Annotated in this window: 63 protein-coding genes (1 of these 63 running past the window's edge); 38 read left to right on the top strand and 25 right to left on the bottom strand. The window is 63.1% G+C overall.

The genetic code is table 11. The annotated features are described in order from the left end of the window. Positions 1 to 95 carry the start of a helix-turn-helix domain-containing protein gene (locus NFV80_RS13805; RefSeq protein ID WP_295330466.1) on the bottom strand. The gene continues 118 nt to the left of window position 1, outside the view, so only the first 95 of its 213 coding nucleotides appear in the window; its start codon is at positions 93 to 95; the stop codon falls past the left edge of the window. 33 nt (positions 96 to 128) lie between these two features. After that, positions 129 to 311 (bottom strand): hypothetical protein, encoded by a 183-nt coding sequence (locus tag NFV80_RS13800; protein WP_295330465.1) that lies wholly within the window; start codon positions 309 to 311, stop codon positions 129 to 131. A gap of 26 nt (positions 312 to 337) precedes the next feature. Here NFV80_RS13800 and NFV80_RS13795 point away from each other — a divergent pair, with 26 nt between their 5' ends. Both NFV80_RS13795 and NFV80_RS13790 read left to right on the top strand, forming a co-directional pair. Then, the gene (locus NFV80_RS13795; RefSeq protein ID WP_295330463.1) at positions 338 to 820 is read left to right on the top strand and encodes a hypothetical protein; all 483 of its coding nucleotides are present in this window, start codon (positions 338 to 340) and stop codon (positions 818 to 820) included. A 78-nt stretch (positions 821 to 898) separates the two neighbouring features. Next, entirely contained in the window at positions 899 to 1144 is a 246-nt protein-coding gene (locus tag NFV80_RS13790; RefSeq protein ID WP_295330461.1) for a hypothetical protein, read from the top strand. 105 nt (positions 1145 to 1249) lie between these two features. Here the strand turns inward: NFV80_RS13790 and NFV80_RS17480 are convergent, their stop codons facing one another. Then, entirely contained in the window at positions 1250 to 1501 is a 252-nt protein-coding gene (locus tag NFV80_RS17480) for a helix-turn-helix domain-containing protein (protein WP_366143435.1), read from the bottom strand. Between the two features lie 112 nt (positions 1502 to 1613). On the opposite strand from NFV80_RS17480, the gene NFV80_RS13785 reads away from it, so the two are divergent. Next, on the top strand, positions 1614 to 1958 hold the full coding sequence (locus tag NFV80_RS13785; protein WP_295330457.1) for a helix-turn-helix transcriptional regulator: 345 nt from the start codon (positions 1614 to 1616) through the stop codon (positions 1956 to 1958). A 156-nt stretch (positions 1959 to 2114) separates the two neighbouring features. Beyond that, on the top strand, positions 2115 to 2600 hold the full coding sequence (locus NFV80_RS13780) for a hypothetical protein (RefSeq protein ID WP_295330455.1): 486 nt from the start codon (positions 2115 to 2117) through the stop codon (positions 2598 to 2600). Between the two features lie 231 nt (positions 2601 to 2831). Here the strand turns inward: NFV80_RS13780 and NFV80_RS13775 are convergent, their stop codons facing one another. From NFV80_RS13775 to NFV80_RS13765, 3 genes are all read right to left on the bottom strand, one after another. Further along, on the bottom strand, positions 2832 to 3152 hold the full coding sequence (locus NFV80_RS13775) for a hypothetical protein (RefSeq protein WP_295330453.1): 321 nt from the start codon (positions 3150 to 3152) through the stop codon (positions 2832 to 2834). Between the two features lie 25 nt (positions 3153 to 3177). Then, complete coding sequence (locus NFV80_RS13770; RefSeq protein ID WP_295330451.1) at positions 3178 to 3306, bottom strand: hypothetical protein; 129 nt, start codon at positions 3304 to 3306, stop codon at positions 3178 to 3180. 71 nt (positions 3307 to 3377) lie between these two features. Further along, entirely contained in the window at positions 3378 to 3776 is a 399-nt protein-coding gene (locus NFV80_RS13765) for a hypothetical protein (RefSeq protein WP_295330449.1), read from the bottom strand. Here NFV80_RS13765 and NFV80_RS13760 point away from each other — a divergent pair. The 19 genes from NFV80_RS13760 (at position 3763) to NFV80_RS13670 (ending at position 22187) form a co-directional block, all read left to right on the top strand. After that, positions 3763 to 4872, top strand: a complete 1110-nt coding sequence (locus tag NFV80_RS13760; protein WP_295330447.1) for a peptidase — start codon at positions 3763 to 3765, stop codon at positions 4870 to 4872. The two genes, NFV80_RS13765 and NFV80_RS13760, sit on opposite strands and share 14 nt — an antisense overlap. Positions 4873 to 4929: 57 nt before the next feature. Continuing rightward, complete coding sequence (locus tag NFV80_RS13755) at positions 4930 to 5304, top strand: DUF2190 family protein (RefSeq protein ID WP_295330445.1); 375 nt, start codon at positions 4930 to 4932, stop codon at positions 5302 to 5304. Between the two features lie 54 nt (positions 5305 to 5358). Then, positions 5359 to 6444, top strand: a complete 1086-nt coding sequence (locus NFV80_RS13750) for a phage capsid protein (protein ID WP_295330443.1) — start codon at positions 5359 to 5361, stop codon at positions 6442 to 6444. Positions 6445 to 6554: 110 nt separating this feature from the next. Further along, positions 6555 to 6731, top strand: coding sequence for a hypothetical protein (locus NFV80_RS13745; RefSeq protein ID WP_295330441.1), 177 nt, complete (start codon positions 6555 to 6557; stop codon positions 6729 to 6731). Positions 6732 to 6802: 71 nt separating this feature from the next. Continuing rightward, positions 6803 to 7147 carry a hypothetical protein gene (locus tag NFV80_RS13740; protein WP_295330439.1) on the top strand — a complete coding sequence of 115 codons (345 nt, stop codon included), beginning with the start codon at positions 6803 to 6805 and terminating at the stop codon, positions 7145 to 7147. Next, positions 7144 to 7563 (top strand): DUF1320 domain-containing protein, encoded by a 420-nt coding sequence (locus NFV80_RS13735; protein ID WP_295330438.1) that lies wholly within the window; start codon positions 7144 to 7146, stop codon positions 7561 to 7563. The genes NFV80_RS13740 and NFV80_RS13735 overlap by 4 nt, the downstream gene beginning before the upstream one ends. Beyond that, on the top strand, positions 7563 to 7985 hold the full coding sequence (locus tag NFV80_RS13730) for a hypothetical protein (protein WP_295330436.1): 423 nt from the start codon (positions 7563 to 7565) through the stop codon (positions 7983 to 7985). The genes NFV80_RS13735 and NFV80_RS13730 overlap by 1 nt, the downstream gene beginning before the upstream one ends. Positions 7986 to 8212: 227 nt before the next feature. Next, entirely contained in the window at positions 8213 to 9178 is a 966-nt protein-coding gene (locus tag NFV80_RS13725; RefSeq protein WP_295330434.1) for a phage tail tube protein, read from the top strand. A gap of 1 nt (position 9179) precedes the next feature. After that, entirely contained in the window at positions 9180 to 9530 is a 351-nt protein-coding gene (locus tag NFV80_RS13720; protein WP_295330433.1) for a phage tail assembly chaperone, read from the top strand. 95 nt (positions 9531 to 9625) lie between these two features. Continuing rightward, positions 9626 to 9853, top strand: coding sequence for a DUF1799 domain-containing protein (locus tag NFV80_RS13715; RefSeq protein ID WP_295330431.1), 228 nt, complete (start codon positions 9626 to 9628; stop codon positions 9851 to 9853). A 24-nt stretch (positions 9854 to 9877) separates the two neighbouring features. Beyond that, positions 9878 to 12559: a phage tail length tape measure family protein gene (locus NFV80_RS13710; RefSeq protein ID WP_295330429.1), complete on the top strand. Its 2682-nt coding sequence runs from the start codon at positions 9878 to 9880 to the stop codon at positions 12557 to 12559. After that, positions 12559 to 12915, top strand: coding sequence for a hypothetical protein (locus tag NFV80_RS13705; protein WP_295330426.1), 357 nt, complete (start codon positions 12559 to 12561; stop codon positions 12913 to 12915). The genes NFV80_RS13710 and NFV80_RS13705 overlap by 1 nt, the downstream gene beginning before the upstream one ends. A 1-nt stretch (position 12916) precedes the next feature. Further along, positions 12917 to 13393, top strand: coding sequence for a DUF1833 family protein (locus NFV80_RS13700; RefSeq protein WP_295330424.1), 477 nt, complete (start codon positions 12917 to 12919; stop codon positions 13391 to 13393). Further along, positions 13393 to 13782: a hypothetical protein gene (locus NFV80_RS13695; RefSeq protein ID WP_295330422.1), complete on the top strand. Its 390-nt coding sequence runs from the start codon at positions 13393 to 13395 to the stop codon at positions 13780 to 13782. The genes NFV80_RS13700 and NFV80_RS13695 overlap by 1 nt, the downstream gene beginning before the upstream one ends. Then, a complete protein-coding gene (locus NFV80_RS13690; RefSeq protein WP_295330421.1) occupies positions 13773 to 18422 on the top strand; it encodes a host specificity factor TipJ family phage tail protein in 4650 nt (1549 codons plus the stop codon). The genes NFV80_RS13695 and NFV80_RS13690 overlap by 10 nt, the downstream gene beginning before the upstream one ends. A gap of 2 nt (positions 18423 to 18424) precedes the next feature. After that, positions 18425 to 19429: a hypothetical protein gene (locus NFV80_RS13685; protein WP_295330419.1), complete on the top strand. Its 1005-nt coding sequence runs from the start codon at positions 18425 to 18427 to the stop codon at positions 19427 to 19429. A gap of 1 nt (position 19430) precedes the next feature. Further along, the gene (locus NFV80_RS13680) at positions 19431 to 19937 is read left to right on the top strand and encodes a DUF4376 domain-containing protein (protein WP_295330417.1); all 507 of its coding nucleotides are present in this window, start codon (positions 19431 to 19433) and stop codon (positions 19935 to 19937) included. 321 nt (positions 19938 to 20258) lie between these two features. Then, a complete protein-coding gene (locus NFV80_RS13675) occupies positions 20259 to 20966 on the top strand; it encodes a hypothetical protein (RefSeq protein ID WP_295330415.1) in 708 nt (235 codons plus the stop codon). An 87-nt stretch (positions 20967 to 21053) separates the two neighbouring features. Further along, positions 21054 to 22187, top strand: a complete 1134-nt coding sequence (locus NFV80_RS13670; RefSeq protein ID WP_295330413.1) for an ABC transporter substrate-binding protein — start codon at positions 21054 to 21056, stop codon at positions 22185 to 22187. A 41-nt stretch (positions 22188 to 22228) separates the two neighbouring features. On the opposite strand, the gene NFV80_RS13665 is transcribed toward NFV80_RS13670, so the two are convergent. Together NFV80_RS13665 and NFV80_RS13660 are read right to left on the bottom strand one after the other, a co-directional pair. Next, positions 22229 to 22726, bottom strand: a complete 498-nt coding sequence (locus tag NFV80_RS13665) for a peptidylprolyl isomerase (RefSeq protein ID WP_295330410.1) — start codon at positions 22724 to 22726, stop codon at positions 22229 to 22231. After that, positions 22723 to 23193, bottom strand: coding sequence for a peroxiredoxin (locus tag NFV80_RS13660; protein ID WP_295330407.1), 471 nt, complete (start codon positions 23191 to 23193; stop codon positions 22723 to 22725). Before NFV80_RS13660 ends, NFV80_RS13665 begins: the two co-directional genes overlap by 4 nt. A gap of 212 nt (positions 23194 to 23405) precedes the next feature. On the opposite strand from NFV80_RS13660, the gene NFV80_RS13655 reads away from it, so the two are divergent. Further along, positions 23406 to 24095, top strand: coding sequence for an SIMPL domain-containing protein (locus NFV80_RS13655; protein WP_295330405.1), 690 nt, complete (start codon positions 23406 to 23408; stop codon positions 24093 to 24095). Between the two features lie 30 nt (positions 24096 to 24125). Here NFV80_RS13655 and ftsB read toward each other — a convergent pair whose 3' ends face one another. From ftsB to NFV80_RS13630, 5 genes are all read right to left on the bottom strand, one after another. Then, positions 24126 to 24467 carry a cell division protein FtsB gene (gene ftsB / locus NFV80_RS13650; protein ID WP_295330403.1) on the bottom strand — a complete coding sequence of 114 codons (342 nt, stop codon included), beginning with the start codon at positions 24465 to 24467 and terminating at the stop codon, positions 24126 to 24128. A gap of 26 nt (positions 24468 to 24493) precedes the next feature. After that, a complete protein-coding gene (gene eno, locus NFV80_RS13645) occupies positions 24494 to 25777 on the bottom strand; it encodes a phosphopyruvate hydratase (RefSeq protein WP_295330401.1) in 1284 nt (427 codons plus the stop codon). Positions 25778 to 25856: 79 nt separating this feature from the next. Beyond that, positions 25857 to 26693: a 3-deoxy-8-phosphooctulonate synthase gene (gene kdsA / locus NFV80_RS13640; RefSeq protein WP_295330399.1), complete on the bottom strand. Its 837-nt coding sequence runs from the start codon at positions 26691 to 26693 to the stop codon at positions 25857 to 25859. Beyond that, on the bottom strand, positions 26690 to 28333 hold the full coding sequence (locus NFV80_RS13635; RefSeq protein WP_296759006.1) for a CTP synthase: 1644 nt from the start codon (positions 28331 to 28333) through the stop codon (positions 26690 to 26692). The genes kdsA and NFV80_RS13635 overlap by 4 nt, the downstream gene beginning before the upstream one ends. Before the next feature lie 112 nt (positions 28334 to 28445). After that, the gene (locus NFV80_RS13630; RefSeq protein WP_295330395.1) at positions 28446 to 28988 is read right to left on the bottom strand and encodes a hydrolase; all 543 of its coding nucleotides are present in this window, start codon (positions 28986 to 28988) and stop codon (positions 28446 to 28448) included. 284 nt (positions 28989 to 29272) lie between these two features. Here NFV80_RS13630 and NFV80_RS13625 point away from each other — a divergent pair, with 284 nt between their 5' ends. Then, complete coding sequence (locus tag NFV80_RS13625) at positions 29273 to 29896, top strand: ankyrin repeat domain-containing protein (protein WP_295330393.1); 624 nt, start codon at positions 29273 to 29275, stop codon at positions 29894 to 29896. Positions 29897 to 29938: 42 nt separating this feature from the next. Here NFV80_RS13625 and NFV80_RS13620 read toward each other — a convergent pair whose 3' ends face one another. After that, positions 29939 to 31615, bottom strand: coding sequence for a long-chain-fatty-acid--CoA ligase (locus tag NFV80_RS13620; RefSeq protein WP_295330390.1), 1677 nt, complete (start codon positions 31613 to 31615; stop codon positions 29939 to 29941). 295 nt (positions 31616 to 31910) lie between these two features. Beyond that, entirely contained in the window at positions 31911 to 32234 is a 324-nt protein-coding gene (gene fdxA / locus NFV80_RS13615) for a ferredoxin FdxA (RefSeq protein ID WP_295330527.1), read from the bottom strand. A 190-nt stretch (positions 32235 to 32424) separates the two neighbouring features. Here fdxA and trxA point away from each other — a divergent pair, with 190 nt between their 5' ends. The 4 genes from trxA (at position 32425) to NFV80_RS13595 (ending at position 36383) form a co-directional block, all read left to right on the top strand. After that, the gene (trxA, locus tag NFV80_RS13610) at positions 32425 to 32751 is read left to right on the top strand and encodes a thioredoxin TrxA (protein ID WP_295330387.1); all 327 of its coding nucleotides are present in this window, start codon (positions 32425 to 32427) and stop codon (positions 32749 to 32751) included. Positions 32752 to 32960: 209 nt separating this feature from the next. After that, positions 32961 to 34217, top strand: coding sequence for a transcription termination factor Rho (gene rho / locus NFV80_RS13605; protein ID WP_295330385.1), 1257 nt, complete (start codon positions 32961 to 32963; stop codon positions 34215 to 34217). A 197-nt stretch (positions 34218 to 34414) separates the two neighbouring features. Further along, the gene (rpmE, locus tag NFV80_RS13600) at positions 34415 to 34630 is read left to right on the top strand and encodes a 50S ribosomal protein L31 (RefSeq protein WP_295330381.1); all 216 of its coding nucleotides are present in this window, start codon (positions 34415 to 34417) and stop codon (positions 34628 to 34630) included. An 88-nt stretch (positions 34631 to 34718) separates the two neighbouring features. Beyond that, positions 34719 to 36383, top strand: a complete 1665-nt coding sequence (locus NFV80_RS13595) for a glycosyltransferase family 39 protein (protein ID WP_296759002.1) — start codon at positions 34719 to 34721, stop codon at positions 36381 to 36383. A 23-nt stretch (positions 36384 to 36406) separates the two neighbouring features. Here the strand turns inward: NFV80_RS13595 and orn are convergent, their stop codons facing one another. Continuing rightward, on the bottom strand, positions 36407 to 36952 hold the full coding sequence (orn, locus tag NFV80_RS13590) for an oligoribonuclease (RefSeq protein ID WP_295330376.1): 546 nt from the start codon (positions 36950 to 36952) through the stop codon (positions 36407 to 36409). 43 nt (positions 36953 to 36995) lie between these two features. On the opposite strand from orn, the gene NFV80_RS13585 reads away from it, so the two are divergent. From NFV80_RS13585 to NFV80_RS13570, 4 genes are read left to right on the top strand one after another with little or no spacing between them, the layout of a single operon-like run. Beyond that, positions 36996 to 38234 carry a M48 family metallopeptidase gene (locus NFV80_RS13585; RefSeq protein WP_295330525.1) on the top strand — a complete coding sequence of 413 codons (1239 nt, stop codon included), beginning with the start codon at positions 36996 to 36998 and terminating at the stop codon, positions 38232 to 38234. Between the two features lie 28 nt (positions 38235 to 38262). Then, the gene (locus NFV80_RS13580) at positions 38263 to 38604 is read left to right on the top strand and encodes a 4a-hydroxytetrahydrobiopterin dehydratase (RefSeq protein WP_295330374.1); all 342 of its coding nucleotides are present in this window, start codon (positions 38263 to 38265) and stop codon (positions 38602 to 38604) included. Next, complete coding sequence (gene rsgA, locus NFV80_RS13575; protein WP_295330372.1) at positions 38601 to 39467, top strand: ribosome small subunit-dependent GTPase A; 867 nt, start codon at positions 38601 to 38603, stop codon at positions 39465 to 39467. The genes NFV80_RS13580 and rsgA overlap by 4 nt, the downstream gene beginning before the upstream one ends. Before the next feature lie 18 nt (positions 39468 to 39485). Next, positions 39486 to 39764 carry a polyhydroxyalkanoic acid system family protein gene (locus NFV80_RS13570; protein ID WP_295330370.1) on the top strand — a complete coding sequence of 93 codons (279 nt, stop codon included), beginning with the start codon at positions 39486 to 39488 and terminating at the stop codon, positions 39762 to 39764. Positions 39765 to 39798: 34 nt separating this feature from the next. On the opposite strand, the gene NFV80_RS13565 is transcribed toward NFV80_RS13570, so the two are convergent. Then, positions 39799 to 40059, bottom strand: coding sequence for an acyl-CoA-binding protein (locus tag NFV80_RS13565; RefSeq protein ID WP_295330368.1), 261 nt, complete (start codon positions 40057 to 40059; stop codon positions 39799 to 39801). Positions 40060 to 40237: 178 nt separating this feature from the next. Between NFV80_RS13565 and NFV80_RS13560 the strand changes: the two genes are divergently transcribed. Then, positions 40238 to 41695 carry a wax ester/triacylglycerol synthase family O-acyltransferase gene (locus tag NFV80_RS13560; protein WP_295330366.1) on the top strand — a complete coding sequence of 486 codons (1458 nt, stop codon included), beginning with the start codon at positions 40238 to 40240 and terminating at the stop codon, positions 41693 to 41695. 54 nt (positions 41696 to 41749) lie between these two features. On the opposite strand, the gene NFV80_RS13555 is transcribed toward NFV80_RS13560, so the two are convergent. The 4 genes from NFV80_RS13555 to NFV80_RS13540 all read right to left on the bottom strand — a co-directional run bounded on the left by NFV80_RS13555 (position 41750) and on the right by NFV80_RS13540 (position 45330). Beyond that, the gene (locus NFV80_RS13555) at positions 41750 to 42523 is read right to left on the bottom strand and encodes a hypothetical protein (protein ID WP_295330364.1); all 774 of its coding nucleotides are present in this window, start codon (positions 42521 to 42523) and stop codon (positions 41750 to 41752) included. A gap of 14 nt (positions 42524 to 42537) precedes the next feature. Then, positions 42538 to 43215 carry a TetR/AcrR family transcriptional regulator gene (locus tag NFV80_RS13550; RefSeq protein WP_295330362.1) on the bottom strand — a complete coding sequence of 226 codons (678 nt, stop codon included), beginning with the start codon at positions 43213 to 43215 and terminating at the stop codon, positions 42538 to 42540. A gap of 104 nt (positions 43216 to 43319) precedes the next feature. Continuing rightward, positions 43320 to 44531 carry a patatin-like phospholipase family protein gene (locus tag NFV80_RS13545; RefSeq protein WP_295330360.1) on the bottom strand — a complete coding sequence of 404 codons (1212 nt, stop codon included), beginning with the start codon at positions 44529 to 44531 and terminating at the stop codon, positions 43320 to 43322. A 244-nt stretch (positions 44532 to 44775) separates the two neighbouring features. Beyond that, positions 44776 to 45330, bottom strand: coding sequence for a phasin family protein (locus NFV80_RS13540; protein WP_295330358.1), 555 nt, complete (start codon positions 45328 to 45330; stop codon positions 44776 to 44778). Positions 45331 to 45506: 176 nt separating this feature from the next. Between NFV80_RS13540 and NFV80_RS13535 the strand changes: the two genes are divergently transcribed. Together NFV80_RS13535 and NFV80_RS13530 are read left to right on the top strand one after the other, a co-directional pair. Next, positions 45507 to 47492, top strand: a complete 1986-nt coding sequence (locus NFV80_RS13535) for an SDR family oxidoreductase (protein ID WP_295330356.1) — start codon at positions 45507 to 45509, stop codon at positions 47490 to 47492. 13 nt (positions 47493 to 47505) lie between these two features. Beyond that, complete coding sequence (locus tag NFV80_RS13530; protein WP_295330355.1) at positions 47506 to 47925, top strand: ProQ/FinO family protein; 420 nt, start codon at positions 47506 to 47508, stop codon at positions 47923 to 47925. Between the two features lie 649 nt (positions 47926 to 48574). Here NFV80_RS13530 and NFV80_RS13525 read toward each other — a convergent pair. Beyond that, positions 48575 to 49297, bottom strand: a complete 723-nt coding sequence (locus NFV80_RS13525; RefSeq protein WP_295330352.1) for a choice-of-anchor E domain-containing protein — start codon at positions 49295 to 49297, stop codon at positions 48575 to 48577. Between the two features lie 404 nt (positions 49298 to 49701). Between NFV80_RS13525 and rpsO the strand changes: the two genes are divergently transcribed. Beyond that, the gene (rpsO, locus tag NFV80_RS13520; protein ID WP_295330350.1) at positions 49702 to 49971 is read left to right on the top strand and encodes a 30S ribosomal protein S15; all 270 of its coding nucleotides are present in this window, start codon (positions 49702 to 49704) and stop codon (positions 49969 to 49971) included. 170 nt (positions 49972 to 50141) lie between these two features. Beyond that, the gene (gene pnp / locus NFV80_RS13515) at positions 50142 to 52256 is read left to right on the top strand and encodes a polyribonucleotide nucleotidyltransferase (protein WP_296758994.1); all 2115 of its coding nucleotides are present in this window, start codon (positions 50142 to 50144) and stop codon (positions 52254 to 52256) included. A 92-nt stretch (positions 52257 to 52348) separates the two neighbouring features. Here the strand turns inward: pnp and dksA are convergent, their stop codons facing one another. The 3 genes from dksA to NFV80_RS13500 all read right to left on the bottom strand — a co-directional run. Continuing rightward, on the bottom strand, positions 52349 to 52774 hold the full coding sequence (dksA, locus tag NFV80_RS13510) for an RNA polymerase-binding protein DksA (RefSeq protein ID WP_295330345.1): 426 nt from the start codon (positions 52772 to 52774) through the stop codon (positions 52349 to 52351). A gap of 122 nt (positions 52775 to 52896) precedes the next feature. Beyond that, positions 52897 to 53625 carry a helix-turn-helix transcriptional regulator gene (locus NFV80_RS13505; RefSeq protein WP_295330342.1) on the bottom strand — a complete coding sequence of 243 codons (729 nt, stop codon included), beginning with the start codon at positions 53623 to 53625 and terminating at the stop codon, positions 52897 to 52899. Then, positions 53622 to 53822, bottom strand: a 201-nt coding sequence (locus tag NFV80_RS13500; protein ID WP_295330340.1) for a hypothetical protein, incomplete at its 5' end; no start/stop codon positions are given. The genes NFV80_RS13505 and NFV80_RS13500, both read right to left, overlap by 4 nt.

Below are 53822 nucleotides of genomic sequence, written 5' to 3'. Positions count from 1 at the left end.
CCCACCGTCACCTTCGAGACGTTCAGCTGCCGGGCCAGGTCCGATTGGCTGATGCCGGCCTTCTTCAGCAGGCACTGGATGTCGGCCATCTGCATTGCTTTTCCCTAGTCGTTAGGCTAATTTGTGAGTCAATGGGTCTTGCGTTCGAGCCCGGCGAAGTCGATCCGCACCTGCGCGTGCAGGTGCTCGGCCGAGAGCACGATCGATTCCGCCAGCAGATCCGCGTTGCGCCGATTCGGCATCGACATCTCGGCTTCGAACAGTTCGACGCGCCGCTTCAGGTCGGCGAAGAGAAATTGGGTGGTGTTCATGAGGTGGGCTCCGAAAGGGGGAGGAAATGAATTTCGATCTGTTGAAAGCCTATTTCGAGCAGGTGCTCGCCAAGCCGCTGGAGAAAACCACGCCGGTACGCTTGTCGGGATGGGAATCCGCCGAGGCCCTCTGGCCAATCAACGAACGGTTTCGCGCCAACTTCCACCAGATCCGATCCTTGCCGTATGACGCTTCCTGCGAAGCGGCAGCGGACGCAGCCATCGAGGCGTTGGCTTTCCATCGGCCGGGCGCGGATTGGGCAGATCTGGACGCCGGCACCTGGCGCGTTCTCCTCGAACGACAGCAGCAGGCCCTCGTTGTGGCCTTGGCCAATGAACGTGCCGGGAGTCCGCTCATTCCGGTTCCTTCCGGTCTTCCCAGGTCCGCTCGAACAGGGGCAGCACTGCTGTTCTTAATGCATCGAATGAATCTCCCCTTTCCAGTGCAAGATCGATCTGGTTTCGAAGTTCCGAGAGGAGCGCTGCCGGCATCGCTGCGGCGACAATGAAGGGGCGGTCGAAATCGATCGAAGACCATGCAGACGACGTCATGCGACCTCCTGTAATGATGGAAAGGAAAGAAAGCCATGGAAAAATCGGTAGATGAATCGGTCGTCAAACTGACGGCAGGGATACTGCATGCGCTGCAGCTCGTAGTGGTTGCCCTGGAATCGAGCGGATCGATTGACCGGCAGGCGTTGGAATATCTAATTGATCAACGTCTGCAGGCGATGTCTCAGAGTGACCTGGAAGCAGCTCCCCTGGCGATGATGCTGCAGTGGCTGCGTCCGCAGGATCCGCCGTCTCCGGTCTTGCGGCTTGTAAAAAGCTGACGAACCCCGCCAGCGCCAAGTCCATACGTCGTTTCTCGATTCTTTTCTCACGATTCCGTGAAAAACGTCCGGGACGAACCGGCAGCGAACGGCGAACGGGCGGGTTCATGCGACCTCCTGAAAGTGGGGGGATTGGGGGGTGATGGGGCGGATGCGTAATTCTGGGTAGCGGCCCGGCCAGGCGACGTTGGGGTCCAGCCCCGTCAACTCGCAGATGCGGCGGGCGATGCGGAGGGAACGGTGACGGCCCCGAACCACATAGGAGACCGCCTGATGGCTGACACCCAGGCCGCGCGCTACATCGCTGGCAGTGGTGCCAGTCTTGCGGATCGACGATTTGATGTCTTCTGGGTGCATGGTCTGGGTCTGACGCCGTCAACGTGTGGTTTTTGTTGCATGTGCAAGTGAATTTGTTAGGCGAATTATGAGGAACAAACGTACCCCTTGTCAAGCGCTATGAGGAACTAATGTGCCCACTATCGGAAATCGTTTGCGGGAAGAACGCGAGCGGATTGGCATGAGCCAGGCCGCGATGGCGGAGATCTGCGGAGTAACGATGCGGTCTCAGCGAAACTACGAAAAGGACGAACGCCTGCCAGACGCGAGTTATCTGGCTGCAGCGACGCAGGCCCGAGCAGATGTCCTCTATGTGCTAACCGGTCAGCGATCTCCGGGCATGTCTTCGCTCACCCCCGAAGAATCCGCCCTCCTGGACAACTACCGCCACAGTCCGGAAGCGGCGCGCGCCGCGCTGCGGGCGACGAGCGATCTGTTCGCGAAACACGATTGCCCCGGCGCCGCCGAATCCGCCTGAAGCCCGCTAGCGCCCCGCCCGCCGCGCCCGATGCCTTCCCCTGCCCGGAACGCGAAAGGCCGTTTATAAACGCACAGAGGCCGCGCGGAGGCCGGATTTTTCGAAGGGGAACCGGGATGGATGCGTTCTGCTTGTCTCTCACCTGGAGCTTCGAAGATGATTCTTGATCGAACCGTGCAGCGCCAATTGCTGGAGACCCTTGCGGCCGCTTACCCGGTGCAGGTGGAAATCGAGCCTTTGGGATTGGACAACGCAATCGCCAGCGCGAACTTGCGTTACCTCGAAGAGCATGGCCTGGTCACCAATATGGAGCGCGATGTTCTCGGCGCTCCTTACCAGATCCTCGTATCGTCCATCACCGCTCGCGGAATGGATTTTCTTGCGGACGATGGAGGTCTCTCCGCCATCCTTGGCGTGACGGTGGTCAAGCTCCATGCCGATACGCTGCGCGAACTCATCGCCAGCAAAATTGCTGCATCTACGCTTCCTCCAGGCGAGAAGAAGCGACTGGTGGAGGCGCTTCGCTCCTTACCTGCCGAGGCGCTGAAGCACCTAACCAAACGCCTTCTGGACGCGGCGCTGGACCATGTGCCGGACGCCATTCTGCTGCTGCAAAAATGGCTTGACCCCTCAAGCTTGTAAGAAACTCGAAGCGCATCCATCCCATCAGTGGGCCTTGCGGCGTGGAGAACTCCAGCCAGAATCCCGTTTCAATCCGGCTTTGGCAAAATCGGAACGGGAACGAGAGCAGCAACTGGTGGGCTACGCCTTCCCCGCGGCCATACTCCAGCCACGCATCGGCGCCCGCGTTTTCGAGCGAGGGGAAGCCGCTCGTGGTCATCGTTCGTTTTTCTTCCATGGCTCGTTTCTTCCTCACATCCAGTGTTGCAACACCCAGCCGATGCTGTACGCCACGAACGGCTTGATGACGTTCCTTTCCGTCACCCGGACCAAATAATCGGCGATGTGCTCTTCGGGTTGGGCAGCGGGAAACGGCCGCGTCAGGTACGTCGGCAGCAGCCAAATCCCCATGGTGGCCGGCATCGAGAGCGGCGGCAGGCCGAACGTCGGCACGCAGAACCATTGCCACAACGCGGCCACGACATAGCCGTTCCACATCAGGAACGCGGGAAAGAACAGCAGCGACAGCAGGTAAATGGCGATTTCCAGCCGCCCAGGGGACGAAGTACTCATCAGGTTTCCTTCTCAAAATTCCTTCTCACAACGCTTCCCATCCCGTCCCCGTCCACCGCTGCAGCATCTTGCCGCCCTCGGTCGTCACGCCTTCCTCGACCAGCGTCTGCCAGATCAGGCGAAAGCGGCGGTCGCGCTTCGAGAGCTCCTGCACCGCCTGTAGCGCGGTCGGGCTGCAGGGGCGCTTGGCCCAGCCAATCGGGTCTTTCGGCCCGCTTCCCGGTTTCAGGGTTCGCTCGCTTCCTTGAGTTTGATCGCCGCACCCACGCCGGCCATCATCGATCCGATCCCGATCCCGAACTCCTGCAGGCTGAACGGATGGCCGCGCCAGACGGTGTCGTAGATCGATAGTCCCAGCCCGACGGCAAACGACGCCACCGCCAGCCAGCGCGCGAGGTCGTGCGTGGTGTTGTCTTTCCCCGTCAGAATCTGGCGCAGCGCTTCCGGCATCAGTTCGAATCGCAGGGCATGGGGGTCTCCTGATCGGTAGGGGGATAGGCGGACCCGGCGCATCGGGCCTGGGCAGCGAGTGTCGCGCGCGCGCGTGGCGCGACGGGACATGAAGCGCTTCACGGCGGAAACGCGGGGAAGGGCCGGGCAGAATGCCGCCATGGCAAAAAACACCTCTTCCCTGCTGCAGATTTTCCGGGCCGGCCGGCATACCGCGATGAGCGGCGCCGTGCTGGATTTTTCCGATGCGGACCTGGCGGCCACGGCCGCGGCCTACGACCCTGCTCGCTCCGAAGCGCCGATCGTCGTCGGCCACCCGAAGACCGACGGGCCGGCCTATGGCTGGGTGCGTTCGCTCTCGTTCGCCGAGGGCGGGCTCGAAGCCGAGCCGCACCAGGTCGATCCGGCTTTCGCCGAGCTGGTGGACGCCGGGCGCTTCAAGAAGATTTCGGCGAGCTTCTTCACTCCGGACGCGCCGAACAACCCGGTTCCCGGCGTCTATTACCTGCGCCACGTGGGATTTCTCGGCGCGCAGCCGCCGGCCGTCAAGGGCCTGCGCTCGCCGGAATTCGCCGATGGCGACGAGGGCGTCGTCTCCTTTGCCTGTGTCGAGGACAGCGTGAACGCCGCGCTCTGGCGCGGTCTGCGCGAGTGGCTGATCGCCGAGCGAGGGCTCGACGTGGCCAACCAGGTGGTTCCCGATTACCAGGTGCAAGCGCTCGAAGCCGCCGCGCAGCAGGACTCTTGCGACGATGCGCAGCCGATGCCCAGCGCCTTTGCCGATTACTCCCAGGAGAACTTGATGACTCCCCAAGAAATGGCCGCCCTGCAGGCGGAGAACGCAAAGCTTCGCCAGCAGGTGAAGGAATCTGCCGATGCGGCGCTCGCTGCGCGGCGCGCGGCCACCACCGCCAGGCACGAGGCGTTTGCCGACACGCTGATTGGCGCCGGCCGCTTGCTGCCGGCGCAGCGTCCCGTGGCGGTGGCGCTGCTCGACCATCTCGCCGACCACGATCTGCCCGCGTCGTTTGCCGAGGGCGAGGAGAGCAAGCCACTGCTGGCGGGCGTGCAGTCGCTACTGGAGTCGCTGCCGGTGCAGGTTTCGTTTGAGGATATCGCCACCCGCGAGCAGCGCGGGCCGGCGGTCGATCGCAACGACCCGGTGGCACTGGCGAAGGCGGCGCAGGCCTTTCAGGATTCCGAGATGGCGGCCGGGCGCTCGATTTCGATCGAGCAGGCGGTGGCCACCCTGGCCAAAGCATCCCGTTAAACCGCCGCTTTCCCACTTCCCTTTTCCCCGTTTTTTAACCTTTGAGCCGAGGACCCGATGAGCAATCCCACCCTACTCAAGAGCTTCACCGCCGGCGCGGCGATCTCGCCGTTCCGCCTGGTCAAGCTGTCGGCCGCCGAAACGGTCATCCAGTCGGCGGCGACGACCGACCTTTTCATCGGTGTTTCCAACGAAGTCGGCGCCGCCTCTGGCGAACGGCAGGACGTGGTGCTCGACGGGGTCGCCTTCGTCGAGGCCGGCGCTGCCTTTGCGCTCGGCGCATACATCGGCAGCGACGCATCGGGACGCGGCATCACCGCCGCACCCGCCGCCGGCGTCAATAACCGCATCATCGGTCTGGCGCTCGAAGCCGCAAGCGCCGCCGGCGACGTGGTCCGCGTGCTCGTCTGTCCGGGCTCGTTCCAGGGCTAAGCCTTTTCCCCCCTTCCGCCTTCCGCTTTTCTTTCCCTTTCTCCGGAGAACTCCATGCGAAACCACTCCTTCGATCGCCGCCTGATCGTCCCGGCGTTGCTGATGCTGACCACCTGCGCGCTGCTGATCGCCAACCTGTGCGGCGTCCTGCACCTGCCCTGGGATCAGATCGGCTACCTGGGTCTGGCCGGCACGACCACCGCCTTCCCGGTCAACCCCGAGCTTTCGGCCATCGCCATCGGCTGGCGCAACCGCGATGTGGACATGATCGCGGACCAGGTGCTGCCGCGCGTGATCGGTCCCAAGAAGTTCGCCTACACGAAGTACACGCAGGCCGACGGTTACACCGTCCCCGCCACCCGGGTGGGCCGCAAGAGTGACCCGACGATGGTCGATTTCGGCGGCACGCTGGTCTACGACGAGTGTGTTGACTGGGGCCTTGATGACCTGGTGCCGAACGATGAAATCGAGGCGTTCAACGCGATGCCGCATCCGGCCAGCTTGGTCTCGCCGCAGGCGAAGACGGTTTCGCTGCTGACCGGCCTGGTGCTGCTCGACCGCGAAATCCGGGTGGCCAACCTGGTGTTCAACACCAGCAACTTCTCCGCCGGCAACCAGGCGACGCTATCCGGCACCTCGCAGTGGAGCGATTTCACCAACTCGAACCCGCTCGACGCGATGCTCGTCGCGCTCGATGTCCCGCTGATTCGGCCGAACACCGTCGTGCTCGGGCAGCAGGTATGGACCAAGGTCCGCCAGCATCCGCGGCTGATCCAGGCGGCCAACGCGAGTGCGCAGACCGGCGGCGCGATCACCCGGCAGGATCTCGCCGATCTGCTGGAGGTCAAGAACGTCCTCGTCGGAACCGGTTTCCAGAACACCGCCAAGAAGGGGCAGACGCCCACCTATGCACGGGTCTGGGGCAAATACGCGGCTCTCTTGTTCGTTTCCGAGGATCAGGCGAACGCCGATCAGCCGACGTATGGTTTCACGGCACAGTTTGGCCAAAGGGTCGCCGGCACCATCCCAGACCAGCGCAAGGGACTGCGCGGCGGACAAATCGTCCGCGTCGGCGAGTCGGTCAAGGAAGTGATCGCGGCGAACGACGCGGGCTATCTCTTCGCCGCGGCGATCGCGTAAGGAATACATGACGGGAGGGGCTTCCAGGGTGTCCTGGGTCAAAGCCCCTCGTTACACGCTTCCCCAGGTCGCGTTGGCGGCCTGGGGCTACGGACATACCAGGAGCCACGATGAACACCTACCGCATCCTCACCCCGGTCGAACACGACGGGAAGCGCTTCGAGCCGGGCTACACGATCGACCTCGAAGACGCGCAGGCGGCCCCGCTGCTGGCGCTGGCGGCGATCGAAGGGCCGGTCGCAGCAGTCGTCCCGGCCGAGGCCGGCAAGAGCAGCAAGAGCGCATGAGCTTGTCCAGGCAGACCGTGTCCGTGATCCTGCGCCTCCTGAGTGCCTTCTGCTTTGTCTTGGGGGGCAGCATGCTGCTGATTTTCTCGCTGTTGTTGATGTTGGCGCTGTTCTCTCGCGACTCCGACGCGCAGGAACTGCGGCAGTTCGCCGTCGCCGATCTGACGGCCGCCCGGGCGGACGCGGAAGCGCACCAGGATGCGACGGCGGTGCAGTGCTATGCGGCGCTGCTCGAACAGGCGCGGACGCCCGTGGCCGCGCCGGTGGGGATTGTCTCGGCGTTTCAGCGTGCCCGCGATGTACACCGCGCGACGCAATCCGAGGCGCTGCAGACCGCGTGCGGCCCGCTGGCGGTCGAGGCGGTGCTCGGCCTGCGGCAGCTGCCGCAAGTCGTGATCTGGCCGCCGCTGCGATGACCTACGCCCTGCAGGCAGACCTGGTGGATCGCTTCGGATCCACCGAGATCGCACAGCTCACCGACCGCATCAACGGCACGGTGATCGACGCGACGGTGCTCGGCCGGGCGCTGGCGGACGCGGACGCGGAGATCGACAGCTACCTCGCCGCGCGCTACAGCCTGCCGCTGGCCAGCGCACCGACGGCGCTGGTGCGCGTCGCGGCCGACATTGCGCGCTATCGCCTGTTCGACGATCGCGTCACCGACGCGGTGCGCGCGCGCTACCAGGACGCAGTGGCCTACCTCAAGCAGATTTCGCTGGGCAATGTCGTCATCGATGGCGCTTCGCCGCTGACCCCCGCCGCGACGGCGATGGCCGTGAAATCGTCCTCGCCTGAAAAGACCTTCAACGACGATCTGCTGGGGCTCTACTGATGGATCTCGCTCCGATCCTCGCGCGCCTGAAAAGCCAGCTGACCGGATTCAAGACGGTCGGCAGCGCCGTCGACCTCGAAGCGCTGGGCGCCAGCGTCGCCGCGTCGCCTTCCTGCTACCTGCTGCCGATGGCCGAATCCGCCGAGGACAACCGATTGCTCGGCGCTTTCGAGCAGAGGGTGAACGTCACCTTTTCGGTCGTCCTGGCGGTGTCGAACAAGCGCGATGCCGGCGGCTCCGCGGCGATGGGAGATCTGGAACCGCTGCGCGCGCTGGTCCGCGCCGCGCTGATCGGCTGGCCGCCCGATCCCGCCATCGGCGAGCCGGTACGCTTTGCCGGCGGCCACCTGCTGCGCTTCGAAAACGCGCTGCTCTGGTGGATGGATGAATTTCGTGTCACGACCTATCTGAGGAGTCCCTGATGCCCACTCCCCCGCGCCTCCCCGGCGAACCCTCGACCAACAAGCCGGCGCCCGCATCCCTCGCCGTCGATTCCGCAGTGGCGCCCTCACCCTCGATCCCTCTCCCGGGGGGAGAGGGAAGGGATGGGGAAGGGGAGACGCTTCTCTCCTCTCTCCCCCCGGGAGAGAGGCCGGGAGAGAGGGCGGAAGCGCCCGTTCCGCCTGCCGCCAACGTGAAGGAGTAAAGCATGCCGCGTTACATCCGCAATACCGCGATCCTCGCCAAGATCGAATCCACCTACGGCACCGACGCGGTTCCGACCGAAGGCGCCAACGCGATCCTGGTCTCGAACGCGACGATCAACCCGCTGGCCGCCGACAACGTCTCGCGCGATCTGATCCGGCCCTACATGGGCGGCAGCGAGCAGCTTGTCGGCGTCGTCCACATCGAGCTTTCGTTCGACGTGGAATTGGCGGGTTCCGGAGCCGCCGGCACGGCGCCGGCGTACGGGCCGCTGCTGCGCGCCTGCGGTTTTGCCGAAACGGTGACCGCCTCGGTGCGCACCGAGTACAACCTGGTGACGCCGGTGGCCGATTCGGTCTCGATCTACTACTTCTCGGACGGCGCCCGCCATGTCGCGCGCGGCTGCCGCGGCAAAGTCTCGATCAAGATGAGCGCCAGGGATCGGCCGCTGCTCTCGTTCAGGTTCCTCGGCCTCGATGGCGGCGTCACGGCGACGGCGCCATCGACGCTGACCCTGAGCGGATTCAAGACGCCGGCGGTGATCAGCGATCCCAACACCGGCGATTTCACCCTGGGCTGCACCTACACCGCGGCGACGCCGACGCTTACCGGCGGTACCGGCTATCCGAGCCAGGGGCTGGAGATCGAACTCGGCAACGACGTGGCGTATACGGCCCTGCTCGGCGGAGAATCGATCGACATCAGCAAGCGCGAAGTCACCGGCAAGGTGAGTCTCGATCTGACGGCGGCGCAGGAAGCGACCTTCATGACCAACGTCAAGGCCAACACGCTGCAGGCCGGCGGCCTGATGCACGGCACCGCGGCCGGCTACAAGGCGATGTTGTTCCTCCCTGCGCTGCAGCTGATCAACCCCAGCAAGGTGGAGGTCAACGGCCGCCTGCTCTGCGGCTACGACCTGCGCGCCGTGCCTTCGTCGGGCAACGACGAAATCAAGATCGTGGTGCACTGAGATGTCCGAAAAAAAGCCCCTCTTCCGGCTCGAACCGAACCCTACCTTCTGGGCTCCCGTCGAGATCCACGTGCCCGGCCAAGGAAAAGGCCGCATCGAGGTGGAATACCGCTACCCCGACGCGTCTGCCCGCAAGGCCTGGGTCGATTCCCTGCCCGGCCGGACCAACCACGAAGCGCTGTCGGACATCGTCACGAACTGGCGCGAGATCGACGCGCCGTTCAGCCCGGAGAACCTGCAGCGCCTGCTCGACCACTACGCCACGGCGGCGACGGCGCTGTTCGAGGCCTATTTCGACGAGCTCGCCGGCGTTGTGGAAAAAAACTCCGGGCGGCCGTCCGCCACTGGCTAGGTGCGGGCGGCCGCGGCTGCGACGAGACGGCCGCAGCGCTCGCAGCCTTCGGCGCCGACGCGGCCACGGTGGCATCGGTCCAGGAAGGTCGGCAAGTGCCGGCCTTCGGCGTGTGGAAAGAGAACGTGCTGCCGCTGGAGGTCTTCCTCGCGCTGCAGACGCAGTGGGCGGTTGGCGGCATGGGCGGGGTGATCGGGCTGCGCTACGAAGCGCTGCCGGCGGTGCTCGATCTGCTGCAGATCAAGAAGCGCCGGCGGCGAGACTTGTTCGCGGCGCTGCGGGTGCTGGAAGCGGAAACGCTGCGGGAACTATCCCAAAGATAAGCGAGTGAGACACGAGCATAGACCATGGCAAACGACGAACTTGTCCTGAAAATACGCGTCGATGGCGCTCCGCAGGCGGCGGCCGGCGTGGAGCAGGTCAAAGGGGCCATCGCCCGCACCGAGGTGGCCACCGACGAGCTGTCGGAGAGCGTGCAGAAGCTGCTTGCCAAGTACGACCCGCTCGGCGCCAAATTGCGTGCCCTTGAAGCCGACTTCCGCGCACTCGACAAGGCCGCGGCCGGCGGCAAGATCGGTTCCCGCTACGACGCCGCCGTCGATTCGGCGTACAAATCGCTACAGGAGCAGATCGCCAAGACGAAGGCCTTGATGGTCACCGCCGGCGTTGCCGGGGCCGAGGGCTTCGAGAACGTCGCCAAGGCGGCCGAGAAATCGATGTTCGCCACCGTTGGCGCTCGGCGCGAGCTGATGGTGCTCGCGCACGAGGCGGTTTCCGGGAATTTCTCGCGCATCCCCGGCAGCTTCATGGTGCTCGCCGAGCGGATGCAGCTGACCGGCGGCGCGCTGGCCGCGCTGATCAATCCCTTCACGATGACCGCCGCCGCGGCGGCAGCGCTGGGCGTGGCGTATCTGCAGGGGAGCGCCGAAGCGCATGAGTTCGCCCGGGCGCTGGTGCTGAGCGGAAACGCGGCGGGGAGTTCGGTCAGCCAGCTGCAGGCGCTCGCCGGACAGGTCGCGAACTCCACCGGCGCGACCAAGGGGCTGGCCGCGGAAGTACTCAGCCAAGCCGCCGCTACGGGCAAGGTGTCGAGCGACATGCTGCAACAGGTCGCGCAGGCGGCGATCCAGCTCGAGCGTGTCGGCGGAAAGGCGGCGTCGGAAACCGTGCAGGAGTTCGCCGAACTCGGCGGCGCACCGGTCGAAGCGGTGAAGAAGCTCGACGAGAAGTACCACTTTCTGACCGCGTCGGTGCTCGAGCAAATTCAGGTGCTGCACGACCAGGGGCAGGAAACCGACGCGGCGCGTCTGGCGCAGACCACGTACTTCGATGCGCTTTCCTCCCGCATTCCGGCGCTGGCGGAGAATCTGGGAATCCTGGAGCGCGCCTGGCACGGCATCCGCGACGCCGCCAAGGGCGCCTGGGACCGAATGCTGGAGGTCGGTCGGAACGGCTGGAACCCCTTGGCGAATCTCGACGCGGGTTTTGCCAAGACCATGCCGGGAATGGCGTCGATCGTGGATCGTATGAAAATCCCGGAGCCTGGCGAAGCAGGTTCCCGCCAGGCGAGAATCGATGCGGAGATCGCCGCCACCGAAAAGCAGCGTCTCGAAAATCTGAAGAACCAGGCCGGCAAGGCTTTCCTCGCGCTGCGCGAACAGAACCGAAGCCAGCGGGAGCGCCACGATCAGGAAGTGATCCGAGCGCGCGAACTCGGCACGCAATCGGGCGCTTCGGCTGCGGAAATCCAGGACCAGGTACGGCGCATCGACGAGCGCTACAAGACGTCGAAGGGCGCCGCCCGCGACCCGCTGGATACGCAGCTGGAAAACTATCGGCGCGATGCGAACGCCGCCGCGGCCGGCCTGGCGCCGGCGACGGTGAAGGAAATCGAGAACCTCGGCGTACTCCTGCAGCGCGGCAAGGTCGACGCGGCGGAATACAACAAGCTGCTCGACACGGTGTTGAACAAGGATTCGGTGCTGCGTTCCGAACAGGAGCGGATCGACAAGTCGAAGCTCGCGCAATCGGCGATGGGGCAGGCGGTGGAGAACCTGCAGGCGCAGTACGACCGGCAGAACGCGATCTACGGCGAGAAGCAGATGACCGCCGCCGAGCGCGAGCTGGAGAGTGCGCTGCGCAAGGTGCAGGAGGCGGCGAGCAAGGAACGCGAGCGCCTGGCGCAGCTCGCGGCGACCCTGCAGGGCGACGACGTCGATGCGCTCGCCGCCTTCTCGCAGGCGTTGCAGCGGGTGGCCGAACAGGAAGAGCAGCAGATGGAACGAGTGGTGGCGCTGCAGGCCGAGCAGCAACGCCTGAACAGCCTGTGGGAAACCGGCGCCGGGCGGGCGCTGGACAAGTATCTCGCTTCCGCGAAAAGCGTCGCCGACCAGGTCGAGGAGGCATTCACCAGGGGCTTTCAAGGGATGGAGGATGCGCTTTCCAGCTTCGCCACGACCGGCAAGATCAGCTTTTCGAGCCTCGCCAACAGCCTGATCTCCGATCTGCTGCGCATTCAGCTGCGCGCTTCGATGGCGCCGGTGACGCAAGGGTTGAGCGGCTGGCTGAGCGGGCTCTGGGGGGGATCGGGCACCAGCGGCGGCACCATCGCCGGGGTGATGGTCAACGGCGTTGCCGGCGGCCCGCTATCCGGCACGGGGCTGCACGCGGGCGGGATCGCCGGCGCCGAGGCGACCTTTCTGCGCGCCGTGCCTGCCGGCGTTTTCGCCGAGGCTCCCCGGCTGCACGGCGGGGGGATCGCCGCCGACGAAGTGCCAGCGATCCTGCGCAAGGGTGAGGGGGTATTCACTCCCGAGCAGATGCGAGCGCTGGGCTCCCCGCAGATCAGCGTGACGATCAACAACCAGGCGGCGGCCGACGGCTACCAGGCGAGTGCGACGCCGCGGCAGAACGGCGCCGGCTTCGACCTCGAAGTGCTGGTCGCCAAGGTGGTGCAGTCGGATCAGCGGCGCAACGGCCCGATGACGCAGGGCTTCGCGTCGCTCTTCGGACTGGCGAGGGCGGTCTGATGGAAACCTTCCCGAGCACCGCGTTGATCCGCCTGCGCGGATTCGCGGAGAAGCGCGAGTCGGCGCTGCTGCGCTCCGACATGGAGTCCGGCCCGCCGAAGCAGGCGAAGATCAAGACGGCGGTGCTGGTGACGCGGCCCGTCGAGTTGCTGTTCCGGACCAAGGGCGATTACCTGTCGTTCGTGAGCTGGTACGCGGTCAACATCAACGAGGGCGCCGACTGGTTTCAGTGGACCGACCCGGTTTCCGGCACGGTCAAGACCGCCCGCTTCGCCCAGGGCGGATTCGACGCCGCTCCGGTCTCCAGCACCAGCGGCGACTGGAAAATCAGCACCAGCATCGAGACCTGGGGCTGACATGGCGCGCGCGTATTCGTCCGCCTATCGCTCGACCCTTGCCCAGACGAGCGCCCCGGAAGCGCCCGTCGTGCTGCTGCAGATCGACCATCCGGCGCTTTCCGCGCCCGTGCGCGTGGTGAACGACACCGTCGATCTCACCAGCAACGGCAGTCTTTACGTCGCTTTCCCCTTCGATTGCCAGCTGCCGGACGACTTCGAAGGGCAGTTGCCGCGCGCCTCGCTGGTGATCGACAACGTCGGACGCGATCTGATGTACTGGATCGAGACCTCCGGCGGCGGCCAGGGCAGCACCGCCACCTTTTCGCAGGTGATGCGCTCGCGCCCGGATGTGGTCGAGTGGAGCATCCTGATGTACCTCTACAACGTCACCGCCGACGCGCGGCACGTCTCCGCCGAGCTGGGTTTCGCCAATTTCTTCGGCCGGCCGGCGGTGCAGCTGAACTTCCGGCCCGATAGCGCGCCGGGGATCTTCTGATGCACTGGTCCGACCGGTTCATCGGTGAGCCCTACGTGCCCGGAGACGCCGACTGCCTGCAACTTTATTGCCGGGTGAGCAACGAAGTCTTCGGGCGCGAGATCCCGTCTGCCGCCTACGTGCAGCGCGCCGTGACCGCTCTCGGCCGCGCCCGTCAGATGGCGGATGGCGTGGCCCTGTTCACCGCGCCGACCGGGCATCCCATCGAGGGCGACGCGGTGTTGATGCAATGCCGCGGCCGGCCGTCGCACATCGGCGCCTATTGTCTGGTCGATGGCGAGCCCAGCGTGTTGCACGCAATGGCCAATGCCGGCATGACCGTACGCCACGCGCTGCGCGACCTGAACCGCATCGGCCTGGCCATCGAGGGGTTCTACCGATGGGCGTGAGCGATCTGGCCATCGTCAGCCAGCCGCATCCGCTGCTGCCGGCCGCTGATCGGCGCGTCTGGGCGCAGGACTGGCGGCCCGGCGAGACCGCCCGCGCGGTCCTGCTGCGCGCCGGCCTCGATCCCCACTGCGAGATTCATGTCCTGATCAACGACCGCGTGCTGACCCGGGAGGAATGGGATAGCGTCTGCCCGTCTCCCGGCGATCTCGTGCACGCGGTGGCCGCGGTCAGCGGCGGCTCCGGCGGCAGCAACCCGCTGCGGACGGTGTTGATGATCGCCGTGATGGTGGCGTCGTTCTTCGTCGGCCCGGAGATCGGGGCGTATCTCGGCGGCTTCGACTCGGTGGGGGCGATGACCGCCGCCGGCTCGATCGGCGCGCTGGGTCTTTCCGGAGCGGCGTGGGGGGCGATCGGCTCCGGTCTGGTATCGCTCGCCGGCAATCTCGTCGTCGGCGCGCTGTTCAAGCCGTCGACCGGTGCGCTCTCGCAGGTCAATGGCAGCTCCGCCGCCGCTTCGCCGACATACTCCCTGTCCGGCGGGTCGAACAGCCTGCGCCCGTACAGTCCGATGCAGGTCGTCTGCGGGACGCACCGCGTGTTTCCCGACTACGGCGCCAAGCCCTACACCGAGTTCCAGGGCGCCGATCAGTACCTGTTCCAGATCTTCCACTTCGGCTTGTCGACGGTGCAGCTCACCGACCTGCGCATCGGCGATTCTTCGATCGGAAACTATGCCGACGTGTCGCTGTACTGGTCCGACGACAGCGGCGCGCTGCCGCAGTTTCCGGGCAACGTCGACTCGGATTCGGGGGCGACGCTGGTGCGCGGGGCGGACTGGATCGTGCGCACGACCGCGCAGGAGACCGTGCGCTTCGCGATCGATACCGAGGGCAGCATCTATTACGCCTCCGACAAAGGAGCGCTGCCCTGCTGGGTGCGGCTGGAGGCGCAATATGCGCCGTCGGGGACGGGCGCCTGGCAGGCGATGCTGCTGGGCGAAGAGGTCACCTACACCACCGGCTACTGGTCGCTGCAGACGACCGAAGTGGTGTGGGAGCAGACGCAGGTTTCCGACCCGAGCACCCCGTGGCGCGACAGTTTCGTCAGCGAGGGATGGGTCCGGCGCGTGGTGCAGCATGCCTATACGCACGTGGCCTCGGCGCACTACGAAGGCGAGACGCAGCAGATCGGCAGCGAACAGACCTTCGCTGGCCTGGTGCCGGTCTACGCCACCTGGCACTGGGCGCCGTTCTACAGCGACGCGGCGGTGGGCGGCACGACGCCGACCGGGCTGGCGAACGACGGCCCGCAAGCGATCCATACGCCGGTCGCCTACGTAGACATTGCCCACGGTGCGAGCCAGACGCCGCAGCGCCGGACGTTTTCTCTCGACGTGCCGCAGGGCGTCTACGATGTGCGCGTCCGCCTGACCAGCGCCCGCGCGCTTTCCGCCGAAATCCAGGATGGCGACGATCACGGCGCCTACCGCTACTCGTGGACGACCCTGCGCAGCTATCAGCCGGACGACGCGTCGTATGCGGGACAGACCCGGCTCGGGATGATCATCCGCGCCAGCGGGCAACTTTCCGGCGTGGTGCAGCGTCTCTCGGCGCTGGCGTCGGCCTACGCCTGGTGCTACGTCAGCGGCGCCTGGCGCTGGCAGCCGACGAGCAATCCGGCCTGGTGGTATCTGGATTTCGCGCGTGGACGCAAGAATGCGCTCGGCGCGCAAAGCTACGGCTGCCATCTCGACGAGAGCCAGATCGATACGGCCGGGATCCTCGCCTGGGCGGCGTTCTGCGACGTCGAGGGGCTTTCGTGCAATCTGGTGATCGACAGCCCGCAATCCGCCTGGGACACGCTGTCCGACATCGCCCGCTGCGGGCTTGGCTCGCCGTCGTGGGCCTCGGGCAAGCTCGGTGTCGTGTGGGACAGGCGCAACGCGTCGCCGGTGGCCGCGTTCGGCATGAGCAACATCCTGCGCGGCAGCTTCAACGTCCGCTACGTGACCGAGAATCTGGCGGAGGAAATCGTCGTTTCCTACGTCGATGCCGATCGCGACTGGACGCAGCAGCAGGTGCGCGTGACGGTTCCCGGCGTGAGCAATCCGCAGCGCGCCAGCACGATCGAGATCAAGGGCTGCACGAACTCCCGTCTGGCGGGAAAGCTGGCCAACATCCAGGCCTCGGCGCAGGCGTATCGCCGGCGCACGATCACCTGGGACACCGATATGGAGGGCTTTGTCTGCCAGCGCGGCGACGTGGTGCTGCTGCAGCACGATCTGACGCAGTGGGGCTACTCCGGCCGCCTGCTCGCCGTCGCCGGCGCCGTCGTCACGCTCGACCGGAAAGTGCCGCGGGCCGGCGGCACCGACTACGTGATGCTCGCCTTTCCGGATGGCAGCATGGCGACCTTTACCGCGCTGCCGCCGTCCGGTCGCACGAATCTCCTGATACGCTCGGAGCAGTTCGGCCACACCCAGTGGACAAAGGTTCGGGCGTCGATTACCGCAGACTCGGCGACCGCACCGGATGGGTCATTGACGGCGGACAAGCTGGTGGAAGATGCCACCGCTTCCAGTACACACGAGTGCTACTCGTTTCTAGGCAAATCCGGGTCCCCGGTCACCTATACGTTCAGCGTCTACGCAAAGGCAGCCGAAAGGTCACAGATCCTGCTCTTGCTGGACAGCACGATCGGGGGAAATAGCGCGCGCTGCCAATTTGATCTGGCTGCGGGAACAGCGGGAACCCCGTTTACCCAAGGGGCGTTTTCGGGGACCACGGCTTCCATAACTGCGGCAGGAAACGGATGGTATCGCTGCGCGATCACGTCGACTACCGACGCGGATACACGAATCTATTACGAGGTGTTCCTGGTGGTCGCCGGAAGCTATGCGTACACCGGAAACGGGGCGAGCGGAGCTTACCTCTGGGGAGCTCAACTGGAAGCCGGCGCGCTGACCGCCTATATCCCGACGGTTGCCACCCCTGTCACGGTCTACGACGATTCGTCGTCGCTTACCCTGAACAGCGCGCCGACCCTGCAAGGTGGCATGCTGGAAATCGACCATCGCTGGTTCTTCAGCCCGCTGCCGACGCCGGGCAAGCGCGTTAAGATCGTCTCGGTCAAGCCGCTGTCGCAGTACCGCCTTCAGATCGTCGCCACCGACGACGACCCGGATTTGTACGCCGCCTGGGACGGAAGCTGGACACCGCCGGCGAACAACACGCTGCTGCGCGCGTCGGCGCCGACGATCCGGGAGATGGCCGTCTCCGAGTCGCTGGTCCTGACTTCTCCCGGTGTCGTCAGCAACCGCGTGGTGCTTTCGTTCTCCGTGGACGGCGCGTTGGACGCGATTTTCCTGCGCTACCGCGTCGCCTCCGGGCCGCGGTACAGCCGTCGAATCGAAGGCACGAGCCTGTCGTTCGATACCGACGAAACCGGCCCGCTGGAAGTCGAGGCCAACGCAATCTCCGGGCTTTCGCTCGGCGGGCGCTACAACGGCCGCGGCCTGATCGTCGGCAAGTCGGCCGTGCCGCGGGACGTGACCGGATTTTCGCTCGCGGCGAGCGGTGCTTTCGCCTCTCTCACCTGCGATGCGACCGATGAACTGGACGTGCGATTCGGCGGCCGTCTGCTGATCCGGCAGTCTTCCCTGCAGAGCGGCGCGACCTGGAATAACAGCGCTTACCTGACCGATGCGGTACCTGGATCGCCCGTGCTGGTGCCGCTGTTGGCCGGGACTTACCTGGCCAAGTGGGTGGATTCGGGCGGCAGGGAGAGCCGCAACGAGGCGTTGATCCTGTCGACCGTCACCTCGGCGCTGCAGGATCTGAACTTCGTCGCCACGCTCGACGATGGGGGAACGTGGCCCGGCACGAAGTCGAGCGTCGTTCTCGATCCGACGATGGGTGGTATCAAGCTCGACAGCGCGCAGCTGATCGATGCGATCGGGACGACTATCGACGACTGGGCGCCGCTGGACACGCTCGGCGGCAACGTCGTCGATGGGGTCTATACGCTGGCCGCGAATCTCGATCTCGGCCGGGTGCTGACCTCGCGGCTGACCGGCGCGCTGGATCTCCTGGCGTTTTCGGCGACCGATCTGATCGACACCTGGGGCCTGATCGACAGCCGAACCGACACCGACGGCGGCGGTGATCCGGTCGACGGGCGGCTCGACAAGATCGACACCTGGCTGGATCTGGATGGCATTTCGCTTTCCGCGGCGCGCGCGTTCTTTGAGATTTCGACCTCTCCCGATCTGGCGAACTGGTCGGCGTGGCAGGTCTTCCAGGCCGGCGAATGGACGTTCCGGGGCATTCGCGCGCGGCTGCGGCTGCAGGCGGATCTGGCGTATATCAATGTCGTCGTGCGGGGGGCCAGTTTGACCGTCGATATGCCCGATCGTACCGAAGCAGGCAATGATCTGGTCGCCAGCGGGGGCACGCGCAGCATCGCATACGCCAACCCCTTCCAGGTTTCGCCGGCACTCGCGATCGCGGCGCAAGGCATGGGCACGGGGGATTATTACGAAATCACCGGAAAATCGGCCAACGGATTCACGATCAGCTTCAAGAACGCTTCGGGGACGTTGGTGACTCGCAGCTTTGACTACATCAGCAAGGGGTATTGACCATGTCACAACACGACTTCGTCCTCGACAACCAGAGCGGAGCGTCTTTTCGGGCGGACCTCAACGCCGCGCTGCTGGCGATCGAGACGTGCTCCAGCGGCAACAGCGCACCGTCGGTCACGTATCCGTTCATGCTCTGGGCCGATACGGCAAACGGCATCCTGAAACAGCGCGACGCGACCAATACCACCTGGCTGCCCGTGCTGACGCTGTCCACCGGAGCGCCCGTGGCGCTGGCGGCGGGTTCGGTTTTGGGCGCGATTTCCGGGGGCTCACTCGGTCCCTTCAGTCACCGGAACAAGATTTTCAACGGCGCGTTCGCGGTCAATCAGCGGGCCTATGCCTCCGGCGCGGCGCTGGCGGCCGGCAGCTACGGGCACGACCGCTGGAAGGCAGGCGCCGGTGGCGGGGACTATACGTTCACGCAAAACGCCAGCACCACCACCATCACCATCGGCGCCGGCAAGTCGCTGATCCAGGTTGTCGAGGACAAGAACGTCAGCGATACCAGCTACGTTTTGAGCTGGACCGGCACGGCGCAAGCCCGATACGCCGTCAACTCGGCCACCCCGGGGGGTTCATACGCCGCGAGCCCGATCCTGATCACTGGCCAGACGGTGGGATCGACGCTGAGCGTGGAATTCAACGCGGGGACGCTCGGCAAGGTGCAGCTTGAGCCCGGCTCGGTCGTGACTCCGTTCGAGCAGCGCCCGTACAGTTTGGAGCTTGCGTTGTGCCAGAGATATTTCGAAGCTCAGAGCGAAACTCAAAACTATGGCTTTCCTTGCCCTTCTACCGGCGGCTTTGCCGCTACGTTTGTCATTCCTTTCAAAACCAAAAAGCGGGCTTCCCCGACGATTAGCTGGAACATTGGTAGCCAGGTCAATGTGGCTTCTTACTCCAACCTGACGGTCACCCTTGATTCGTTCTCTTTTCAGGTCGTCGGCTCGTCCGCCACAAATACGACGTTTAGTGTTTCAAACCTAACAGCGTCCGCGGAGTTGTGATATGTACAGGCTAACCTCTTTTGGTACGATTATTCGAGTTTCCGACGGGGCCTTCATACCGTCGGATATAGCCAATCTCGACTACGTCGAATATCTGGCATGGTGCGCCTCCGGCCACGTCGCTGTCGATCCGCTGACGCTACTGACCCTGGAGCAGGCGCAAGCTCAACAAATTGGCCAACTGACTGGCTCCTATCAGTCCGCCATCGCGCAGCCCGTGAGCTTCAACAGCCACGGCGGCGTAACGAAAACGTACCAGGCAGACGCGCAGTCGATCGCCAATCTGCAGGCGATGCTTGCCGCGTTCGGCAGCACGCAGACCGCTCCAGCCGGTTTCTACTGGGTGGCGTCCGACAATACCCATGTGGCCTTCACCTATGCCGATATGCAGGGTTTGGCCGAGGCAATGGGGGCGCAGGGCTGGGCGGCTTTCCAGCGTCTGCAGACGCAAAAGGCGTCCGTTCTGGCGGCCGTAACGCCGGCGTCCGCACTGTCCGTGCAATGGTAGGAAGCAGGCGCTCGCCTCTCCGTCACGGACTTCTACCGCAACTTCCTTGCGTCTAGGGTAATTTTTTCCACTGCCATTTATCGCGCAAAAACCCGTCCATTTATCGCGCAACGCTACACACTGCTCGTCGCTCCATTCCTTTCCGTCGCCACATCGGCAACGGGCGAAACTTGGCGCTTCGCGGCGATCGGCGATACCCCCTACAGCGATTACGAACGCAGCGAACTGCCGCACCTGCTTGCCGACATCGCCGACCAGAGTCCGGCGTTCATCGTTCATGTCGGCGACTTGAAGGACAGCCGAGCACCCTGCAGTGACGAGATGTTCCTCGACCGGCGAGCGCTTTTTGACGCGTCGCGGGCCCCGTTCGTCTATGTCGTCGGGGACAACGAATGGACCGACTGCCAGCAGGTGGCTGCGGGCCACTACGATCCGGTGGAACGTTTGCAACGGTTGCGTGAGCTGTTTTTCGCCGAACCGCGTGCGCTCGGGAAACCGACTCTCGCGGTCGAACAGCAGGCCGGTGGCTATTCCGAGCACCTGCGCTGGCGTCTCGGCCCGGTGTTGTTCATCTCGCTCAACGTGCCTGGTCCGAACAACAATTTCGGTAGCGGCCCCACCCCGAGCAACGAGTTCCTGGCACGCAATCCACCACTGATCGATTGGCTGCGACAGGGGTTTGCCGTCGCCCGTCGCGAGCGGGCAGCCGGCATCGTCATCGTCATGCAGGCCAATCCGGGCTTCAAGCATCATGCCGCCGGACTCACTCACGCCGGCTTTCGCGACCTGCTCGAAGCGCTGCAGGAGGAAACACTCGCTTTCCCCGGTCAGGTACTGATGATCCACGGCGACACCCACTGGCAGCGCATCGACCATCCCTTGCGCGATCCGCAAACTCATCTGCCGATCGCCAACTTCACTCGCCTGGAAACCTTCGGCTACCCGCTGCTCGGATGGGTGAAAGTGATCATCGACAGCGATCAGCCGCAACTGTTCCGTTTCGAGGTTTACCCCTACCGCCGGCGGTGAGCCTTTCTGCCGGCACACGATCGATCGACAGCGGAGACTGCAAACCCTACACTTGCACAGATCAATCGACATCGGGAGGACGGGACCATGAGGCTGATTTGGCTATTGCGCTTGACCTTGACGGCAATCCTTCTTGGCTTCGGGTACGCCGGCGCAGCGATCGTCGTCGTTGGCCAGGTCGCCGCTTTCAGCGGTCCGCTGGCACCAACGGGAACGCACATGCGAGCGGGAGTGCAGCTCTACTTCGACGCGGTCAACGAACAAGGCGGAATCCACGGCGCAAGGATTCGGCTGCTCTCGATCGATGACGGGTACAAGAGCGAGGAGACGGTCCGGCTGGCGCGTGAAATGATCAGGCAGTCGCAGCCTCTGGCGTTCATCGGTTTCGTCGGCAGCAGCAACGTCGAGGCGCTCCTCGACCAGAAGGTGCTCAGCGAGGCCGGCATTCCGCTGATCGCCATACGCTCCGGCGCCGAGTCGCTGGTACGCAGAAACGACCCCTTGCTCTTCCTGACCCGCGCCAGCTATGCAGAGGAAATCGAAAAAATCATCGACCAATACACGACCACCGGCTATGCGCGCTTCGCCATCCTCTATCAGGACGATGCCTTTGGCCAGGACGCACTGCTCAGCGCCGAGCAATCGATCCGGAAAGTCGGCGGATCGCTGGTCGCCAAGGAGTCTTATGCCAAGAATACGACCGAGGTCGGCGCTGCCGTGAAAGCGATTGCCGCCGCCAAACCGCAGGCGGTGATCCTGATTGCCAACACGGCAGCCAGTGCCGAATTCCTGAAACAGTCGCGCGCCGCGGGCAATCTCGCCCAGTACGTCGCCCTGTCGGTGACCGACGGCGCGCAGGTGGTGCAACGGATCGGCGCCGAGAAGGCGGAAGGACTGGCGCTGACCCAGGTCGTCCCCGACCCGAACAGTCACACGGTCCCTCTGATTCGCGAAATACAGAACAACTTCGCAAAGTTCAGGCCCACGGACGTGACGCTGAACCACACCTTTGTCGAAGGCTATCTCGGTGCCAAGGTGTTCGGTGAAGCGCTGCGTCGCGCCGGACCGAATCCGACGCGCAAGAAGTTGCGCGATGCCCTGGAAACCCTCCGTAACTACGACGCGGGCGGTGTCTTCATCAGTTTTTCACCGAAGCAACACGCCGGCTCGCGCTTCGTCGACATCACGATCCTCAACCGCAGCGGCAAGCTCCTGCGCTAGTGCCGGTGCTGCGCCGGACAGAATCCGGTGCCGCAGAACGCTCAGTCATCGTCGTCACAGCTGCCGTCGTGCGTATGCCCGTGGCTGATTTCTTCCGCGGTCGCCGGGCGGATATCGGTCACGGTGCATGTAAACACCAAGGCCATTCCGGCCAGCGGATGGTTTCCGTCGAGCACCACCTTATCGTCGGCGATCTCGGTCACGCGGTAGATGAGCACGTCCTCGTCATCGTCGGCATCCTCCGGTACCCCTTCGAACTGCATCCCGAGCTGCAGCTCCTGCGGAAACTGGCTGCGTTCCTCCAGCTGGACCAGGTCGGCGTCGTACTCACCGAAAGCATCGTCGGGTTGCATCTTCACCACTACCGACTCACCAATTCGCTTGCCCTGCACGGCCTCTTCGATCATCGGGAAGATGTCGTCGTAACCGCCGTGCAGATAGACGAGCGGTTCCTGACCGGCATCCACCAGCTCTCCATCGAGATCGGTCACGCTATAGTCGAGAGTCACGACCGTATTCTTGGCGACTTGCATGTTCATTGCTTGAGTTCCTTCACCGTGCGCAGCATTTCGCGCGCGTGGCCCTTGGCGTTCACTCCGTAGTGCGCGAAGCGGAGAACGCCCTGTTTGTCGATGACGAAGGTCGAGCGGACGATGCCATATTTCCGGACACCATTTACTTCCTTCGCCTGCCAGACACCATACTGTTTGCACGCAAAGCCTTCGGCATCGGACAGGAGACACACGGAAATTCCATGCTTGTCGCGAAATTCTGCGTGTTTGAGACAATCATCGCGGCTGATGCCCATGATCAGGCAGTCCAGCCGTGCGAATTCGTCCTCGTGATCGGAGAAATCGGTTGCCTGCAAGGTGCAGCACGGTGCGTCATCTCTCGGATAGAAAAAGAGAATGATATTGTTCTTGCCCCTGAACTGGGCGATATCGATGAGTTCCATATCCGCATCGGGGAGGACGAACATCGGCGCCGCCTGTCCTGCTTTCAGCATGGTGCCCCCTCATAGACCGTGCCCGATCGCCTGCAAGCGAGCCGGTGACCCAGATTCTAACCAAGCTTCCGGCGCCTGACTACCATAAAGGAATGCCGGCAATCGGCTACAATGAGCTCCCCAGGGTAGCCTGTGCCGAACGTGAGCGGCCTGTTGCTGCCCGCTGGCCGGCAAATCCCCGTCATTCTCGAGTGCCGTAAACCGGAGACGCCATGTACCCCGTCCGCCCCTTGTTTCGCTTCCTGCCCCTGCTTGCCCTGCTGATCGCTGCCCCGGCACTGGCCGCATCCTCCGCCGGCGGCACGAGCATCGACCTTTCGGCCGAAGCCAGCCGGCCTGCAGCCAACGATCTGGCGCGCGCGACGGTCTTCGCGGAAGCCACCGGCGCAACACCGAGCGAGCTGGCGAAACGCGTGAACGGCCTCGTCGCCGACGCGCTGAGGACCGCTCGAAGCTACAGCAGCATCCGGACCCAGAGCGGCACCACTTCGACCTATCCGATCTACGGCAAAGGAAGCAAGATCGAAGGCTGGCGGATGCGCTCGGATCTCGCGCTGGAATCGGCCGACACGGCTGCCCTCTCGGAGTTGCTGGGCAAGCTCCAATCGTCGCTGGCAGTCGCCGGCGTGGCCATGCTGCCGGCGCCAGAAACACGCAGGAGGACCGAGAACGACGCCATGGTCGATGCCCTCGCCGCCTTCAAGGCGCGCGCCAAGGTGATTTCGGACGCAATGGGCAAGACGTACCGGATCAAACACCTGGCCATCAACAGCAGTGGCCGCATGCCGCCGATCATGCGCTCGGCAGTTCTGGCCGCAGCCGACGCCGCTCCGATGCCGATCGAAGCGGGCGAAACGCTGGTGACCGTCGCGGTATCCGGTCAGATCGAACTGTCGGAATAGACGGAGCGGCACTGCCCCCGTGGCAGGCCGCTAGCGCTTGGCGGGCTTCGAGGCTGCGGCCGATTTGTCGCCTGTGGGAGCTGCCGCCTTGTCGCTCGCCGGCTTGTCCGGGATCTGGACAAAAATTTCGTCCTGCTTGACCATTCCCAGTTCGAAGCGCGCGCGTTCCTCGATCGCGTCGTAACCCTGCTTGAGGTCACGCACTTCGGCGTCGAGACCGGCGTTGCGCAATTCCAGCTTCTCGTTGGCTTCCTTCTGCTGCTGCAACTGCCGATCGACGTCCCATACCCGCAGCCAGCCGCCCTTGCCCAGCCATAGCGGATGCTGCAGCAGGACCACGACCACCAGCAAGCCAACCGAGAGCCAGCGCACGGCAGCAGGCGTCGACCGTCGACAGGTCAAGACAGATTGTAAAAGGCTTCGCGGCCCGGATAGCCGGCCGTATCGCCAAGGTCTTCTTCGATGCGCAACAACTGGTTGTACTTGGCAATACGATCAGAACGTGAGAGCGAACCCGTCTTGATCTGCAGCGCGTTCATTCCGACCGCGATGTCGGCAATGGTACTGTCCTCGGTCTCGCCCGAGCGGTGTGAAATCACCGCCGTGTAGGCCGCCCGCTTGGCCATTTCGACCGCCGCAAAAGTCTCGGAAAGTGTCCCGATCTGGTTGATCTTGATCAGGATCGAGTTGGCGATTCCCTGCCTGATCCCTTCCTTGAATATTCGGGTGTTGGTGACGAAAACGTCGTCCCCGACAATCTGCACGTTCTTGCCTAGGCGTCCGGTGAGCGCCTTCCAGCCATCCCAGTCGCCTTCGGCCATGCCGTCCTCGATCGAAACGATCGGGAAACGGTCGGCCAGGTTGGCCAGGTAGTCGACCAGTTCCTGCGAACTCAACTGCAGGCTCTCGCCGGCCAGATGATAGCGACCATCCCGATACAGTTCGGAGGCCGCACAGTCGAGACCGATGAGCACGTCTTCGCCGGGAGAATAGCTCGCGTTTTCGATGGCCTGGATAATCAGCTGTAAAGCCTCCGCATGACTGCCGAGATTGGGCGCGAAGCCTCCCTCGTCGCCGACCGCGGTCGAAAAGCCCTTCTTGTGGAGCAGCTTCTTGAGGGCGTGAAAAACTTCGGCGCCACAACGCAGTGCCTCGCGAAAAGAGCTCTGGCTCACTGGCAGGATCATGAACTCCTGGAAGTCGAGGCTGTTGTTGGCGTGCTCACCGCCATTGATGATGTTCATCATCGGCACCGGCATCTGCATCGGTCCGGAGCCGCCGAAATACCGGTAGAGTGGCAGGCCGGATTCCTCGGCTGCTGCCTTCGCCACCGCCATCGAAACCGCGAGTATGGCATTGGCACCGAGACGCGCCTTGTTGTCGGTGCCGTCGAGATGAATCAGCGTCTGATCGATGAATGCCTGCTCCTGCGCATCGAGACCGATGATCGCCTCGGAGATTTCGGTGTTCACGTTCTCCACCGCCTGCAGCACCCCTTTGCCAAGGTAGCGCGCGCCATCGCCGTCACGCAGCTCGATCGCCTCGCGCGACCCGGTCGAAGCCCCCGACGGCACGGCCGCACGTCCCATGACCCCGGATTCGAGCAGAACGTCACATTCGACGGTAGGATTACCGCGCGAGTCGAGAACCTCACGGGCGACGACATCAACGACAGAGCTCATGACTTTTCCTTTGTCAACAAAATATGAATGTTAAAGCCTGGTACGCCGGGCTGGCGAAAAGCGGCGCGGCCGGCGGCCATTAGCCGAGTTCCTCGAAACGGCCTGCCTTGACCAGGCGATCGAGTGCGACCAGCGTCATCAGCAGGCTTTCCATCCGATCCAGAGGCCAACTGTTCGGCCCGTCCGAAAGTGCCATCTCGGGACGCGGGTGCGTCTCCATGAACAACCCCGCGATACCCACTGCCACCGCGGCACGTGCCAGCACCGGCACGAATTCGCGCTGGCCGCCAGAAACGCTGCCTTGACCTCCAGGCAACTGGACCGAGTGGGTGGCGTCGAACACGACGGGAACGCCACACTCGCGCAGGATCGCCAGACTGCGCATGTCCGCAACGAGATTGTTGTAACCAAAGGAGACGCCGCGCTCGCAGACCATGATCGTGTCGGCTCCGGCGGCAGCATCCCTTGCCTTGGCAACGACGTTGCGCATGTCGCCCGGCGCGAGAAACTGGCCCTTCTTGATGTTCACCGGTTTACCCGTCGCCGCCACGGCCTGGATGAAGTCGGTCTGGCGACACAGGAAGGCTGGTGTCTGAAGAATATCGACTACTGCAGCGACAGCAGCGACATCCTGCTCGCGATGCACATCGGTAAGGACTGGCACGCCGATCTGGCGACGTACTTCGGCAAGAATATGCAGGCCTTCGTCGATGCCGGGCCCGCGCGGCGACCGGCCCGAGCTGCGGTTGGCCTTGTCATAGGAAGCCTTGAAGACATACGGCAGGCCGAGGCGGACGCAGATCTCCTGCAACCGCCCGGCAACCTCGACACATAATTCGAGCGACTCGGCGGTACAGGGGCCGGCAATCAGGAACAATGGCCGGTCGATGCCAACTTCGCAATGGGCAAGCTTCATGCCTGTGCCCGGTATGCCGCTGCCGCCTGGACAAAGGAAGTGAACAGGGGATGGCCCTTGCGTGGCGATGACGTGAATTCGGGATGGAACTGGCAACCGAGAAACCATGGATGCGCGTTGCGTCCTTCCTTCGGCAGCTCGATGATTTCACACAGATCGGTGTTCGGGGCGCGACCGGAAACGATCAGCCCGCTCGCTTCCAACTGGCCGAGGAACTGGTTGTTGACTTCGTAGCGATGACGATGTCGCTCCACGATCTCCTCCTGTCCGTAGATCGCGCGCGCCATCGTACCTTCGCCCAGCATGCACAGTTGGCCACCGAGACGCATGCTGCCGCCAAGGTCCGAGTTCTCGTCACGCTTCTCGATCCGTCCGGACGCATCCTGCCATTCGGTGATCAGACCGACCACCGGGTACGGCGAGTCCCTGTCGAATTCGGTGCTGTGGGCGCCAGTCATTCCGGCCACATCGCGGGCAAACTCGACGACGGCGAGTTGCATGCCGAGACAGATGCCGAGAAAGGGAATGCCGTTCTCACGGGCATGGCGAATTGCGGCGATCTTGCCTTCGGTTCCTCGCCGCCCAAAACCGCCGGGAACCAGGATGGCGTCCATCTCCCGCAGCACATCGCACCCCTTGCGTTCGATTTCCTCCGAATCGATGTAGTTCACCTTGACCTTGCTGCGGGTGGCGATACCGGCATGCACCAGTGCCTCGGTCAGCGACTTGTACGATTCGGTCAGGTCCACGTACTTGCCGACAAAAGCCACATGGAGCACCCGTTCGGGATTCTCCAGCGCATGCACCATCGTCTTCCAAACGGTGAGATCGGCAGCCTTGGCGAGAATGCCGAGCTTGTGACAGACGATCTCGTCGAGCATCTGGTCGTGCAGCATGGCCGGAATCTTGTAGATCGAGTCGGCATCCCGCGCCTCGATCACTGCCTCGCGCTGGACATTGCAGAACAGCGCCATCTTCCGTTTGTCGTCTTCGGGAATCGGGCGATCGGTACGACACAGCAGAATGTCCGGCTGGATGCCTATCTCCCGCAGTTCCTTGACAGAATGCTGCGTCGGCTTGGTCTTCAGCTCGCCGGCAGTCGCGATATACGGTACCAGCGTCAGATGCATGTAGCAGGCGTTGCTGCGACCTTCCTGCAGACCCATCTGACGGATCGCTTCGAGAAAGGGCAGTGACTCGATGTCGCCCACGGTACCGCCGACTTCGACAATCGCCAGTTCTGCCCCCTCGGCGCCGCGGCGGATATGCGCCTTGATTTCGTCGGTAATGTGCGGAATCACTTGCACCGTCTTGCCGAGGTACTCGCCGCGCCGCTCCTTCTTGATCACCGATTCATAGATCTGGCCGGTCGTGAAGTTGTTGCGCCGCTCCATCCGCGCGTTGGTGAATCGCTCGTAATGCCCGAGGTCGAGGTCGGTTTCGGCCCCGTCCTCGGTGACGAAAACTTCACCGTGCTGGAACGGACTCATCGTTCCAGGATCGACATTGATGTAGGGATCGAGCTTGAGATGTGTAACCTTGATTCCGCGCGACTCGAGGATCGCGCCCAGCGACGCGGCTGCGATACCCTTGCCCAAAGAGGAAACGACGCCGCCGGTAACGAATACGTATTTGATCATGAAGAGGTATGCAGCCGGAAATCAAGATTGTAGCGGAATTCGCCATGGCCCTCCAAGCGGCAGCGGTCAGCGGCAGCGGTCATCGCAACAACTGCCGTGGTCGCCCCCGGTGTCAGCGAATGAATTCGCGGCTGATCTCCCGGAACAGCTCGCTGCCCGCCTGACGCAACCACTCGAAGACGACCATTTCGCGCGAAACGATGTCGGCACCATGACGGCGCATGCGGTCCAGCGCCAAGACCTTGTCCGACTTGCGCCGCGAACCGACGGCTTCCTCGACGACGAACACCCGGCGACCGGCCGCCAGCAGATCGAAAACCGTCTGCTGCACGCAGACATGCGCCTCGGTGCCGGCCACGACAAACTGTGCGCGGTCTCCCCCCGGAGCCCGGAACAAACCTTGCTCGGCGACCGCCGAAAAATGGATTTTCTCGACCAAACACTCGTCCGGCAGCAACTCGCGCAACGCAGGCATTGTCGGTCCCAATCCTTTCGGATACTGTTCGGTGCAGATCACCGGAACCTCCAGGCGGCGTGCCACCCTGGTCAGCCAAAGGCAGGCCTCGAGCACCGTCGCAGCGTCGTCGATAGCGGGCTGCAGACGCTCCTGCAGATCAACCAACAGCAAGACGGAACGATCACTCAGCATCAACATGAAAACCTCCTCCAAACCAGCCACCGTTCTGCGCAAGAAACCTGTGCAGCGTGAGTTCCACCATCGATCACCTGCGGTCGCCTGCGACCCGCCGGGACGATCGCACGGCAGGCGGCGGCCACCGGCAGTGATGGTAATATGCGTTCGGCCAACCGCCAAGTTTGGCCAGACCAGCGTTCGACTCCGAGGCCCCGCTGACGCACCGGCCATGGCCGCAGCGTCCACGGCAGATACGCGCGCCGGAAATAATACGCAAGCACGCAATTGGCAGGAAGATCGTGAAGATGAAGACCTCCCTCTCACTGAACACGCTGACCGGCATTATGGCGCTCTCTCTGACGCTCGCCGCATGCAGCAAGGATCCGGCAGCCGAAGCGATGGCGAGACCCAAGCCGCCCGCAGCAGCCGCGGTCGACGACGTTCCCGCCGCAGAGTCGCCCTTGGCCCGGGCCGCGATGCGTGGCGACCTGGCGGAAATCAAGACCTTGCTGGAGGCACAGGCCGAGGTGGACGCCGCTGATGCCCTCGGCAGGACCGCTCTCCACATGGCAGCCTTTTACGGACGGACCAGGGCCTCGGACGCACTTCTCGCCAGCGGCGCCACCATCGACGCGCGCGACCGGGTGGGGATGACCCCACTGCACGCCGCGGTCCTCGCTGGCGGCAGAAACGAAGTGGAGTTCCTGCTCGACAGGAAAGCCACGGTCAACGCTCTCAGCGACACCGGGCAGACACCACTTCACCTTGCCGCGGCGACCGGTCAGCCAAATGTTTCACGGGTTCTGATCGAACATGGCGCCGATCCAAGGGTCCGGGACAAGGACGGCAAGACGCCGCTCGACTATGCAGTCCGCAACAGACATCCGCTGACCACCGAACTCCTCCAGCAGTACGCGACGAAGAACTGAGCGGCGACATCCCGGATTTCCCCGCCGCCTGGCATTTCCTGCTCAGGCCGGCCGGGGAGCCTCGTCGCGCAGTTCGCGACGCAGAATCTTGCCGACGTTGCTTTTTGGCAGCTCGCTCCGGAACTCCACCTGGCCAGGCACCTTGTACGCCGTGAGATGCTCCCGGCAATGGGCGATCAGCGCCTCGGCAGTGAGCGCAGGATCCTTCTTGACGACGAAAATCTTCACCGCTTCGCCGGTCTTCGCATGCGGCACACCAACCGCTGCAACTTCCAAGACACCCGCGTGTTGCGCGACGACATCCTCGATTTCGTTCGGGTAGACGTTGAATCCGGAGACAAGAATCATGTCCTTCTTGCGATCGACGATCCGGACAAAGCCCTTGTCATCCATCACCGCGATGTCGCCGGTCATCAGAAAGCCATCGGGCGTCATCACCTTTGCCGTCTCCTCGGGACGATTGTAGTAACCCTTCATCACCTGCGGACCACGTACGCAGATTTCGCCTCGCTCGCCGAGCGGAACATCCTGGCCGGCGTCGTTGCGAATTGCCACCTCGGTGGACGAGATCGGCACACCGATGGCGCCGGTGTAGCTCGCCACGTCCAGCGGATTGATCGTCACCGCCGGCGAAGTTTCGGTCAAACCGTAGGCTTCGATCAGCGGCTTGCCGGTCACCTGCCGCCACTTCTCCGCCACCGCTTTCTGCACGGCAGCTCCACCCCCCAGCGTCACCTTGAGCTTGCTGAAATCTAGCCCGCAAAAGGCATCGTTGTTCAGCAGGCCGTTGAACAGCGTATTCACACCGATGAATACCGTGTTGGGATACCGGCCAAGCTCGGCAACGAGGGCAGGAAGATCGCGAGGATTGGTGATCAGCAGATTGCTGGCGCCGATCTTGAAGAAGGTGAAGCAGTTCGCCGTCAAGGCAAAGATGTGGTACAGCGGCAGGGCAGTAACCACCATGTGCTGCTCGCTCCCCAACTCGGGCTGAATCCAGGCGTGCGCCTGCGCCAAATTGGCGAGAAGGTTGCGATGGGTCAGCATCGCCCCCTTCGAGACCCCGGTCGTCCCCCCCGTATACTGCAGAAATGCAAGATCCTCCTGGTTGACTCCGACGGCCTTCAACTCGGCCGAGGCCCCCCTGCCGAGCGCCGTCCGGAAATTCACTGCGCGCGCCAGGCTCCATGCCGGAACCATCTTCTTGACATACTTGACGACGAAGTTGACCACCGCGCCTTTCGGAAAACCGAGCATGTCGCCGAGACGGGCAACCACGATGTGCTTCACCGGCGTCCTCGTCAACACCTGCTCGAGCGTAACGGCAAAGTTTTCGAGAATCACGATCACTTCGGCACCCGAATCCTTGAGTTGGTGCTCGAGTTCGCGCGGGGTGTACAGCGGGTTGACGTTCACCACCACGTAACCCGCACGCAGAATCGCGAAGATACAGATCGGATATTGCAGCAGGTTCGGCATCATCACTGCGACACGGCTGCCTGCCGGCAACTTGAGCACCCCTTGCAGGTAGGCGGCAAAATCTCGCGACAACTTGTCTAGTTCGCCGTAGGTGACCTCGACCCCCATGTTGATATAGGCGACCCGGTCCCGATACTTGGCGACGCTTCTTTCGAAGAGTTCGCCAAGCGACTGGAATTCGGTCAGATCAACCTCTGCGGGCACGCCTTTCTGATAGCTCTGCAGCCAAATCTTTTCCATCTGTTCTCCTCCTGCCTGTCTTGATTGAAAGTCGTCATCGCCGGCTCTTGTCCGGTCTGCCGTTCGCCCGAAAAAAGGGCAGCACGGTGAAAAGTATGTATTCTAGTCCAAGGGATATCGTTCGGCTCCGATCCGGTGCCTGGGCAAGACTGCGCGACGAGCGTCTACGGGTGGACCCGTCGGCAACGACCGGGGTCACTTGCGGACGCCGAGGTCGCGAGCGCTTCCCGCGGCGTGGGACCAGAACGCTACGCGCAAGCAGTGGCGAGCGAGTTCTGCGTCAACGCGCGAGCGCTTAACGCTGCAGGTATTTCAGCTTGTCTGGTTTGTGATTCCACTCGTCGGCATCTGGCAACGGTTCGCTACGCTCGACGATGACCGGCCAGTTCTTGGCCAACTCGGCATTGAGCGCGATGAACTTGCGTTGCACCTCCGGCACGTCGTCTTCGGCAAATATTGCCTCAGCCGGACACTCGGGCACACACAAAGTGCAGTCGATGCACTCTTCGGGGTCGATCACAAGGAAGTTCGGGCCCTCATGGAAACAATCCACCGGACAAACGTCAACGCAGTCCGTAAATTTGCACTTGATACAGTTCTCGGTAACAACGTACGTCATCGTCGCGCTTCTGCTGATGGAAACGACGGAGACTATAGCGTAATTGCCGTTCGCGAGACAGATGCGCGGCTTCCCTTGCGGCGATTTTTTCGCTAGGATTGAAAAATTGGCTGGCGTCGGCCGTGCTTCGGTTCGTCGTGCCATACGCCTCAGCCGAACATCCCATTCCAGATTCCGCAAGAGGCTTTTCATGAGCGAACATATCCACCACGTGACGGACGACAGCTTTGGCGCCGACGTGCTGCAAGCAGACGAACCCGTCCTAGTCGATTACTGGGCCGAATGGTGCGGTCCGTGCAAGATGATTGCGCCACTCCTCGATGACATCGCCACCGACTATGCAGGTCGCCTGAAAGTCGTCAAGCTGAACATCGACGACAATCAAAAGACTCCGGCGAGCTATGGCATCCGTGGAATCCCGACGCTGATGCTGTTCAAGAACGGCAACGTCGAAGCCACCAAGGTCGGCGCCCTGTCCAAGTCGCAGTTGATTGCCTTCATTGACAGCAACCTCTAAAGTCGATACCCTCGCCGCCTGAAGGCCTGATGGGAGCATCAGCCGACCCGTAGCTTGCGAGCCTGCAGAGAGCCCTCAGGCGCCCTCCCCCGTAGCAGCACCCTGTAGCAGCAAAACACCTGTCCGCCCCGCGGCACTCCCTTGGCACGCGTTTCAGTTGCGGCATTGCGCAAGCGCATTTCGTTCTCCCCCTTCCTTGTCTCCCGCACATGCACCTATCCGAACTCAAAGCACTTCATGTCGGCCAGCTTCTGGAAATGGCTGTCAGCAACAACGTCGAGGGCGCAAATCGCTTGCGCAAGCACGAACTGATTTTCGCGCTACTCAAGAACCAGGCCAGGAAAGGTGAAAGCATTTTTGGCGACGGAACACTGGAAACCTTGTCTGACGGGTTCGGATTCCTGCGTTCGCCTGACACCTCGTATCTGGCCAGCACCGACGACATCTACGTCAGCCCGAGCCAGATCAGACGCTTCAACCTGCATACCGGTGACACGATCGAGGGCGAGATTCGCACCCCGAAAGACGGTGAACGCTATTTCGCCCTGGTCAAGGTAGACAAGATAAACGGCGAAGCGCCGGAGGCTTCGAAGAACAAGATTCTCTTCGAGAACCTGACGCCGCTGCACCCGGCCGAACACCTCAAGCTTGAGCGCGACATTCGCGGCGAGGAGAACATCACCAGTCGCATCATCGACATCATCGCCCCAATCGGAAAAGGCCAGCGCGGTCTCCTGGTCGCCAGTCCGAAGAGCGGCAAGACGGTGATGATGCAGCATATTGCGCACGCGATCACCGCCAACCATCCCGACGTGAACCTGATCGTGCTGTTGATCGACGAGCGCCCGGAGGAAGTCACAGAGATGACGCGGTCGGTACGCGGCGAGGTGGTCGCCTCGACTTTTGACGAACCTGCAACGCGTCACGTGCAGGTCGCCGAAATGGTCATCGAGAAAGCCAAGCGCCTGATCGAGCATAAACGCGACGTGGTTATCCTCCTCGATTCGATCACCCGCCTGGCGCGCGCCTATAACACGGTGCAACCGGCATCCGGCAAGGTTCTCACCGGTGGTGTCGACGCCAATGCCCTGCAGAAGCCAAAGCGATTCTTCGGTGCGGCGCGCAACATCGAGGAAGGCGGATCACTGACGATCATCGCGACGGCACTGATCGACACCGGCAGCCGCATGGACGATGTGATCTATGAAGAATTCAAGGGTACCGGCAACATGGAGATCCACCTCGATCGGCGGATGGCCGAAAAGCGCGTTTACCCGGCGATCAACGTCAACCGCTCCGGCACTCGCCGCGAAGAACTGCTGTTGATGCCGGACGTCCTGCAGAAGATGTGGATCCTGCGCAAGCTGCTCTACAATATGGACGACCTTGAGGCAATGGAGTTTCTGCTCGACAAGATCAAGGCGACCAAGACCAACGTCGAATTCTTCGACTCTATGCGCCGCTGAGCGGGGGATTCCGGCGGCGGGCCGGTATTGGCCGAGGCCATGGCCATGCGCGAGTGCCGAGGACGGCGCGCCGCTTGGGGGTCCATTGCAGATGCCGGCGAAATCATCGATAATGCTCGTTTTTCTCCACATTTCATGCTCCGGTCGTCGCTTCCCGGCGACGGTCGAGCAGACGCAATCTACAGGAAAAGCACCTGATGAAAGACAACATCCATCCTGCATATGGCGATATCGCGGTGACGTGCTCTTGCGGCAGCACCTTCACGACCAGGTCGACGATGAAGAAGGCGTTGCACATCGAGGTGTGCTCGGCCTGTCATCCTTTCTATACCGGCAAGCAGAAGATCATCGACACGGCTGGCCGCGTCGAGAAATTCAACCAGAAGTACGGCGCGATACGCAAACCGGCCTAGTTCGAGCAACGGGGTCGACAGGAAAGGCAGCCCCATGGCTGCCTTTTTTCTTTTTCCCCGTCCAATGCGCATCCGTAGCGAGTGCCCGATGCCGGTTCAGGTAGAGCAGGCTCGTCCCAAGGGAATCCGGTTGCCGCCGAGCGGCTGGACTCTGGCCGTCCTGCTCGCCCTCTACATTTTCACCGGCTTGATTGGTCACGACCCGTGGAAGAACGACGACGCGCTCACCATCGGCGTGATCCATGAAATGGTTGCGACCGGCAACTGGTTGATGCCGGGTCTTGCCGGCCAGCCGTACCCCGACGATCCGCTATACTATTGGGTTGGCGCGACCAGCAGTTGGCTCCTGTCCTGGCTCCTGCCCGTGCATGACGCGGCAAGACTGGCCAGCGGACTGTTCACGCTGCTCGCGCTCGGTTTCATATTCCTTGCCGCACGCGAATTGCACGACCGCGAGCAGGCCACCGCGGCTCCCCTGTTGCTCGCCGGCAGTATCGGTTTCCTTTTTCACGCGCACGAAGCGCAACCGATGCTCGCAACGCTGACGGCGCATACGGCCGCCTACTGGAGTCTGGCGCTGCTCGACCGGAAACCTTTGCGTGGCGCCGTTTGCTTCGGTGTCGCTCTTGGCCTCGGTTTCCTCGCCAACGGCCTGGCACCGATGCTGCCATTATTGCCGGTGGCCGCTTTTGCCGTCTGGCGGTCCGCCAACCGCCAGCGCCTGGCGCTGTTGCTGCTCGGCTCGCTGCTGCTGGCCGGCGTTCTCGGCGGATGGTGGCTGGCATTCCTGTTTCTTGCCGCACCCGCGTATCTCGCGGGACTGCTGCAGAGCGAACTGACACAACTCGGCATCAACGTCCAGCCCTTGCTCAACCTGCGCGAGCTGCTGCTGATGCTCCCCTGGTATGCCTGGCCGGCCTTCCCTCTTGCCGGCTGGACGCTATGGGCGAAGCGTCGCCAATTGACGAGCATCTCGCTTGCCCTGCCCATTTTCGCCTTCGTGGTCTCGCTGGTAATCGTCGGCGTCACCCTCGGGGCACGCAGCGTACCCGCCTTGCTCCTGCTGCCGCCGCTCGTCCTGCTCGCGGTTCCCGGCGTCAATTCGCTGCGCCGCGGCGCGGCAAACGCTTTCGACTGGTTCGGCATGATCACCTTCAGTCTCTTTGCGCTGCTTGCCTGGATCGGCTGGAGTGCAATGGTCTTCGGCTGGCCGGAACGGCTCGCACGGCAGGCCGTTCGCCTGCAGCCGGGATTCGTTGGCCACTTCGGCTTGCTTGCCAGCGGCTTCGCCGTGCTCGCCACGCTGCTCTGGTGCTGGCTGATCGCGACGAGCGTGCGCTCGCCGATGCGCGGGATCATGCACTGGATGGCCGGTCTGACTCTCTTCTGGCTGCTCATCGTGACCCTCTGGATGCCCTGGATAGACTACGGAAAGACCTATCGCCACGCATCCGCAGCTCTGGCCAGAGCCCTGCCCGAAAAACGCGACTGTATCGCCGGAGTAAACCTGTCCGACGCGATCGTGGCTTCGCTGGACTACTTCGATGGCATCCGCACGGTTGCGGCGAGCCCCTCCGACCACCGCAAATGCGAATTGCTGCTGATTCACGGAACCGCCAACGAGAGCGGCGTGTCGGTTGCCGGCGGCTGGCGCCAGATCTGGGAAGGGGGCCGTCCGGCCGAACGGCGCGAAAGCGAAAAGCTCCACCTGTACCGGCGCGAGTTGAAGAAAAGTGCGATCCCCGGCAAGTAGAATTCCCGCCGACCGGCGCCTGTTTACAGCCGAAGGAAATGTTCGCGATAGTACTTCAGTTCTTCGATCGACTCGCGGATGTCGGCAAGCGCAGTATGCTCGGCGCGCTTGACGAAACCTTTCGCCAATTCTGGTTTCCAGCGCCGACAAAGTTCCTTCAGCGTGCTGACGTCAAGGTTGCGATAATGGAACCACGCTTCGAGCCGCGGCATGTACCGTGCCATGAAGCGACGATCCTGTCCGATCGAGTTGCCGCACAGCGGACTGGCTGCCGACGGCACATGCGTTTGCACGAAGTGCAGCGCAGCCGCCTCGACCGCCGCCTCATCGAGTGCAGAAGCGCGGACGCGATCGACCAATCCGGAGCGGGCATGCGTTTTCCGGTTCCACTCATCCATCGCGGCCAGACAGGCATCGTCCTGGTGGACCGCCCACACCGGTGACTCGGCGACAGTCTCCAGTTGATTGTCGGTGACGACCATCGCCAGTTCGATGATACGGTCGCTCTCGGGCTGCAGACCGGTCATTTCCATATCCAGCCAAACGAGGTATTGGGGATCCTGTGCCATATAATCCGTCTGAACCACGAAAACCACATTGTGTCACAGCCGCATGCTCAACGCCTTCTCCGTCTCCTTTCTCGTCGCCCTGATCGTGATGTGCGCCCTTCGCCTCTGGCTGGGCCAGCGGCAGATTTCTTGGGTGCTCGCACATCGCGCGGTGGTCCCCGCCGGATTCGCCGACCGCATCAACCTCGACGCCCACAAGAAGGCAGCCGACTATACCGTTGCCCGCACTCGTTTCGGAAGAGCCGCTCTGTTGGTCGAGGTCGCCTTGTTGCTCGCCTTCACTTTCGGTGGCGGCTTGCAGGACTTGCACGAATTCTGGTCTGCCCGCGTGAACGGTCTGCCCTACGGCATTGCGCTGATCTTCAGCGTGATGCTGCTGGCAGCGGTCGCAGACCTGCCCCTCGCTTTCTATCATCAGTTCGTCGTCGAAGCGAAGTTCGGTTTCAACCGCATGACGATCCGACTTTTCGTCGCCGATCTTCTGAAGCAGGCGATACTGGTCGTCGTCATCGGCACACCGGCACTGCTCGCCGTGCTTTGGTTGATGGAGCAGATGGGACCGCTCTGGTGGGTCTACGTCTGGCTCTTCTGGTGCGTCTTCAACTTGCTGATCGTGTTCCTCTATCCGAACTGGATCGCGCCGTTGTTCAATCGTTTTGTCGCGCTCGACGATGAGCGCCTCACGGCACGCGTCGAGCGCCTGCTGGCACGCTGCGGCTTTACCAGTTCAGGCCTTTTCGTGATGGACGGTTCGAAGCGATCCGGCCACGGCAACGCTTACTTTACGGGATTCGGCAAGAGCAAGCGCATCGTTTTCTTCGACACGCTGCTCGCGCGCCTGCAGGCGGCCGAGGTGGAAGCAGTGCTCGCGCACGAACTCGGCCATTTCAAGCACCGCCACGTGCAGAAGCGGATCGCGCTGCTGTTCGCCACCGCACTCTGCTTGCTCGCGGTGGTCGCGCAACTGATCGATTCCTCCTGGTTCTTCAGCGGGCTCGGCGTGCACGCGCAGAACGCCGCACTCGCCCTGATTCTGGTATCCCTTGCCGGACCGGTGTTCAGCTTCCTGCTGACGCCACTGTTGCGGTTCCTGTCCCGGCGCGACGAGTTCGCCGCCGACCGCTATGCGGCAGCCAATGCCTCGGCCAGCGACCTGATTGCGGCGCTGGTCAAACTCTACGAGGATAACGCCGCGACGCTCACGCCGGACCCGCTGCATTCGCTGTTCTACGATTCCCATCCGCCGGCCGCCTTGCGCATCGCCCGCCTGCGGCAGGCATGATTCGACCACAGGAGGCACGATCAGGAGCATGGAGACCGAGCTGGAACTTGCACGAGAGCATTGCCATCCGTTGCGCGGCAGGCAACACCTCCTCCCCCCTTCGCAGGCGCTGGCCCTCCTGGCCCACCTGCCGGGCTGGCAGATCGCCGAACCAGGCGTACTGCACAAGGAATTCACATTCACCGGCTACACGGCTGGCCTGCTGTTCGTAAACACCGTCGCCTGCCTGGCAGAGCGAGAAAACCATCATCCGGACCTCGAGGTGCGTTACGGCCGCGTCAAGGTCAGCTACAGCACGCACGACGTCGGCGGACTTTCGCGCAACGATTTCATCTGTGCCGCGAAGGTCGAAGCACTGACAAGTATTTGAAACTCACGGGCACGGTGGTCGCCGCGCACGGGCGACAGTACCGAATCGAACTGGCCGCCGGCGAAACCCTGCTTTGCGTTCCTCGGGGCAAGAAGAGCGAACTGGTCTGCGGTGACCGGGTGATCGTCGAGCGCACGAGCGCCAGCCAGGGCGTGGTCGCGTCGATCGAGCCACGGCAAACCCTGCTCTATCGTTCGGACCACTGCAAGCAGAAGCTGATCGCTGCGAACGTCACACAGGTCGTCGTCGTCGTTGCTACCGAGCCGGCATTTTCGGACGAGCTGATCACGCGCTGCATCGTTGCCGCCGAGAGTCAGAAAATCGGGATTCTGATCGTGCTCAACAAGTGCGACCTGCGCGAACGGTTGGCCCCGGCCAGCGCTGCCCTCGCCCCATACGAGAAGCTGGGTTACCGGGTCATCACGCTTTGCGCACTCAGTGACGGGGCGCACCTGCGCCCTTATCTGGCCGATCAGATCAGCCTGCTGATCGGCCAATCCGGCATGGGCAAGTCCACCCTGATCAATGCTCTCGTTCCCGGCGCCGGCGCCGCAACGCGGGAAATCTCGCGAACGCTCCATACCGGCAAGCACACCACGACGTACGCCCGCCTCTACCACCCGGACGAGCGCTCTGCACTGATCGACTCCCCCGGCCTGACCGAATTCGGCCTGCACCATCTTTCGGCGGAAGAGATTGCTGGGGCATTTCGCGAACTGCGGCCACTGCTCGGCCACTGCCGCTTTCGTGACTGCCGGCACGATCGGGAGCCCGACTGCCGTGTGCTGGCCGCCGTCCGCCACGGCGACATCGATCCGCGCCGCTACGCGGCGTTCCGCTCACTCTGTGCCGAAATCGGTTAATCTCCAAGGAGCTTTCGCATGAGCGACATCAAGATCCGCCGCCAACATGGCAAGAGTCTCGCCGAAGCGCGCGCTGCCGCCGAACACATGGCCTCCGAACTGGAGGAAGAGTTCGATCTCGACTACGCGTGGGATGGCAACGAGATGCACTTCAGGCGGCCGGGCGTGGTCGGCGAGTTGTCGATCGACGATCGCGAAGTCGCCCTCGACATTCGTCTCGGCTTCCTGCTATTTGCCATCAAGCCAACGATAGAACGTGCGGTCCACCGGTATTTCGACGAAAATTTCCCGATCTGAGCAGGCCTTGCCGGACAGTCCTGGCGGCGCCGACTCAGCCAGCCTGCAGTTTGTCGATCCAGGCAATGTAATTCTGCATCGCGTCGGCGGAAGCAATGCCCTTGACCGACGCCCAGGCGTCGTACTTGGCGCGACCCGCCATATCGCCAAAGCCCGGACGGCGACCTTGTACGTCGCCCTCGCTCGCCTGTTTGTAAAGCGCATACAGTTTCAGCAGGGTGGCGTTGTCGGGGCGCTCCGACAAGGTCTGGGATGCGGCCACGGCGGCCTCGAAGCGGGCTTGCAGTTCACTCACGTAGTTTTCCTCGGGTTGATGATCCCTTGCAGCTGCCTGCTATGATAGCGATCGTCTCGCAACTCTGCCACCGCGGAAACTGCCGCAGCGCAAGGGCAGCGGGTAGAGGGGGCAGTGGACGAATTCCAGGGTCGCGATTGCGGGAGTCTTGCCGACCATTTTCCGGGGAGTGCATGTCATGAGCTGGCGTGAAAGAATTTCCCGCGTCGACACCGCCTGGTTACGCATGGATCGCCCGGAGAACCTCATGCAGATCCTCGGCGTGATGATCTTCAAGGACCGGATCGACCACGAACGAGCGAAGCGCACCATCGCCCAGCGCATCGTCCGTTACCGACGCTTCCACCAGATCGCCACAACCGACGGCAACTGGTGGATCGATGACGACAATTTCGACATCGATGCGCACGTGCGCCACTCGCTTCTGCCTGCTCCCGGTGGCCCGGCCGAACTGCAGAAGTTCGTCGCACAACTGGCCAGCATGCCGCTCGCAGCGGCTCGACCACGTTGGCAATTCCACCTGGTGGACACTGCCGACGGGCGTTCGGCGGCGGTACTCCGGATTCACCATGCGATCGCCGACGGAATTTCGCTGCTCGGCGTCATCGACTGGCTGACCGACGAAGAAAAGGACGCCCCGGAAGCCGGGCGGGCGATCGCACGCAGCGATGCGCAGGCGAGCGATGGTGACGTGCTCCGGAGGTCCTTTGGCGAGCCGCTCGGCAAGCTCATGCTCGCGTCAATCCACTTCGGTGGCCAACTCTGGGGACAGTATCTCGGCCTGCGCAATGACCCGGCGGCGCTGCGCGAGTATGGCCGCGTGGCGGCGACGTGGACCGCGGACATTGGCAAACTCGCCTTGATGCCGGAAGACAGCCCGACCCGCTTCAAGGGGAAGGCCAGTAGCGTGAAGCATGTCGCCTGGTCGCAACCGATCGCACTGGCGGATATCAAGGCAGTCGGCAAGGTCCTCGGCTGCTCGGTGAACGACACCCTGCTGTCCGTAGTGGCCGGCGCCCTGGGCAGCTACCTAGTTGCGAAGGGCGACCCGGTAGTGAGCGATACCCAGATTCGCGCGATGGTTCCAGTCAATCTGCGCGCGCCCGACGACGTCGACGATCTCGGCAACCGCTTCGGTCTGGTTGCGCTCGACCTGCCGATCGGCATCGAAAACCCCCTCGCCCGGCTGTATGCGACGCGCGCCCGGATGGCTGCGCTGAAAGGCTCGTACCAGGCGATGGTGACCTTCGCCCTGCTCGGGGCTGCCGGCATGGCGCCAAAGTTCGTCCAGGACCAGATGCTCGACCTGCTGACCAGCAAGGCGACGGCGGTAATCACCAATGTGCCGGGACCACCGCAGGCGCGCTGCTTCGCCGGCAGCGAGATCGACCAGGAACTGGTCTGGGTGCCGCAGACCGGTGACATCGGTATGGGGGTCAGCATTCTCTCTTACAACGGCCGCGTGCAACTTGGACTGATCACCGACGCGAACATGGTCGACGATCCCGAACGAATCGTCGATCGCTTCGCGGGCGAGTTCGAAAAGCTCGTCTGGTTGCTGCTCCTCGAGCCGTGGGAGCGACTGGCAGATCCGGCTGCAGTGGAGCAGGACCTGACAGCACTCGTCACTGGCTGATTGCGGCACGCAAGCGGCCACCAGGCCGACACGCCATCCCCGTCCGGCGATGGCTCAGTCCGCCAGTTCGGCCTTGGCCGCTTCGACGTCGAGGCGTTCCATCGCGTCCATCGGCGTGCAGACCGCGGCTTCCCGATAGAGGCGCTCAGCGTCCTTCAGCTTCGCCTTGCCGTACATCAGGACCAGGGCGTTGGCATACTCGATGCGCGTGATCGCCGAGTCGGGGTTCCTGTCGAGCGCGTCTTCGAGCAGTTCCTTGCCGGTTTCCTTTTTTACGCCATAGGTGATTCCGCCGACCAGCGCGCCAACCTTGTCGATGACCTCGGCATGATAGGCGCCGAGTGCGATACGCGCGTCGGCGTGACCGGGCTCGAGCTGCAGCGCCTGCATCAGGCTGTGCTTGATCTTCCCGCCTAGACCCTCGGCCAGCGCCTTGACCACCGAGATGCTCTGGCTGTAGCGGCCGAGCGCAAACGCGTGGAGATACCAGCCGTTGACATCATCCGGCGCCTTCTTCTGCTGTTCCTCGCAGCGTTGCGCCGCTTCGAGCAGCAGGCTGCGCTTCTGCCCATCGTCGCTCTCGAGGTAACTGGCATAGACCGTGGCCGCCTTGTTGGCGACGTTGTAGCCGGCGATGCCGCAGGCGAGCCCGGCCTCGACGGCCTCTCCGAAGTCACCTGCGTGATACCTCCGCCAAGCGTCCTGCACCTTGGCGTCTGCAGGAAAAGGCTCGCAGTCGCCACGATGCAGCCGTGCCCAGTTCGCTTCCAGCGCCGCGCCGGCATAATCGTACGCCTTGTCAGGATAAGGAAACTTTTTCCAAGCCATTGCTCGTTCTCCATTTATTGTGAGACCGTGGGGTGCCCACCGCGCTGGGCGCCGAGATACGCCGTCGATAGTCTGGCCAGCAGGCTTTTCGATTCACCCAACAGAAACGGTGAAACCATCGCCATCACCTGATACACCCCACGCCCGATTCGATCGCTCTCCAACTTGCCGCGCGGGTCACAGGCGTATTCGAAGGACAGCCAGTAGGTGGCAATCACCGCCATGTTGGTCGCCAAGACACGCAATTCCTCGTTGCTCGCGCGCATCGCCCCGGCCATCACCAGGCCCTCGCACAAGGTGGTCGCCGTCCGCACCTTGTGCGCCAGGATCTGTTTGAAATGGATTTCGAGCACGCGATTGCGGGTCAGCAGATCGTTCAGATCACGGTAGAAAAAGCGATATTTCCAGATCGTCTCGAAGAGAAGATGGAGAAACAGCCAGATGTCTTCCACGTCTGCCGGCCGGCGCGTCGGCGCGGCCAGCGTTTCCTCGATTTCCCGTTCGAAGACGGCAAAGATCGATTCGAGAATCTCGTCCTTGTTATGGAAGTGGTAGTAGAGGTTGCCGGGGCTGATGTTCATTTCGTCCGAGATGACCGTGGTGGTCACATTCGGCTCGCCAAAGTCGTTGAAAAGCTGCAGGCTCGTCTCGAGAATACGCTCGCGTGTCCGTCGCTTCGCTTTCTTTTCCATCCATTGTCCGCCGTGACCTAGTCCGAACGGCGAGGATAACACCGCCATTGCCGGCGCGGAAATCCCTTCCGCACGCCAGCGCGGAGGTACGGCGCCCGCGCGTATCAGGCCTTCCGCGCCTGCAGCCAGACGTCGAGATCGGACAGCGCCGCGTCGAGCGCACTGGTACTCGTTGCCAGATCCGGCCGCCGCTTGCGCGACAGAAGCGAACGGCTGTGGTCCTTGAGCACACCGAGATCGAGTTCGATGCCATGGCGAGCAAAGATTGGCCGCAGCTCGTGGCGTCGCCGATACAGGTCGCTGCGCGTGCGCTGGTAGGCATGTTCGCACAGGCGACTGCGGCCACGGTAGCTGAAAACATTGGTGAAAAACATGTCCGCATCGTCGCGCGTCGGCTCGAACAGAACCACATCCCTGCCCTCGAACTCGTGCCGGTAGCGGTCCATGCCGGTACGCATGCGCGAGTGGATGATCGCGCGAAAGGTCTGCGAGAGGACGACCGGCAGACCGCCTTCAACCAGGTGCGAGGGTGCCGGTGTCGCGTGCGGCGGCCGCTGGGCGGCCAGCCGCGAGTCGAATGGCACCAGCGGGTTGATGCAGATCAGCAGTTCGGCGCCTTCCTGCAGCGCAACCGAAGCGTGCAGGGTCTTGATCAGAGCGCCATCGACGAAGTACCGGTCGCCGATTCTCACCGGAGGAAACAGCCCGGGCAAGGCCGCGCTGGCCTGCACCGCGACCGAAATGGGCACTTCGTCGTGCCCCTCGGACCCAAACGCGACCGACTCTCCCGTGTCCAGGTCGGTTGCGACGATGAACAGCCGGTGTTCGAGCTGACGAAAATCGTTGGTCCGTCCACCGGTCGAAAAGAGCCTGCGCAACAGTCGATCGATACCCGCCCCATTGAAAATGCCCGCCGGCAAGGCGTGACTGAGCCCCTGAAACGACTCCACCAGACTGAGGTGCCAAGGGTCGGACAGATACTGTCGCAGCGACGACCAGAACAACAGCGGTACCGCGAGCGCCCGCTGCAGATACTCGGCAAACGCCGGACGCAGCAACATCTCCGGATCGAATACCTCGTCGGTGTCATCTTCCACCAGCATGCGGGCCAGCTTGGCCGGCCCCAGGCCATTGGCCACGGCGGCCGACATGAAAGCCCCGGAACTGACCCCGACATAGACATCCAGGGTGGTCAGGTCGATTCCCTTGAGCGCCTCCGCCAGAGCCGCAAGCGCGCCCACTTCATAGATTCCCCCGACCGGCCCACCTCCGGCGAGCGCCAGCCCGATTTTCGACCCTTTGCTTGTGGCCACCATTCAGTGCCCCCCTCTCCTCGACGAGCGTCGCTCCGCCAGCAGCGAAGGCGGCTTGCCAGTGCCCCGCTTGCGAGCGCCTGCTCCTGGGCGCCAGCGCTGGTCAAGCCCGAAAGCCACCGCCGGCGGAGAATCCACGCACCCTCCGACGGCGCTTTCGCGCCCGCTGCGGGTGGCGTTCACCATGCTTCGGCCGCCCGCGGTGCCCGACCCGGGCAAGCACTTCGCAACCCGAGCCGGCGCAGGCTTACTCGGCGGTCTGCTGTGGCAGGGTGCTCAGGACATCGGCCGGAGTCACCGGCGGAGCCTTTTTCGCCGCGGCAGTCCGGCGCACGGCGGGTTTGGCCGACACCGGCTCGTCCGCCAGGGAAGTTTCCTCGGCCGCCGGCTTGGTCGCCTTGGCCACGACCCTGGGAACCGCCTTGCCTTCGGTCAGTGCCTGCACTGCCGCGCTCAGATCGACGACCCGCTTCGACAAGCGATCGATGTCCTGCTTGCTGGGAACTCCGAGGCTGCCCAGCGCACGCGCAACGCGGTCCTCGAAAACCTGCTCAAGACGATCCCACGTCCCGGCCGCCTTGCCGGCAACCTGCGCGATTCGCTCGTCGGTCATCTTGCGCGTCTTCGCCTGAATGCTCTCGCCTTCGCGGACCAGCGCGTCGAACACTTTGCCTCCTTCTTCCTGCGCCTTGGCAAAAGCGCCGAGTCCGGCCAGCCAGATCTGCTGTGCCGACTCCTTGACCGTTGCTGCGAGCTGATTCTCTGTTACGCTGCCGGCCAATTCCTTGAGTTTCCTGCCCATCTTCATCTCCTTGAAGGTCAAATCGAGAGGTCAACAAGTTTTTTGCTTGCCCTGAACACGTAGTCTAGTGACAATATCTAGAGGGCGCACACTAAAGACCCGACGCACGCGGTCCAGCCGCAACGACCCGAACAGGCGCGAATCGAGGAGAGAGCAATGAAATTCAGGAGGCAAGGATGAATTATTTCGTCACCGGTGCGACCGGCTTCATCGGCAAGAGGCTGGTTGCCAAGCTGCTGGGCCGCCCCGGAGCCACCGTCTATTTTCTGACGCGCGCCGTCGAACTGCCGAGACTGCAGGAACTCTACGACTACTGGGGCTGTCGCGAAGACCGCGTCATTCCGATCGTCGGTGACCTCACCCAGCCCAGACTGGGAGTCGCAAATGCGGACATCGACCGTCTCAAGGGAAAGATCGACCACTTCTTTCACCTCGCCGCGATCTATGACCTCAAGGCCAGCGCCGAAGACCAGCAGCGTGCCAACGTAGACGGTACGCGCAACACCGTGCGTCTGGCCGAGGAGATCGGTACCCGCCACTTCCACCTGGTCAGTTCGATTGCCGCGGCCGGCTTGTTCGAAGGTCTGTTCCGCGAGGACATGTTCGAAGAAGCGGAAAATCTCGAAAATCCGTACTTTCGCACCAAGCATGATTCGGAAGGCATCGTGCGCCGGGAGTGTACGATTCCCTGGCGGGTCTTCCGTCCGGCAATTGTCGTCGGTGACTCGCGCACCGGCGAAATGGACAAGATCGACGGACCCTACTATTTCTTCAAGCTCATCCAGAAGATGCGCCGCATGTTCCCGTCCTGGATGCCGACGATCGGCATCGAGGGTGGGCGGATCAACGTCGTACCGGTCGACTTCGTCGTCGCCGCGATGGATCACATCGCTCACCTCGAAGGGCAGGATGGCCAGTGCTTCCATCTGACCGATCCAGCACCTATGCGCGTTGGCGACCTGCTCAACACTTTCGCGCGCGCGGCGCACGCACCGGAAATGGCGATGCGCATCAACGCAGCGCTGCTGGGCTTCATCCCGAAATCGGTGCGCAAGGCGATGTTCGCCCTGACTCCGGTCCGCCGCATCCGTACGGCGATCATGAAGGACCTCGGTCTGCCCGATGACGTGCTCGATTTCATCAATTACCCGACCCGTTTCGACTGCCGCGAGACGCTGCGTGCGCTCAAAGGCACCGGCATCGCCGTGCCACCGCTCGACAGCTACGCCTGGCGCCTCTGGGACTACTGGGAGCGCCATCTCGACCCCGACCTGTTCATCGATCGCACGCTGCGTGGCCAGGTCGAGGGCAAGGTGGTACTGGTCACTGGTGGCTCGTCGGGCATCGGCAAGGCAACCATCCGCAAGATGGCCGAAGCCGGTGCCGTCGCCGTCACCATCGCACGTGACGCGCACGCGCTCGACGAAGTCCGCCGGGAGTTCGAAGCCGACGGTCTGCGCCTGATCACGCACGCGGTCGACGTGGCGAATCCCGAGCAATGCGCTGCCTTCGTCCGCTTCATGACCGAGGAACATGGCGGGGTCGACATCCTGGTCAACAACGCCGGGCGCTCGATTCGCCGCGGAATCGAGAGCTCGTTTGATCGCTTCCACGATTTCGAACGAACGATGGAGGTCAACTATTTCGGGGCACTCCGGCTGACCATGGGCTTCCTGCCAGCGATGATCGCCAAACGCAAGGGCCACGTCATCAACATTTCGTCGATCGGCGTCCTCACCAACGCCCCGCGCTTCTCCGCCTATGTCGCTTCGAAGGCGGCGATGGACGCATGGGCACGCTGCGCGGCATCCGAGTTTGCCGACCGCGGCATCGAGTTCACGACCATCAACATGCCTCTGGTGAGAACGCCGATGATTGCGCCGACCAAGCTTTACGATCAGGTTCCGACGCTGTCACCCGACGAGGCCGCCGATCTGGTGGTGGAAGCGATCATCCACAAACCGGTGCGCATCGCCACTCGCCTCGGAATCTTTGGCGCGCTGCTGCATTCGCTGATGCCGAAGGTGGCGCAAATCACCATGAACACTTCCTTCCGCATGTTCCCCGATTCCAGCGCGGCCGCCGGCAAACCCGCCGAAGGCGCCGCGCAAACGGCTGACCAGGTTGCTTTTTCGCAGATCATGCGCGGCATCCACTTCTGAAGCCCCCGGCTGCATGAACACGCCCACGCCAGCCGCCAATCCGGCCAATCACGCCCGGCAACTGCTGAAGGAACTGCAGGAGAAGTTCCCGGTGTTCCGCGACTGCCTGCCGCTGGCCATCGGCGTCGACAGGCAACTCCTGGCGCGTCTGCCGACCGTCGATCGCAAGGTGCTGCGCATTGCTCTCGGATTGCATACGCACTCGACCCGCTACCTGAAGGCCATGGGCAAGGCAACTCGGCGCGTCGATCTCGACGGGCAGCCTGGTGAAGAAATTCCCGAGACACACCGCAGCCATGCCGCCGAACTGCTCGCGGAAAGACTCCGCAAGCAGGCAGAGCAGCGCAGGATGCAGCGTGAAGAGGAGGCTCGGGCTCGCCAGCACGCCGAAAAGCTCGATCGGCTCGTCGAAAAATTTGCTCGCAATCGCTGAGTTCTGGCGCGGGCCCAACGGCGACAGGCGAACTCGCCGGCGCCGCTGCGACAGCCAGGCTGCGGGCTGCACGAAAAGCATCGACAACGGAGCCCCCCCGAGGTAGGTGACCGCTTTGCCCGACATGCCGCCGACGAACTGGCAATGTCGGTAGCCACGCCAGATTGCCTGAGTCGCGGATTTGCGCATCGAGCACTGGCTTACGGAGCCGTGAGCGAGAAGCCGAGCTGACACGGCAGCTGGCGCACCCACTGCCGGTTTCGAGCGAAGGATAGGTAAGGTTGCCCTTCGCCTGCTTGCAACGCACTACCGAGTAACGCGCCTCCTCGTGGCTCACCTCCTGCTGATCAGGGCACTCACCCTCGCTGGCAAACCGGGCAAGGAATGTGCAAACTCGGTCGCCCCTCAGAAGCCGATGAGCCTTGGTGCCCCGGTCGACCTCCCGAAAACATGGCAAGAAACCGCTCGTCCGTGATCGTCTTCACGGCAAGTGCCGAAAAATGGGAAGACAATATTTTTCGAATAGTGGCGAGAGGCAAGCACGCGAGCCGAGTGCACCGCAGCGAACACACTCGGCGAAGGAAAAGAGGGAGCAAAAAAAAAGCCCGGCAATGCCGGGCGAGTGTTCTACGAAACGAAAGGATCGGAATCAGGCCTTGCGACGGCGAGAGACACCGGCACCGGCCAGCGCGAGTCCGAGGAGAGCGAGCGAGGCGGGCTCAGGTACCTTTTGCTCATCATAGGTATAGACGATCCTGGCGCCGCAGCCCGCCGCGGTGTCTTGCGTCGTGTCGATGTTGCCGCCACCGCCCTGTACCGCCAAGCCCGAGAGCGAATTGCAGGTCAGGGTGAAGTTGCCGCCGCCGGCTGCTTCCATGGAGGCAAGAATCGAAGCCAGGTCGTCGACGACACTGGCGTTCTTGTTGGAGGGACCGAAGCTCTTCGTCTCACCCGAAGCATACGACTGCGGACCGGAACTCAGCGAAAGGAAAACGTCGGTGCCGCTGACAATCGCGCTCAGGGCGGCGATGCTGCTGCTCCAGAAAAGATCGGTGGAACTGGTGATGTTGGCAGTCTGCGCCTGCGCCGCGGAGTTGGTCCCCGTGAACGCGAATCTGGCTGCACCCTGGAGTTCGAGCGAGGCACCGGTCAGGGTTCCGAGAGTCGAATCAAACAGACCGAGCGTACCCGTCTGCGTGATTTCGGTGGTCGATACCGGATTGCTGAAGTTGTAGCTGATCGTGCTTGCTTGCGCGCCGGCAGCAGCAAAGAGTGCGGCTAGGGCAATGATGGATTTCTTCATAATTAGTACCTTTCTTTCACTCTGGATTAATTTAGATGACGGATCCAGGCACCCGAGCCCGACGTCCATGCGTATATAGCAAATTCCGTGCCAAATTTGGCATTTGAGAACAAGCCATTGTTATCTTTGACCTATTCAGTGGTCACCCGAACTGTCGGCAAAGCGTGGTGTAAAGAATGTCGACACGTGAGGGAAGTTAACAAGCGACCAGCCTGTTGCACCTCACGAGGCGCCACGAGCAGGTGAAAGATCCCAGTGCCCTCATTATAGGTCGCCCGGCACTCCAGGCGATGCCGTCGCCCCTCTCCTGCTCATGCGCACCGCGATGCTCGCACGCGATCGCGGACTTGTCGCCAGACTTGCCGGCCGGTAGAATCCCGGGTTCGCTTCGCCAAGCGAATAAACACGTTCATCCATCTGGCGTTGGCTCTATCAAACCGGGGCTGCGCCGTTCCCGAGAAAGAGAGTTTGACATGGCGATCAACGTTGCGCAGAAGGCGCAAATCATGGCTGATTACCAGCGTGCGGCCGGCGACACCGGTTCTTCCGAAGTCCAGGTGGCGCTTCTGACCGCACGAATCAATGACCTGACCGGTCATTTCAAGGAGCACAAGAAGGACAATCACTCGCGACGCGGCCTGCTGCGCATGGTCAGCCGCCGCCGCAAGCTGCTGGACTATTTGAAGCGCACCAATGTCGACTCGTACCGCAATCTGATTCAGCGTCTCGGCTTGCGCAAATAGCCCCGGGTGCCGGGCCCGTCCTGCGGTCGGCGCGACGGGCGAATTGACGAGCCGTCAGCGGCCAGTCCTTTGCGGGCTGCGCCGCTGTTTGTGTTTTTTGCCGTACGGGCGCACTGGTCGTCTGCCGGGATCGTGGGCAGGCACGCGCCGGACTTTCGAGAAAGGGAACAATGTTTACTATCGCCAAGAAGAGCTTCGCCTACGGAGCGCATCGGGTCACCCTGGAAACGGGCGAAATCGCCCGTCAGGCCAGCGGGGCTGTGCTCGTCACGATGGACGACACGGTCGTGCTGGTCACCGTAGTCGGCAACCGGACCGCAAAACCGGGACAGGAATTCTTTCCGCTGACCGTCGACTACATCGAGAAGACCTACGCTGCGGGAAAGATTCCCGGGGGATTCTTCAAGCGCGAGGGACGCCCATCGGAAAAGGAAACCCTGACCTCCCGCCTGATCGACCGTCCGCTGCGCCCGCTCTTCCCGGAGGGCTTCTACCATGAAGTCCAGATCGTGGCGATGGTGATGTCGCTGAATCCGGAAATCGATCCCGACATCCCGGCGATGATCGGTGCGTCGGCTGCCCTGGCCATTTCCGGTATCCCCTTCGATGGACCGATCGGCGCCGCTCGCGTCGGTTATCTCGACGGTCAGTACGTGCTCAATCCGGGCGCCAGCCAACTCGCCCAGAGCCAGCTCGATCTGGTCGTCGCCGGCACCCAGGCGGCGGTGCTGATGGTCGAGTCGGAGGCGCGGGAACTGCCCGAAGAAGTGATGCTCGGTGCCGTGGTCTACGGACACCAGCAGATGCAGACGGCGATCGACGCGATCAACGAACTCGTCGATGCGGCCGGCAAGCCGGAGTGGGACTGGGCGCCGGCCGCAAGAAACCAGGCGGTGCACGACAAGGTCAATCGGCTGGTCGAGGCCGAACTCCAGGAAGCGTACCGGATCACCAGCAAGCAGCTGCGTACCCAGAGAATCAAGGAAATCACCGCCTACGCGGTGGAAGCCATGAGCGCCGACGACGACGCTCCGGACGCCAACGCCGTCCGCACCATGGTCTCGGATGCCGAATCCCGCATCGTGCGCGGCCGCATCCTCGCCGGCGAGCCGCGCATCGACGGCCGCGACACCCGTACCGTTCGACCGATCGCGATCCGCTCGGGCGTGCTGCCGCGTGCACATGGTTCGTCGCTGTTCACGCGCGGCGAGACGCAGGCAATCGTCGTCGCCACTCTGGGTACCGGCCGCGACGAGCAGATCATCGACGCGCTCGGCGGCGAGTACCGCGAACGTTTCATGCTGCATTACAACTTCCCGCCCTACGCCACGGGGGAGTGCGGCCGCGTCGGCACCCCCAAGCGCCGCGAGATCGGCCACGGTCGCCTGGCCAAGCGCGCCCTGCTCGGCGTTCTGCCCTCGGTAGAAGACTTCTCCTACACGATTCGCGTCGTATCCGAGATCACCGAATCGAACGGATCGAGTTCGATGGCCAGCGTCTGCGGCGCTTCGCTGGCTCTGATGGACGCCGGCGTACCGCTCAAGGCGCACGTCGCCGGAATTGCCATGGGTCTGATCAAGGAAGGCAACCGCTTTGCGGTACTGACCGACATCCTCGGCGACGAGGATCATCTCGGCGACATGGACTTCAAGGTGGCCGGCACTGAAAACGGCGTCACTGCGCTCCAGATGGACATCAAGATCCAGGGAATCACCAAGGAGATCATGCAGGTCGCCCTGACCCAAGCCGGCGAAGCGCGCCGGCACATCCTCGCGCAGATGCAGAACTCGATGTCCGGCCACCGCGAGGAAGTCTCCAGCTACGCGCCACGCCTGTACACCATGAAAATCAATCCGGAGAAGATCCGTGACGTGATCGGCAAGGGCGGCGCCGTGATCCGCGCCATCACCGAGGAAACCGGCACGACCATCGACATCAAGGATGACGGGACGATCACCATTGCCTCCGTCAGCGGTGATGCTGCCGATGCCGCCAAAGCCCGGATCGAGTCGATCACCGCCGATGTCGAAGTCGGCAAGGTGTACGACGGCACCGTCCTCAAGCTGCTCGACTTCGGCGCCATCGTCAGCATCCTGCCGGGACGCGACGGTCTGCTGCACATTTCGCAGATCGCCAACGAACGCGTCAACGCCGTTGCCGACTATCTCAAGGAGGGCCAGAAAGTGCGTGTGAAGGTGCTCGAAGCCGACGAGAAAGGCCGTGTCCGGCTGTCGATGAAAGCCCTCACCGCCGAGGAAGGCGGCGCCGCTGCGGTGCAGTCGTAACAAGCGGAACGGACGAAGCAAAAAGGACGCCACCGGCGTCCTTTTTTTGCTGTCGCAGCACAAGCCGGGAAGCAACTCGGAGACGTCCCTGCCTACTTGGCGATCTGCTTCTCGCGCACTTCTTCGAGCGTCTTGCAGTCGATGCACAGGGTCGCCGTCGGTCTCGCCTCCAGCCGCTTGATGCCGATCTCGACGCCGCAGGCTGCGCAATAGCCATAGTCTCCGCTGTCGATACGATCGATCGTTTCCTCGATCTTTTTCACCAGTTTGCGCTCGCGGTCGCGGTTGCGCAGTTCGATCGCGATGTCGGTCTCCTGGCTGGCCCGGTCGTTGGGATCGGCGAAGACCGTCGCCTCGTCCTTCATGGTATGCACCGTGCGCTCGATGTCTTCCATCAACTGCTGCTTGAGCGCTTCGAGGATGCCACGAAAATGAGCCAGCTGCGCGCTGTTCATGAACTCCTCGCCAGGTTGCAGTGCGTAGGGAGTGAAATGCTTGTGAAGCAATTCGTCAGCCATGTTCGAAGACCCTGTTCCGGTTTACAAAAGATCAATAGTTTAATATCAAAAATCGCTTTCGTGGCAACTGACGCACGAGCACACAATGGTCTAGCGCTTCCCCACGGCCGCAACCCACCCGCTCACTCCTCGCCAGCGCGCTTCGCCAGGTGTCGCGCACGCAGCGCCATCGCCATCTCGAAAGCGGCCTGGGTGAAACTCGCAATCTCCGCGAACTCCTCGTCGTTCAACGTGCGGGCATCGTCGTTGCTGCGATAGATGTTGACGAACTGGTGTTCGCGTACCGTCTGCAGCACCAGTTTGCCCACACCTAGGGCTTCGAGGCTTTTCCACAGCTCGGGATTGGTGCTGCGGGTAAAGCGCATGACGAAGCCGACCGGATCATTGCGTCCGAAGACCGCCGCCAGGCGCAGGATCAGTTCGAACGACAGAGCAAGGCGGCCTGTCTCGATCGCCTCGAGCAATGAGGGATCCTTGAGGTCGAGCGCTGCACCGACCTCGGCGATGGTCATCCCGGCCTTCTCGCGCATCGCCCGGATGGCCGCACCGGCCTTGCTCCAGCCGGCGGCTTCGCCGACGCCGGGCAGCACCGCCTTGACGACTTCGCTGGCCGCATCGATCGGGTGCCCACCCTGCAGTGCGCGGCCCACCTTACCCGCCGTTTCGAGCGCACGGCCGGCGACCATCGTTGCCGAACTGAGGTCCAGCAACCTGCCGGCCATTGCGCGCACCTGCTCGACCACACCGCTCTCCTCCGGCTGTGCAGCGACATTCCTGCTTGCGGCCACCGGCTTCCTGGCGACCCGCCCGGCAGCCGAAGGCCTGCGCTTTTCCGATGGCGAAGAACTCATCGATCCCCCTCTGTGTATTCGTCCCGGCTGGCAAAGTCCCGCGGCGTCCGGCATTCGCCGGCGTACGGCAGCGGATCGCCGACGCGCGGCAAACCGACATCCTGTTTCAGTATATACACCGACATGGAATATCGCCTCCCGGCTACATCGGCTTCCCCGGCGGCGCCGGCGGCGACTTGCGCTCCGGGCGTACCGCA

It is taken from the genome of Accumulibacter sp. (genome assembly GCF_023806565.1).
In the GTDB taxonomy this organism is placed as follows: domain Bacteria; phylum Pseudomonadota; class Gammaproteobacteria; order Burkholderiales; family Rhodocyclaceae; genus Accumulibacter.
This window is presented reverse-complemented; position numbering and strand designations above follow the sequence as displayed.

Bases quoted from the DNA above. Each gene is read 5' to 3' on its own strand.
- NFV80_RS13800 (WP_295330465.1), bottom strand. From the start codon at position 311: ATGAACACCACCCAATTTCTCTTCGCCGACCTGAAGCGGCGCGTCGAA.
- NFV80_RS13795 (WP_295330463.1), top strand. From the start codon at position 338: ATGAATTTCGATCTGTTGAAAGCCTATTTCGAGCAGGTGCTCGCCAAG.
- NFV80_RS13790 (WP_295330461.1), top strand. From the start codon at position 899: ATGGAAAAATCGGTAGATGAATCGGTCGTCAAACTGACGGCAGGGATA.
- NFV80_RS17480 (WP_366143435.1), bottom strand. From the start codon at position 1,501: ATGCACCCAGAAGACATCAAATCGTCGATCCGCAAGACTGGCACCACT.
- NFV80_RS13780 (WP_295330455.1), top strand. From the start codon at position 2,115: ATGATTCTTGATCGAACCGTGCAGCGCCAATTGCTGGAGACCCTTGCG.
- NFV80_RS13775 (WP_295330453.1), bottom strand. From the start codon at position 3,152: ATGAGTACTTCGTCCCCTGGGCGGCTGGAAATCGCCATTTACCTGCTG.
- NFV80_RS13760 (WP_295330447.1), top strand. From the start codon at position 3,763: ATGGCAAAAAACACCTCTTCCCTGCTGCAGATTTTCCGGGCCGGCCGG.
- NFV80_RS13755 (WP_295330445.1), top strand. From the start codon at position 4,930: ATGAGCAATCCCACCCTACTCAAGAGCTTCACCGCCGGCGCGGCGATC.
- NFV80_RS13750 (WP_295330443.1), top strand. From the start codon at position 5,359: ATGCGAAACCACTCCTTCGATCGCCGCCTGATCGTCCCGGCGTTGCTG.
- NFV80_RS13745 (WP_295330441.1), top strand. From the start codon at position 6,555: ATGAACACCTACCGCATCCTCACCCCGGTCGAACACGACGGGAAGCGC.
- NFV80_RS13740 (WP_295330439.1), top strand. From the start codon at position 6,803: ATGCTGCTGATTTTCTCGCTGTTGTTGATGTTGGCGCTGTTCTCTCGC.
- NFV80_RS13735 (WP_295330438.1), top strand. From the start codon at position 7,144: ATGACCTACGCCCTGCAGGCAGACCTGGTGGATCGCTTCGGATCCACC.
- NFV80_RS13730 (WP_295330436.1), top strand. From the start codon at position 7,563: ATGGATCTCGCTCCGATCCTCGCGCGCCTGAAAAGCCAGCTGACCGGA.
- NFV80_RS13725 (WP_295330434.1), top strand. From the start codon at position 8,213: ATGCCGCGTTACATCCGCAATACCGCGATCCTCGCCAAGATCGAATCC.
- NFV80_RS13720 (WP_295330433.1), top strand. From the start codon at position 9,180: ATGTCCGAAAAAAAGCCCCTCTTCCGGCTCGAACCGAACCCTACCTTC.
- NFV80_RS13710 (WP_295330429.1), top strand. From the start codon at position 9,878: ATGGCAAACGACGAACTTGTCCTGAAAATACGCGTCGATGGCGCTCCG.
- NFV80_RS13705 (WP_295330426.1), top strand. From the start codon at position 12,559: ATGGAAACCTTCCCGAGCACCGCGTTGATCCGCCTGCGCGGATTCGCG.
- NFV80_RS13700 (WP_295330424.1), top strand. From the start codon at position 12,917: ATGGCGCGCGCGTATTCGTCCGCCTATCGCTCGACCCTTGCCCAGACG.
- NFV80_RS13695 (WP_295330422.1), top strand. From the start codon at position 13,393: ATGCACTGGTCCGACCGGTTCATCGGTGAGCCCTACGTGCCCGGAGAC.
- NFV80_RS13690 (WP_295330421.1), top strand. From the start codon at position 13,773: ATGGGCGTGAGCGATCTGGCCATCGTCAGCCAGCCGCATCCGCTGCTG.
- NFV80_RS13685 (WP_295330419.1), top strand. From the start codon at position 18,425: ATGTCACAACACGACTTCGTCCTCGACAACCAGAGCGGAGCGTCTTTT.
- NFV80_RS13680 (WP_295330417.1), top strand. From the start codon at position 19,431: ATGTACAGGCTAACCTCTTTTGGTACGATTATTCGAGTTTCCGACGGG.
- NFV80_RS13675 (WP_295330415.1), top strand. From the start codon at position 20,259: ATGTTCCTCGACCGGCGAGCGCTTTTTGACGCGTCGCGGGCCCCGTTC.
- NFV80_RS13670 (WP_295330413.1), top strand. From the start codon at position 21,054: ATGAGGCTGATTTGGCTATTGCGCTTGACCTTGACGGCAATCCTTCTT.
- NFV80_RS13665 (WP_295330410.1), bottom strand. From the start codon at position 22,726: ATGAACATGCAAGTCGCCAAGAATACGGTCGTGACTCTCGACTATAGC.
- NFV80_RS13660 (WP_295330407.1), bottom strand. From the start codon at position 23,193: ATGCTGAAAGCAGGACAGGCGGCGCCGATGTTCGTCCTCCCCGATGCG.
- NFV80_RS13655 (WP_295330405.1), top strand. From the start codon at position 23,406: ATGTACCCCGTCCGCCCCTTGTTTCGCTTCCTGCCCCTGCTTGCCCTG.
- eno (WP_295330401.1), bottom strand. From the start codon at position 25,777: ATGAGCTCTGTCGTTGATGTCGTCGCCCGTGAGGTTCTCGACTCGCGC.
- kdsA (WP_295330399.1), bottom strand. From the start codon at position 26,693: ATGAAGCTTGCCCATTGCGAAGTTGGCATCGACCGGCCATTGTTCCTG.
- NFV80_RS13635 (WP_296759006.1), bottom strand. From the start codon at position 28,333: ATGATCAAATACGTATTCGTTACCGGCGGCGTCGTTTCCTCTTTGGGC.
- NFV80_RS13630 (WP_295330395.1), bottom strand. From the start codon at position 28,988: ATGTTGATGCTGAGTGATCGTTCCGTCTTGCTGTTGGTTGATCTGCAG.
- NFV80_RS13625 (WP_295330393.1), top strand. From the start codon at position 29,273: ATGAAGACCTCCCTCTCACTGAACACGCTGACCGGCATTATGGCGCTC.
- NFV80_RS13620 (WP_295330390.1), bottom strand. From the start codon at position 31,615: ATGGAAAAGATTTGGCTGCAGAGCTATCAGAAAGGCGTGCCCGCAGAG.
- fdxA (WP_295330527.1), bottom strand. From the start codon at position 32,234: ATGACGTACGTTGTTACCGAGAACTGTATCAAGTGCAAATTTACGGAC.
- trxA (WP_295330387.1), top strand. From the start codon at position 32,425: ATGAGCGAACATATCCACCACGTGACGGACGACAGCTTTGGCGCCGAC.
- rho (WP_295330385.1), top strand. From the start codon at position 32,961: ATGCACCTATCCGAACTCAAAGCACTTCATGTCGGCCAGCTTCTGGAA.
- rpmE (WP_295330381.1), top strand. From the start codon at position 34,415: ATGAAAGACAACATCCATCCTGCATATGGCGATATCGCGGTGACGTGC.
- NFV80_RS13595 (WP_296759002.1), top strand. From the start codon at position 34,719: ATGCCGGTTCAGGTAGAGCAGGCTCGTCCCAAGGGAATCCGGTTGCCG.
- orn (WP_295330376.1), bottom strand. From the start codon at position 36,952: ATGGCACAGGATCCCCAATACCTCGTTTGGCTGGATATGGAAATGACC.
- NFV80_RS13585 (WP_295330525.1), top strand. From the start codon at position 36,996: ATGCTCAACGCCTTCTCCGTCTCCTTTCTCGTCGCCCTGATCGTGATG.
- NFV80_RS13580 (WP_295330374.1), top strand. From the start codon at position 38,263: ATGGAGACCGAGCTGGAACTTGCACGAGAGCATTGCCATCCGTTGCGC.
- NFV80_RS13570 (WP_295330370.1), top strand. From the start codon at position 39,486: ATGAGCGACATCAAGATCCGCCGCCAACATGGCAAGAGTCTCGCCGAA.
- NFV80_RS13560 (WP_295330366.1), top strand. From the start codon at position 40,238: ATGAGCTGGCGTGAAAGAATTTCCCGCGTCGACACCGCCTGGTTACGC.
- NFV80_RS13555 (WP_295330364.1), bottom strand. From the start codon at position 42,523: ATGGCTTGGAAAAAGTTTCCTTATCCTGACAAGGCGTACGATTATGCC.
- NFV80_RS13550 (WP_295330362.1), bottom strand. From the start codon at position 43,215: ATGGAAAAGAAAGCGAAGCGACGGACACGCGAGCGTATTCTCGAGACG.
- NFV80_RS13545 (WP_295330360.1), bottom strand. From the start codon at position 44,531: ATGGTGGCCACAAGCAAAGGGTCGAAAATCGGGCTGGCGCTCGCCGGA.
- NFV80_RS13540 (WP_295330358.1), bottom strand. From the start codon at position 45,330: ATGGGCAGGAAACTCAAGGAATTGGCCGGCAGCGTAACAGAGAATCAG.
- NFV80_RS13535 (WP_295330356.1), top strand. From the start codon at position 45,507: ATGAATTATTTCGTCACCGGTGCGACCGGCTTCATCGGCAAGAGGCTG.
- NFV80_RS13530 (WP_295330355.1), top strand. From the start codon at position 47,506: ATGAACACGCCCACGCCAGCCGCCAATCCGGCCAATCACGCCCGGCAA.
- NFV80_RS13525 (WP_295330352.1), bottom strand. From the start codon at position 49,297: ATGGACGTCGGGCTCGGGTGCCTGGATCCGTCATCTAAATTAATCCAG.
- rpsO (WP_295330350.1), top strand. From the start codon at position 49,702: ATGGCGATCAACGTTGCGCAGAAGGCGCAAATCATGGCTGATTACCAG.
- pnp (WP_296758994.1), top strand. From the start codon at position 50,142: ATGTTTACTATCGCCAAGAAGAGCTTCGCCTACGGAGCGCATCGGGTC.
- dksA (WP_295330345.1), bottom strand. From the start codon at position 52,774: ATGGCTGACGAATTGCTTCACAAGCATTTCACTCCCTACGCACTGCAA.
- NFV80_RS13505 (WP_295330342.1), bottom strand. From the start codon at position 53,625: ATGAGTTCTTCGCCATCGGAAAAGCGCAGGCCTTCGGCTGCCGGGCGG.